This window comes from Cryobacterium sp. TMT2-15-1 (assembly GCF_004402345.1).
In the GTDB taxonomy this organism is placed as follows: Bacteria; Actinomycetota; Actinomycetes; order Actinomycetales; family Microbacteriaceae; genus Cryobacterium; species Cryobacterium sandaracinum.
Genome location: NZ_SOGD01000020.1, coordinates 1 through 49,434 on the forward strand (window position 1 = coordinate 1; position 49,434 = coordinate 49,434).

Genomic DNA, 49,434 nt, shown 5'->3' on the forward strand with positions numbered 1-49,434 from the left:
AGTTCATGCTCACGGTTCTCGCCGCTATCGCACAGCTGGAGCGCAAATCCATCCGTGAACGGCAGGCAGAGGGCATCGCCATCGCGAAGAGGAACGGGAAGTACGAGAAGGCTCCGAAGCTTGGACTGGAGCAGATCACTGAGGCCCGCGAGCGGGTCGAGGCTGGCGTGCCGAAAGCGTTGGTGGCCCGGGACCTCGGGGTGTCGCGGCAGACGCTCTACGCCGCGCTGAACAGCTCCGGCAAATACGCTACGTTTGCGGCCGTCTGAGAATGATCATGGGAGCGCGCCAGAACTAGGCGACTCCTCGGGAGGTCGCAGCGGACAAGGCGTCACTCTGAACGTTAGGCTTCCCAACAGAACCCCTGAGATCGGAGGACCAGCATGAATGGTGACGGCACACAGAATGAACCGATCCAAGACCAGCATTCTCAATCGGACGAGGACAAGGTGGCGGGGATTCTCGCACAGGAGGAAGCTGACCTCGCCGGCCACAGCGAACACCAAGTCCTCGACGCGCTGCGTGAACGATTCGCAGATGCTGGACACACTGTGAGCGAAGAAGCACTCCAAGACCATGCGCGTCGAATCGCCGGTCTCGACCCGAACGATTTCTCCAGCAAGACACGATGACTTCCTANACGGAGGCCGACAGGTTCTGCGTGAGCACTCAGGAACGGCGTAGGAACCGAATCAGAACCGCGTACCCAGGCCAGCGACATACAATTGCGTCGCCGCTGCCAGCCGGCATCCCTCGACATGTGCGAGCCCTCAGCGCGCCGGCGGCGGAATCTGAACGAGGCGGCCTGGGTGCGAGCCCCTTCGGTCACCCCCCTCTCGGCGGGAGTACCAACTGATCCCAGCCACCCTGCCAACACCGCATGTCGGCTGGGTCGCGCGCATGAGGATGTTGCTCCGCGAGACCGAGGCCGCCGAAGAGATACTTGCCGGCCTGGGCCACGACCGGGAGGTGTGGCACCCGGTCGCGTACTTCTACGGCGTGCAGGAAATCTCCAATCGACTTACGGAACGCGCCGACCTGCCCAAACGAATCGGAGAAATGCTCACACCCGCCCTCAAAACGTTCGGCATAACGCATCCCAACCGGTTTCTCTGACCGCGTGAGGTTCCGAGCAATTCCCCACGAAAGGCCCCAATCACGTTAACGTGCCACGCCAGGACCTCCGTGACTGGTGAAGATGTTAGATACCTGCACTCCCCATGTCGAATAAACGTTCGATAGCAGGGGTTGGAGGTACGGATGGGACGGGGCTTCCCGCACCTCCACGTCGCCTCCGCGTACTCGCCGCACTACGGCGTGACCATGCTCGAAGCGCTCGTCGACCAGGCGGCCGCCGCCGGCGCTGACTTCCTCGCCTTCACCGACCGGTACGGGCTGTACGGGGCCATCAAACACGTTCGGGCGTGCGCGGCCGCCGGGATCCGGCCGGGCCTCGACGCGGACCTGGCCGTCCACGATGACGAACACCGGCCGCTAGGATGGGGACCCTGCTCGCGCACGGCGGGGGCGGTTGCCGGGTTGCGTGCATGGCTCCGCGTCATGCCGATCGGCTCGATCACCTTCGAAGTCGTCTGCCATCTCGCACCGACCGGGCAACGCGGTTCGGTGGCTGCGGCCACCCGGATGCTGGGCCTTGCCGAGGACACTGGGACCCCCGTCATCCTCTCCAACGCGGCAAACGCGTCGTCTTCCTCTCGCTCGAGGACGACAGCGGGCCGGTATCCAACGTGGCGGAGAAAATCCCGGTGCGTCATGCCGCGGAGCGGGAACGGGAGCGGGTGGTGGTCGAGGCGGAGGCGGAGGCCGCGGACAACGTCATTCAGATGTGGAAGCGGAGGGCGTGAGGTCGCGGACGATATTCACTGGACGGCGCTCCTCTGGGCGGGCAGAGTGTTCGCGGCGCACCCGGCCAGCGTCAAGCCTGCGATGGCGGCAACGGCCGGCGGATCTGTCGCCTAACCTGAATGAGTCCGAACGGTTGTCTGACCGACACCGTCCGGGCCGCGGGTCAACGACGCCAAACGGCGCTCAGCATGCCCGAACCAGAGATGAGAACCACCATGACCGTTTCTAACAAAGTCGCACTCGTCACCGGAGCCGGACAGGGAATCGGACGCGGCATCGCCCTCCGCCTCGCCCAGGACGGCTACGACATCGCCGTCGCCGACCTCGACTTCCAGGCCGAGAAGGGCGCCGGTGTCGTCGCCGAAATTGTGGCTCTCGGACGCAAGGCCGTCTTCGTCACCGCCGACGTCTCCAACCGCGACGACGTGTTCGCCGCAGTGAACACCGCGGCCGAGAAGCTCGGCGGGTTCGACGTGATCGTCAACAACGCCGGCATCGCGCAGGTCACACCCATGCTCGAGATCACGGCAGAAGACATGGAGAAGATCTTCCGCATCAACGTGAACAGCGTTGTCTGGGGAATCCAGGCCGCCGTCGCGAAGTTCGACGAGCTCGGCCACGCTGGCAAGATCATCAACGCCGCCTCCATCGCCGCCATTCAGGGCTTCCCCATCCTCGGCGCCTACTCGGCGTCGAAGTTCGCCGTGCGCGGCATCACCCAGGCTGCCGCCCAGGAGCTCGCACCCCGAGGCGTCACCGTCAACGCCTACGCTCCCGGCATCGTCGGCACCGGTATGTGGGACCTCATCGACGAGAAGCTCAGCGCCATCAACGGCAAGCCGCGCGGTCAGAACCTCAAGGAAAACGTCGAGGGCATCGCGCTGGGCCGTATCGAGACCCCGGAGGATGTCGCCAAGATCGTGTCGTTCTTCGCTGGCCCCGACTCCGACTACGTGACCGGCCAGGTCCTGCTCGTCGACGGCGGGATGCTCTACAACTAGAGCCTGGCACGTTCTGGGGAGCGACGCCCCGCGACGAACGGATGGCGAGGTCGGGAACAATCCGGACCTCGCCATCGGTGCGCGTGTACTGGGTACCCCTGGAGGGATTCGAACCCCCAACCGTTTCCTTGGGACGGCGCTCGGAATCAAGGACATCCTTTGTCCCGGGTACCGGCCCAGGGCGAATCAGTACCGCGTGCTGCCTCACGTTGTAGGTGCCCGTCTCGACCCAGATCGTGTTGTGGATGATCCGGTCCATCGTCGCGTCCGCGTGGACTCCGGAGCCGAGGCGCTGGTGTGTGACTCCTGGAACTCTGTGGCGGAGTTATCAAATCGGATGAAATCACGTCGAATTTCAGCCGGACTGTAATTACTAGAGTTGGCGCCGAACATCGACCTGTGGCTTCATCCGCCGGCGAGAGGAAGCGGGCATCTGCGCCTACCCGTGTCTATGGGTAAGGGGTCGTACTTCGACGGTCGATATGTGGGTTCGAGTCCCACCACCGGTACCACAGCCTGTTTCACATCGCGTGTACAGCGCTGTAAGGTCGAGGCAAGAGGCTCAGCACCGTGGCGCGCATCGCGGAAAAATGGGCTTCCCGCTGTCAACGACGACGAACCGGAAGAAGATCACGATGATGAGGCCCCGCACGCACGCCTTCCTCGCCCGCCTCTCGATCGCGCTGAGTGTGACGCTTCTGACGGGGGCGATGGTCCCGACGGCCACTTCAGCTGCGGCCAGCCGTGACAATCCCAACTCCTACACCAATCCGCTGTCTCCGGAGGGTCGAGACGGCAACGTTGTCGAGAGCTGCGCCGACCCAACTGTGTTGCGCGGGCAAGCTCCAGAAGACACTACGTGGTACATGTACTGCACCACCGATCCGCTCAACGACGAAGATCTCAATGCAGACGGCGATCTGGCGTTCCACCGAGTTCCGACCATGGCCTCCGAGAATCTGGTCGACTGGACCTACGTAGGGGACGCGTTCGACACTCTTCCCTCTTGGGCTGAGCCCGATGCGGCGCTCTGGGCACCCGAGGTGGTGTACTCCGACCTTTTCGACCAGTACTACATGTTCGTCGGTGTCACCGACACAATCGCAACGGTGAGCGGTGTCGATGATTGCGGTAGCGACAACGCGATAGGTGTTGCTGTGAGTGCGAGCCCCACCGGCCCATGGCTGTTCTCCGACGAACCTGTGATCGACCCACGTCAGAACGGTGAGGGCTGCAATTTCCTGTGGACCTACGACCCGGATGTGCTCGGAGACACGGTGAGCGAGGCGAGTGTGCTGTATTACGGCAGCTATTACGGGGGCGTGTTCGGTGCAGACGTGACTTTCTCCGCCACCGGAGCATCGGTCGACGAATCCACCTCGACCCTCGTCGCCCTCGACAATAAGTACGAGGGTTCCAACGTGGTGCAAAAAGACGGCTTCTACTACCTCTTCCTTTCTGCGACCAACTGCTGCAACGGAGCGCTGACCGGCTACAGCGTCTTCGTCGGCCGCTCGGCTGATCCGTTCGGTCCGTTCGTCGACGCGCAAGGAATTTCGCTAACGGATACCCAGACCGGAGGTACGCCGTTCCTCACCATGAATGGCAATCGTTGGGTCGGCACGGGGCATAACACGGTGTTTCAGGATGCCGCGGGCGCATGGTGGACGATATATCACGCGGTTGACCAGCGCGATCCATTCTTCGAGACAGCCACCGGATTCACGAAACGCCCGGCTCTCCTCGACGCCATCGACTGGGTCGATGGATGGCCGACCGTGAACGGGGGGCGCGGTCCGTCTGATCGCGAACTATTCGCGCCCGCCGGCCAAGAGGGCGAGAAGGCGCGTCCAACGCCCCGGATTGAGCGGCAGCAGACCCCTGGCCAACTGCTACCTGACTACACTGACGAGTTTTCCGGCACGGAGTTGTCGCCTGCTTGGTCTTGGGATTGGGCCGGAGACGAATCGACCTCGTCGGCTCCGACACCGCCCGCATCCAGCATCGTCGACGGGGTACTCACGGTTCCGATCGAGGCGACCGACCTTTTCGCAGACGTCGACACGGCATCCGTCCTCGTGCGCGAAGCACCCGACCGCGATTACGTCGTCGAGACACGCGTGCGGGTCTCGGTGCCCGACGAGGGCTGCTGCTTCAATTTCGCACAGGCGGGAGTGCTCGCCTACGGGGACGAAGACAACTACGTCAAACTCTCCAACACATCGATCTTCAACACCCGACAGACCGAGTTCGCCAAGGAGATCTCCCCGGTGCCAGAAGGATGGGCACGGTACGGCAACACGGTTGTCGGCCCGCCATCGGAGGAATGGACCTACCTGCGCATCGCCGTCGAGAAACTGCAAAGTGCGGCCAGCGCGGCTGCCGGTGGAGACACCGAGCGCTACACCGCTTACACCAGCCAGGACGGCAAAACCTGGGTCCGCGGGGGCACCTGGACGCACGCGATCGGAGACGAACCACGCTTTGCGCTCGCCGCTTTTGGATTGCAAGACGCTAGCCAAAAGTTCACCGCAGAGTTCGATTATGTGCGGGTGTCTAAGCTCAGCCGGAAGGAATAGTCGTTGGTGGCACGAAGGGCACCGATCATTGCTCATGGCGTGAACGCAGTGCGCTAAGTTGTGAACATTTCCGCGCAGACCTGGGTTGCCAGAAACCGCGCCACACTGGCCCGATTCTTCGCTGAAATGGCCGACCCAAAGTTGACAAAACACAACACGCTTCAAGTGGCGACGACGACACCAAAAACCGCGAAACACCACCACTACAAGACCCGCGGACACGTCCCATAAACGCGACTGTAGTACTAGCCCTGCCCGAACTCGCCGGCTCCAGCGCGCTCGAGCGCCAGCGGATCGCCGAGCACCAACCGTTCTCCTCCATACGAGACTTCCGAGGGGGGGGTCCGGCCGCGCCGGCGCACGTTCGATGCCCTGGCCCGGGTCGGCGCCCTGGACTCGTTCATCGGCTACGACCGGGCCCGCCGCGGCGATCTCCTTGCCCATATCCAAGGCCGGCGGGCGCGCCCTCCCCGTCGGACCCGACCAGCTCGTGTCCGACATTGACCTACCGTTGCCTGACTTCTACCGGTCAGTCACCGCCCTCGACCTCCGCGGCCGCACCCAAACAGACGTGGAACTCCGAGACCTCGGCCTCGCCGTCGGCCACCATCAAATGACCCGGTTCTACCCTTTGGTCAAGGAACTCGGGGTCACGCCGGCGTCGGAGCTAATGAAACTGCCGGGCGGCACCGAAGTCCTGGTCGCCGGGGTCCGCCGCGCCACCCACACACCCCCAATGCGAAGCGGCAACCGCGTCGTATTCCTCTCCCTCGACGACGGCACCGGACCGGTCTTCAACGTGGTGTTCTTCCACGACGCCCAGGCACAGATCGGGGCGCCCGTGTTCCGCACCCACTACGCCCTGTTCCGCGGCCGAACCCGGCGCGCCGGCGCCCGCGGGGTGTCAGTGACCGGCGAGCCGATGTGGGATCTGCTGGACGTGGCAGGGAAGGTCCGGGCCCGCCAGGCCGCGGAACTGGAGCGAGAGCGGGTAGTGGTGGAGGCGGAGGCTGCGGTCCCTATTCACGGGACGGGCGTTCCTTTAGACGGGCCTGACTGCGAATTCTCTCGGGCAGGGCAAACGGGACGGTCCCTTCAGCACGAGCCCCCAGCCGTTTCGTGTCGATTTCCATACTCGGCTGCACAAATTCCGCACTCGCGTGCGCAGCTCATTCACGCCACCACGGACCTTGGGTCCGTGCCCATGAGAGTCCGGCTTCCGGGACAGCGGATGCCCGCGCGTGACGACAGAATGTCACGCCCTTTCAGCAGTGTTGTAACTGGTTGGCACCGGGCAGACCTGAAGACGATCTTGTACTCGTGTCGACGCGATACGCGTTGGTCACCCTCGTAGGGTGACAAATTCGCGACGCGAAGTAGCTGCGCGATCGTGCAGGCTCTCGACGCCGGGACGCACACGACACAGAGATCGGGGAACCGCATGACTCAATCACGTGGCCATGCCCGGCCATGGCAAATACTGGGGGCAATCCTGTCCTTGCTTGCTAAGGGCATCGGTGCCGGCTGTCCTCGATCGCCACCATAACTTTCGGAGGCCGCGCTGCCCCAGGCGACCTGCCAACATCGCCGCCGCCGAAAGAGTATCGACCGTAGACGACCAGCACCGCCTCAGCGGGGTCACGTTCCCGGGTCAGGGTGGGTATGTGACTCATCGTGCGTTTGAAGTTGCTTATGCTACGTGCGTCGTAGTACGATCAACGTAGCAAAGCACGGAAGGAGTAGCCATGATTAGCGCAGACGCGATTCGCGGGTACGTCGATCTCATGGTGCTCTCGCTACTCCAGAAGGGGCCGTCCTACGCTTATGAGCTCGTGCAGCAGATCAGCGCTGTGACCGGAGCGGACTACTCCATCAAGCAAACAACCCTGTATTCCGCCGTGAAGCGCCTCGAAGCCTCCGGTCTCGTGACGTCGTTTCCCGGTACATCTGAGTCCGGCAAGTCCCGCACCTATTATCAAGTCACCGAATCAGGTCTCGCCTACCTCGATCAGAAGATCGATGAGTGGCGCGACACCAAGTCTGTAGTTGATCGTTTCGTGGAAGGAATCCGCTCATGAACGTGGTTATCGCCTACCTAGAGACGATGTTCAGCTCGTATCCGCAGACGCCTCGCTTGCTCGAGGCGAAAGCCGAACTGCAAACGATGATGGAAGACGCGTACAGCAGCCTCATTGCCGAAGGATCGACGCAGAACGAGGCCGTGGGGAAGGTCATCACTGACTTCGGGAACCTCGACGAAGTGGCGCCAGCGCTCGGTATCACAGCCGAAATCGCTCCGGCCGATGCGACCTCGATGAACCTCGCTTCAGGAGCTGCCGCTCCGGCCCTCGCCGCAGGGGCATGGGTAGCCACCCAGCCGCCCGTAACGATGAAGGAGGCCGAAGGGTTCGCCGGAGCGCATCGCAACACGCGATACCGGCTCGGTGCTGGCGTCGCATTCTGCGTTATGTCTCCGATCCCACTGCTTCTGTTGCTCAATACCGCAGCTATGCACGATTCACCAGTGGATAGCGGAGCCTCAGTCGTGGCCGGAACCGTGCTTCTACTTTTCGTCGCAGCCGGCGGGGTGGTGTTGCTGGCGGGCATATCCAAAAACTTCACGCCCTTCGCCCGGCTACGAGGAGGAAACTTCGGCCCAAATCCCTCCGTGACCGACTGGGCTGCTGAGCTGGCGCAAACCCACGAGCGCCGCCGCTTTACAGCTCTCACGCTTGCCGTCTTGCTCTGGGCGCTATCTCCCGTACCGCCACTCGTAGTGACCTACCTGCCAGAGACCGCAAATCAGGGCTCCTGGATCATCGGAAGCACGGCCCTCACACTGCTTCTCGTCGCCGCGGGCCTGCTCGTCGCCCTCCCCGCAACCTGGGCGCGGAGCGTCGCCAACACCATCAACCGTGCCAATCTTCGAGACCGCTGAGGCCTAACACACCCTCATTCTCGCTAATGCCTTTGCCCTGCATCAGATGGGCGGCATCGATCACGAACAGGTCGTATTCCTTACCTATGCCGCTGATGCTGTGGCGATCGCATCGCGCAGTTGCTCCAGAGTTGGGGCGCCGGCTAGTCCTGTGGGGGTTGTGTAGATGCGGCAGGCCAGCCCGACCGAAGCCGATAGGTCGGGAAAGAGGTCTGTTCCGCCCACCAGCATGCTCGGAGAACCTCGAAAACCGATTGTCTCTGCGTCTTCCAGATCCTCGACCAACCGCCGGGTCACAACGATGCCGGGGCATGCAGCCGCGATCAACGCCAGCCGCTCAGCAGCAATTTTCCAGTTCGGGCACCCATGGAAGTACTGCAACGTAATATCCATGCCTTCACCGTAAACGTTGCACCGCAGTGCAAGGTCAAGTGGTGAAATGGGAGTATGCAGATTAGAGACCTGGCCATCGCGAGCGGCGTAACCGCACAGACCATCCGGTTTTATGAGCGGCGCAGCCTGTTGGATCACGCCGAACGTGGGGGGAACGGTTACCGCCGCTACAATGAAGCGGCCCTATCGCGCCTGCGGTTCATTCGGTCCGCCCAGACGGCTGGTCTGACATTGGCCGAAATTAGCAGCATCATCACTGTGAGAGAAGCTGGCGAGGTGCCGTGCGAACACGTCTCCAACCTCCTCTCAAAAAGACTTGCGGATGTGCACCGCCGCCAACAAGAACTCGTACTTCTTGAAACAGAGCTGCAACACATCATCGACGCGAGCCAGCATCTCGACCCAGGCGATTGCGAAGCGGGCAGTGTCTGCCACGTCATCACCCAAGCTCGGCATTAGCACGCAACGTTTACTCATGCCATGACGCTGGGAATGTGACGCGTAATGTGCTGTCGGACGAGACCGGGGTTCTGCTCGGTCCGCTATTCCCTCCGGCGAAGCAGCGAGGCCGGCCACCGGTAGATCGTCGGCTCGTGGTGGAGGCAGTGATCTGGCGGTTTTGAACGGGTGTTCCCTGGCGGGACCTGCCGGAGCGGTTCGAGAACTGGAACACGATCTACCGCAACTTCGACCGGTGGGCCAAGATCGGAGTCTGGGCTCGATTTCTCGAGCATGTCCAAGGCGTCGCGGAAGCACAAGAGCAAGTCGATTGGGCGGCGTCGATCGACTCAACGCTTGTTCGCGTGCATCAACACGGTGCGACACTGCCACGACTCAAAAAGGCGCCTGTTGGACTACAACAAAACCAGCGCTGAGCCGCCCGATCATGCGATCGGCCGGTCGCGTGGTGGGCTGACGACGAAGACACATCTCGTGTGCGACGGCAAAGGCCGGCCGCTCAGCTTCGTCGTCACGGGTGGCCAGGTTGCGGACACGATTATGCTGCCGACAACGATGGTCCAGATCCGCGTTCCGACGGCTGGATGGCCCCGGCGTCGGCCGGAGCGGCTGCGCGCGGATAAGGGATACCCGTCGAAGTCGAACCGGGCCTGCCTGCGGGCGCGGGATGTGAGGACGACGATTCCGGAACGAGATGACCAAATCGCTCACCGTCGTAAGCGCCCGGGCCATCCGATCGTGTTCGACGCGGTCGACCACAAGGGCCGCAACGTCGTCGAGCGGTGCTTCACCGACTTAAGCAATGGCGCGGCATTGCGATGCGCTCCGACAAGACCGCTCGGAACTACCCCGCCGCGCTCTGTCTTGCAGCGTCCCTTCAGTGGCTCACCGCCATCTCAGAAAGCGAAGACTGAGCGGAGTCAGAGCTGCTTCCGCATCTTGACGGTAGTGGTTTCATATCCGACTGACTCGTACAGTCCCCGCGCGGCCTCGTTGTGACCGAACACGCTAAGGCCCAGCGTGCTCGCGCCTGCCGCTCGGGCATGGTCTTCAGCGAGCCGCATCGCCGCTCGCCCGTAGCTCTTATTTCGGTATTCGGGCTCGACTACGACGTCCCAGACCCACCACGAAGTGTCATCGCCCGAGCTGTCGCGACCGATCCAGAGGTACCCGACGGTGCCATCCGTGTCGTGAACGAGGTCAAACACAGCGTTATCCGCGGTGGGGGCACCTGCGGGGAATGCCCGCTCTAGAGAATCGGCGGCATGCCGATCGGCAGCATGTGGCGTCTCACCAGCAGTGATCAGGTCTGCCTTGTACTCGGCGTGACACCGTTCCTGCCACGAGGGGAACCGTTGGGCGTTGATCGGAACCAGGGTGATCGGCATGCGACCAGTCTGACAGCGCCCTCGCCACCCCTCATACCCGTAACCAAGCGTATAAACGGTCAGTGAGTCATTCATGATTTGTTCCCTTCTCAGTCCGGCAGACCATCGACGTCAGACAACACGGGGCCTGAACTACGTCGATATTTCGGCTATCAGCCGATGGCTCGCCATCGGCTGATAATTTGGTCCGTTGAACGCAGCGGAGCGGGAGTCAAGGGCGGCCACAGGTCGGATTCCGTAGGAATCTGCGAAGCACCCTTTTACGCCCGTGGGAGGGGAGTGCAACACGGGCGAAACGAGCCGGGCGTTCGTCGGCGCTCTCGATGGATTCGGTGCCACCCGCGGTGTCTTCATCACGACGAGCGCGTTCACACCGGCCGCCATCAGCTACACCGCCGACGTACCGTCTCGCATCATCCTCATCGACGGTCAATGACTCGTGGATTTGATCATCAAGTATCTAGTCGGCGTCCAATCGTGACAGACCTACGCCGTTGTCGAAGTGGACGACGACTTCTTCGATTGACAGCTCCACGTGTGGTCCACAAAGAAGAATTCCAGTCGGCGTAGCTTCCCACTAGAAGCTGATCGGTTCGATCAGTCGCCGGTCCTCGCTGTTGAGCGTGCGGACGTTGTTGACTGTCCGGGCTACCGGGTGCGCCGTCACCGTTCTTGCGATGGCAATGGAGCTGTGTGGTCAAGCATCGACACGGTTTCCTCCTTGTCGCTGATCTTCTCCGGGTGCAGCCATTGGTCCCACACGTCCGGGGTCAAGAACACGGGCATGCGGTCGTGGATTTCACCTGACGCGTCTCGCGCTGCGCGCGTGATGATCGTGAACGTGATCTTCCACCCATCGTCCTCTTGGCGGGACGCGTAGAGGCCGACCGCGGCCAGCAAATCACCGTCGCTGTGAATGAAGTAGGGCTGCTTGGCGTCGTCCATCTGCTGCCACTCGTAGTAGCCGGCCATGGGCACCAGGCACCGTTGGCTGACAAACGCGCTGCGGAACATGCCATTACTGGCCACCGACTCCAAGCGTGCGTTGATGGGGGCCGGGCCACCCGGCTTCGCCCAACCTGGCTTCAATCCCCAGGAAGCCAGGTCCAGGTCTCGCTGCACTGTTGCGTCGTGGATCCATTCCCGCACGATAGGTGCCGGGTCGGTGGGCGCAACACTGTACGAGGGCTTCCAGTCAGCGGCATTGTCGCCGGTGGCGTCGAAGAGGCTCAGCAGCTCGTCTGTCGTATTGGGGACCACATATCTACCGCATATGCAGTTGAAATTAGCTCCACCCCGGCCTCGTCAGCAATGGGGTCGACCGTAACACCTTCTGAGCAACATCACTGAAGGGGGCCTCATGCGAGTCGAACGATGCGGCACTCGGGGCAGCACCAGGAGGGGCCTTCATCGGTGCCCTCGATCACCATGGGCACCAGGCACATTTCGCAGTTCGGCACACCCAGCTCATCGCTCATGACGGACACACCACGCGCGCACCCGTGCTTGGCCTTCAGGCCCGTCACCGGGACGCGGCACGCGGCCGAGGCGGGTGTCATTTTCCGAAGTCGTCAGCACAACGAACCCCTGTGTTTCGGGGTTGTGCAGGCGAGTGTGAACATTGACTTTTTCGTACTCCTCTGCACAAGGCGCCCGTTTGTTCCGAACTCCTCTGCACACAGTGAACAGGCGGCAGTGTCACCGGCGCGCTGGATTGCCCCGGGAGAGCGTGGGCCTCACCCCCTGGGACACGTCGACCAGGTGCTTGCTTCTCCTGAGCCTCGGACAGTTTGGGCTGCTTGCTGGGCAGCCGAACGGCCGCTTTCGCTTTTTCGCTGCTGTGCAGGCGAGTACGAACATTTGTGCAGACGACTTCGAAAATAGACACCCACGACGCCAAGTCCACGTCGCGCGTGACTGTTTCGTCGTGGATCCACTCCCGCACGATTGGCGCCCGGTTCGTGGGGGCAACACTGTAGGAGGGCTGCCAGTCGACGGCGTTGTCGCCGGTCGCGTCGAAGACACTTAACAGCTCGCCTGTCGTGCTCGGGACCACGAATCTGCCGCTATTTTAGAAGCCGCCGCGCTGGAAAGTGTGAAGTCAGTTGTTATTCAGTAGGACGTTGAAATGACCTTGGCAGGACAGGTCACGTTCACACCCTGCGGGGACCTTGGTCGGGTACGCACGCTCCGACTTCGAAGGGACCACACCTTGCCTCGCCCCCTGATCCGGCTCCTGTCCATTGCGGCCCTTGCGATAGTACTGGCGGCGACTGCACCGGCCCAGGCCCAGGCCGCCCCGCCCGATCAGGCCGCCGATGCCGACAACCCGCGCGCGTCGAATTCCGCGACCCTGCTGTATTTCAACGACGCCCACGAGATCGGCCCAGTACTCTCCGGCGGACAGGACCGCGGCGGTGTCGCCCGTCTCTCCACTGCGATCGACACGGTGCGTGAGGACAACCCAGCGACATCCGTCGTCTTCGGCGGCGACCTGGCCGGAGGCACGCTCTTCGGCGGGCTTTACAAGGGGTTCCCGATGGTCGACGCCTTCAACAAGATCGGCGTAGACCTCGCGAACTTCGGCCAGCACGACTTCGACTTCGGGATCGATAACGCCCGCGAGCTCGTTGCCGCGTCGGAGTTTCCGTGGATCACCTCCAACCTGGTCGACGCTGAGGGCGAGCCGTTCGTGGCGGGAGGCACGTGGGAGGTCCAGCGCATCGGCAAGGTGCGAGTGGGCTTCATCGGCCTGACCGACGCCATCGATACGACCTTGGCCAGCGACCAGCTCGACGAGACCGATCCCGTCGAAGCCGCACGGGCCGCCGTGGCCGACATGACAGCGACAGAGAAGGTGGACGTCGTGGTGGCAGTGACACAGCACTCGATGGACGACAACCGGGTGCTGGCGCAGGCCGTACCGGAGATCGATGCCATCTTCGGCGAGGAGATGGCTGAGTACGAGTCCGTCATCTCCTACTCCGGCAGGGTCCCTCTGATGGCGCCCGAGGGGAACATCGGCTCGCTCATCCGGCTCGACATCACCAAAGAGGGCGGCGAGTACATCGTCGCCCCGTCCGTGATCGAGGTGGACCACACGGTCACCCCGGACCCGATTCTGCGCCAGCTCGAGAAGTTCTACGAGGCCGATATGGCGGCCAACCTCTCCACGGTCCTCGCCACTGTCCAGACCCCGCTGCTCAACCCTGATAACGCCGCCCGCCGCCAGGAAACAGCTCTCGGCAACTGGGTTGCGGATGCCTTCCGCGCGTACCACGGCACCCAGATCGGGTGGATGAATGGTGGTGGCCTGCGCGCAGAGGCACCAGGGCCGGACTTCACCACGCGGGACGCGTACTCCATCGCACCTTTCGACAACAAAGTCATGGTGGTGCAGGCGTCCGGGGCCGGGATCGTCGCGGCACTCGAGCAGGGCGTTGGACACGTGGACATTCTGGGAGGCGGCTTCCCCCAGGTGTCGGGGATTTCCTACTCCTACTCCCCCAGTGCTGCCGTCGGCTCACGCGTAAGCGACGTCCGGGTCGCCGGGGAACCAATCGACGTCGCATCCACATACTCGGTGGCGGTAACAAACTACGTCGTCGGTGGCGGCGACGGCGTCGCCGGGTTCTCGGGAGGATCAGTGCTGGTCCCAGCTTCGGGAGCGCCAAGCGACGCGGAGGCGATCATGGCCCACGCAAAGTCGCTCGGCGTCGTCGACGCGACGACGGAGGGACGGATCACCGTCCTGCCGTAAGACCGACGCCGAAATCGGCGGCCTCGCGCACGGCGTTGCACTCACGATCAGCGCGGCAACCCTCCACGCAGGATCTATTGTCGAGTTCCGCCGGCAGCAAGCCCACCCCCACGGCTCGCCCGGCCCGCGCATCATGGTGACAATTCAGCTCATCGCCAGTGCCATCATCAGTTCTGGATTTGTCAACCCAAGTGGGACCCGCCGGGGCAATCTAAGCAGGACCCACTGACCTCACCGCTGCCAAAGAACCGCGGCATCCGACTCCCCGAACAGGGAGGCTCCCCATGGCAGGGCCGAAGCGCTACCTGACCTGACGCGGTCGAGATCGGCCAGAACACACCTCAGGCTCAGATGGGGCCGTCCAACACGCTTGCTTCTCGCACCTTGGCCTCAATCTGCTCGTCCAAGCGAACAGATTCGTCAGCGCGGCTGCGAGGTGCGACGCACCCCCGGACCGACGATAGCCTCGAAGCACAGCAGGTCGTTCATAAGGCGCAGAGTTGATTCGGTTCACGAGTCTCATGCCGGTCCCGCAACCCAGCCTGACCAATGCGAAGTTCAACATCCGAGCAGGGGTCGGAGGTGCCTCAGCGTGGGATCTGCTCATGGCCGACGATCTCGAGGACTGGCTTGACATGAGCCGCCACCGCGAGCGGCACCAGAACAACAACCTTGACCGCGCCGAGTTCCTGCTCACCTTCGCCCAGTACTACCCGTACGGACCCCAGTACGTCATCTTCGGCGGGTTCTTCCAGGTGCGCCCAATCGTGCCGGAGATCATCGGCGGGCCTGGCGACGAACTGGAATTGCTTGACCAGTATTCGGAGTACATCAAACGACTCATCGTCAAGCTGGAGAGGCCGGTCGGCAGAGACCTGTACCTGCGGTGGTACGGGACGCTGCCGGACAGCAAGCTCAACCCCGAGGTGTATGAGCTCGCACCGGACACCAAGCTCGGCACGTTCCCTGGCTACCAGAACGTCAGGCTTAGGCACCACGAACTCCAGCGCATCATCGCCAACGACGAGCCGAGCTGGAAGGACGCTCTATCGAGCGTCAAGGGCGCCTACGTGATCACTGGCCTAAGCGACGGCCGGCTGTACGTTGGCTCCGCAGCGGGCGAGGCCAACGGGCTATGGCAGCGGTGGGCGGGCTACGCCCACCTGCGGAACCTGACTGGCGGCAACAAGGAGCTGGAGCGCATGCGGAGCGATCTGCATGCGGAGCGATCTGGGAGACGACCACATCATCGGCAGCTTCCAGTACTCCATCCTGGATGGATTTTCGACCCCAAGACACAGTCCGAGACGATCCTGCAGCGCGAGTCCTCCTGGAAGCTCGCCCTCGACAGCCGCGGGCACGGGATTAACCGGAACTGACCCACCGCGCGAACCGGTGACCGAACCTCCCCCGCGAGCTGCGAGACCCGCACCACCGGGAGATGCTGCCGAGCATCTCTGCGCGCTTTCGTGCGCTCGGCACTTCCTCGCGGCATCGGCCTCTGCGGTCGGGCATTGAGAACAACTGTCCCGCGACACGCTATCTCAGCCCCACTCAGCCGGCAGGGCTCTTCCTGCCGCCCCTCGGGGCGCCACCCTTCCTCGAACGCCTGACAATCCTGTGGCGCAATGTCAGGCCTGTGGCGGGAATTCTCATGTGATTCCTCGACGGTCCTGCTCCATGCCTCAGCGTCATCAGCTGACATTTCACCGGATCGCACGTCGTTCGCGACCTCGTCCGCCTTCCCCACGCCCAAGTAGATGGAGAACCTCTCGTAGGCCTCAGAAGATAGTTCCGAGCCACCGGGACCCTCGCCGCGATTGTGCGATGTGCCCATAGCTGTAGTCCCCTTTATCATGTAGTCGTTGACTGAACTCTTTAAGGGGTCGCTCGCGTCGTGCCCTTCGGGTCAGGGGCGCGATCGTCGAGCGAGTAGGACCCGGTTGCAGGTGCAACCCGAGCCTCGTGCGTCTCGGGCCGACGAGGGTGTGCGTCCGACTCGGGCAAGCACAGCAACCCACCACCCGCCGGCCGCGAGGGTATGCGCACCGGAGTTTCGCCCGCACTTCAGATCTAGAGCGGAGTCGGTCAGCATCCGGGCAAAAAGAAAGGCCCCGTGACCGGTAGAATTCCTGGTCAAAGGGCCTTTATGTGTAGCGGGAGCGGGAATTGAACCCGCGACACCACGATTATGAGCCGTGTGCTCTAACCAACTGAGCTACCCCGCCACGACCTGTCGGCTGCAAGAGCTTCCAAGCCAGAGCCCCCTGTGGGAATCGGACCCACTACCTCTTCCTTACCAAGGAAGTGCTCTACCAATGAGCTAAGGGGGCGAAGCATCCGTGTGAACGAAAGCCAAGCCAAATTTCGGCAACCGGTAAATATTATCACCAAGTCGGCCGGCTCGATGACCGTGGGGCGGAATCGGGCACCGAAACCCCCGGCAGCGCCCACGCGGTGAAGCTCGGCCCGTCCGTTTCCAGACGGATTCGTCCACCCGCCACGCTGACGGCGGCGTCGCCCAGGAGCCGGGTCGGCTCCCCTGCCACGGACCCGAGCGGCAGTGTCACCGCGCACGCGGCGCGGGCCGCGACCAACAGCACCGACTCCTCCGCACACTCGCGCACGTAGACGAGCACATCCGCTCCCACGTGCACCCAGCGCATCCCGCCGCCGTTCAGGGCCGGGTGGGCGGTGCGCAAGCGGATCAGCGCGGCGTACAGGTCGATTGTGGCCGCCACCTCGGAGTCGCCCGCCGTATCCCACGGCATGGGCGTGCGCGAGCCCTCGCCGTCGTCGCCGGCCAGTCCGAATTCGTCGCCGGCGAAGACCACCGGGATGCCCGGCAGGGTCGCGCTCAGCCCGAAGGCGACGGCCACTCCCCCGTCGATCGCATGGGTGCGGAACCTTGGAGTGTCGTGCGTGTCGAGAGCGTTCATGGTGGCCAGGCGAGTGCGCCAGGGGTAGCCGGCCGTGAACCGGAGGTGAGCGTCCACGAACGCCCGCCCGTCGGTCAGCGGGATGGTGCCGTAGGGCAGCCCGAAGAACGTCGAGGGGCTGTGCGGTTTCGAGAGCCAGCTCCACACCGGTCGGGTGAAGGTCGTATAGGTCATCGCGCCGTGCCAGCCGTCACCCTGGAAGTCGTCCGAGGCATCATTGGTCGATTCGCCGAGCAGGATGGTGTCGGGGTTCTCCGCGATCATGGTGCGACGGATGGTCTGCCGCACCAGGGCGTTCAGGTCCTCCCCCTGCAGGCGGCCGGTCATGTTCGCCACATCGATGCGCCAGCCGTCGAGGTGGTACGGGGCCCGCAGCCACTTCGCCACCACCGACTGCGGCCCCTCGATGAACCGGCGGCGCAGCTCGATCGAGGACCAGTTGAACTTCGGCAGGCTGGGCACGTCGAGCCAGGACGTGTAGTCCTCGTGCCGGTCGTCGAGCCAGTAGTAGAAGGAGCTCTCGACGGCATCCGGGGTGCGGTGCGCCGCCCGGAACCACTCGTGCCGGTTGCCGGAGTGGTTCGACGTGAGGTCGCCGATCACCTTGAAGCCCCGCTCGTGGGCAGCCTCGACCAGCCGCACGAGGGCAGCATCGCCGCCCAGTGCCGGGTCGACCACGTCGAAGCTCCGCGCGTCGTAGCGGTGGCACGAGCCGGCCGGGAACACGGGCGTCAGGTAGAGCAGGGTGACGCCAAGCCGTTCGAGGTGGTCCAGGTGCAGGACGATGCCGTCGAGGTCCCCACCGTAGAACTGGTGCGAACGGGCCGGTTGCTCCGCCGCCACCGGGTCGCCCCACGCCGCGGGCACAGCCCAGGCCGGCTTCTCGCGCAGCGCGGCGGCCGTGGAACGCCCGAAACGATCCGGGAAGATCTGGTACATCACGGTCGACGCGGCCCAGTCCGGCGGTGCCGGATGGCTGAGCAGCTTGAAGTCCTCCGCGTCGACGGTCTCGAAGGAATGCGCTCCGGCGGCGTTCAGCCACCAGTGCCCGCCGTCGGCCCGGTTGATCAGGAACCGGTAGCCGTTAGCCGGGTTCAGGATCTCGACCTCGGCCTCCCACCACCGCCAGCCCTCCGCCGCGCCGAGCAGGCGGGCCTCGTGGAAGCGCGGTTCCCGGTCGGGTGTCGAGCGCACGTGCACGGATGCGACGGCGCCCCACGCCTCCGGCACCCGCAGCCGCACGCCGACCGTGTCGCCCGGCCGCGGCGCCTGGTCGGAGACGTACAGGGCCGACCCGTCGTGGTGCGGAAGCATGCGCGCCCTACTTCACCGATCCGGCGGTCAGGCCACCGACGATGTACTTCTGCAGCCAGAGGAACAGGGCCATCACGGGCAGGGCCGCGAGCACGGCGCCGGCCGCGAAGACCGAGTAGTTAGTGGAGAATTTCTGAGACACGAACTGGTACAGGCCCACCGCGAGGGTCTGATTCTCCGGGCTGATCAGCACGATGCTCGCGATGACGAACTCGTTCGTCGTGCCGATGAAGGAGAGGAGGCCGACGACGGCCAAAATGGGTGCGACCAGTCGCAGGATGATCGTGAAGAAGATGCGCGCGTGCCCAGCACCGTCCAACTTGGCGGCCTCATCGATCGAAGCGGGAATCGTGTTGAAAAATCCGTACATCAAGTAGGTGTTCACCCCAAGAGCCCCGCCGAGGTAGACCATGATCAGGCCGACCTGCGAGTCCAGTCCGATCGCGGGGAAGATATCGGAGATGCCGTTGAGCAGGAGGAATATCGCAACGACAGCCAACAGTTGGGGAAACATCTGCAACAGTACGAGCGTGAGCAGTCCCCCCCGGCGACCGAAAAAACGCATCCGGGAGAAGGAATACGCCGCAAGGGCGCCCAAAAACACCGTGCCGATCGAAGTGATCACTCCGATGATCAGGGTATTGCCGTACCAGGCGGCGTATGGCTGTTGGGGCAGGTTGAAGAGCGTCACAAAGCTGTCGAGGCTCACCTTGCTGAAGAGCCCATTTGCCGTGATCAGGGTGCCACCGGGTTGCAGCGCTGCCGAGAGCACGTAGACGAGGGGGAACGCCGAGAACACGGCCATGAACACGCCGATCAGGTGGCGCCATCCCGTTGCTTTGAACCAGCGCTTGAACTGGAATGACGACCTTCGCGCGACGATGCGGTCGCTTGTCTCCCGATTGTTGACCTGCATGTCAGTTCAGCTCCTCTAGTGCCTTGGTCTGCCTAAAGCTGATGATCGACACGATCGCGACCAGCAGGAAAATGATGATGGAGAACGCGCTCGCCAATCCGTAGTCGCGGTTCGCACCGACGAAGGCGACCTTGTAGACCATCGAGATGAGGATGTCGGTCGCACCGACATTCACTCCCGCGGTGACGTCTCTCGGCCCGCCATTGGTGAGCATGTAGATGAGGTTGAAGTTGTTGAAATTGAACGCGAACGACGAGATGAGCAGCGGGGCCACCGACACGAGCAGCAGCGGCAGCTTGATCAGCCGGAACACCTGCCAGGGCCGCGCCCCGTCGACCGTTGCCGCCTCCTGCAACTCGCCGGGAATCGACTGAAGAGCACCCGTGCAGACCAGGAACATGTAGGGGAAGCCGAGCCACAGGTTCACGAAGATGATGCTGAATTTTGCCAGCCATTCGTTTGTGAGCCAGGGTATTTCCGCCCCGCCGAACAGCACCTGGTTGACGAAGCCGAACTGCGGGTTGAGCAGCCCCGCCCAGACCAGCGCGGACAGGAATGCCGGGAACGCGTAGGGAAGAATCAAGACGACGCGGTAGACGTTGCGTCCGCGCATCCGCAGGTCATTGAAGACCAGCGCCAGGAAGAGCCCGAGCGCGAACGTGGTGGCGACAGAAAGGAAAGCGAAGGCGAAGGTCCACAGGGTCACGTTGATCAGCGGCCCCCGAATGGAATCCGTGCCGAACGCACGGGCAAAGTTATCGAATCCGACCTCGACCTTCCAGCCGGGGCGCAGTTCGGTACCGTCCTCCGCGGCGAACGCCCCGACCGTGCGGTCCTCGGCGTAGACGACGTTCGTCGTGGTGTTCGTCATCGTTCTCGCGGCCTCGTCGTAGACCAGATCGGACAGGTAGAGATAGGCCTTTGAGCCGTCCGGGGTGCGTAGCACCCCCTCGTTCGGGTCGTCGGTGAGCGGCACCGAGAGGGCCGCGATGACCTCTTGATTGGCAGCGATGTCGCTGAACTTGAGCGAGGTGTAGCCGGGAAGTGCGGTGGCGACGCCGTCGGCATCCGTCTCGGCATCGGTGACTTCACGCAGGGGCGCGTCGGCACTGCCGACGCTGATCCGGCCGTCAGGGTCGGTGACGAGGAGACTGTAGGCACCCAGTTGCTCGATCACGGTGATGTCATACGCGACCGAGTCCGGCACTCGCTGCTGCGCGGAGGCGATGAGTGATGAAACCGCGTCCTCCCTGGTGCTGTTGTGCCCGGTGCCGTAGTTCGTGAAAGCGATGTAGCCGGAATAGCCCACAACAAAGATTTGGAAGATCACAAGGAAGATCAGGCCGGGGGTGAGGTACTTGGCCGGCAGGGCGTTTTTGCTGAAGTAGATCCAGTTGACGATCAGAGTGACTGCCAGAACGAGTCCGAAGACGACCCAGTCCTGCTTCAGGAAGAGCACGAAGAGGGCGTAGACGCTGATCGCGTCGACAATACCGAGGAGCAGAATTTTCACCAGGAGAATCTTGATCCCGACGGACGCCGCCTCGGCAATTCGTCCCGCCCGCTTGGATTGCCTCAACCGGGTGACCAGCGAGTTGTCGCGCGCGGTGCGATCGCGACCTGTTCGTGGGGTGGGCATCTTCGTCCGATCTCTGGCGCCTGCCGGCAACCTTGCCTGATGTGTGGTGAGGGAGCACGCTGTGCCCGGCTCCCTGATGGAGCCGGGCACACGGTGTTACTTCGCGATGGCGCCCTGGATTTCGCCAGTCATCTTCTGCCACAGCGCTGCCGGGTCACCCTCGCCCGCGATGATCGCGGCCTCGGTTACACCCCAGAACTGCCAGACCTTGCCCATTTGCGGGATGTTGGGCATCGGAACGGCGGTTGCTCCGACCGTACCGAAACCGGCGGTGATCGGGTCGGCGGCAGCTGCCTCGAAGGCGCTGGTCAGCGCCGGCGGGCGCCCGCCGACCTCGTAGAGCGCAGTCTGCACCTCTTCGGAGCCGATGTAGTTCACCAGGAATTCATTGGCAGCGAGAGCGTTCTTGGTCTTCGCACTCACGAAGAAGCCCTGCACGCCGACAAACGGCTGGGCAGGGTTGGCGCTGGCAGTCGGGATCGGGTCGATCGCGACGTCGATGCCGGCCTTCTGGGCATCCGGGACATTCCACGGACCGGAGAGGAAGAACGGCGATGCGCCGGCGTTGAACTTCTCTTTGGCGATGTCGTTGGTGATGTTCACGCTGAGGTGCCCTGCGGCGCCTTCGGATGCGAGCCAGGCCGCGTAGGCCTCACCACCGGCGTTACCGATCGAGAGGTCTTCAGCGTTATAGCTGCCGTCGGAGTTGGTGCCGAACACGGGGGCGCCGAACGAGGTCTGGAACGGGTACAGGTGATACGGGTCCGATTCCGGTCCAACGGGCACGAGGAACGGGAACTCAGTGCCGGCGGCGGTGCCGGCGGCGACCATGTCCGCGTACGTCGCCGGCGCGGTCGGCGCCAGGGCCGTGTTGCGGAGGAGGGCGATGTTCTCGATCGAGTAGGGGACACCGTAGGTCTTGCCCTCGAAGGTCATTGCGGTGACGGCGACCGGCTGGAAGTCAGCAGTCGTGTCACCGAGTTCGACGGGCTTGAGCACGCCGTTCGAGACGAGGTTCCCGATCCAGTCGTGGGCGCCGATCGTGATGTCGGGGCCCTTGCCGGTCGGAACCTGTGCAATGAACTCTTCCTGGATCTTGGGGAAGTCCTTCTGGATGAGCTTTACCTTGACGCCGGATTCCTTCGTGAATGCCGCCGCCGCGTCTTTGAGGACCGTGCCGCGGTCGGCATCGACCCAAACCGTCAAGGTGTTGGCGGCGGCTTTGTCGCCGTCGCCATCCTGCGGGGAGGCCCCGCCGGAGCATCCGGACAATGCGAGGGACGCTGCGACCACTACTGCGCCGGCAGCGACGAGACCTTTCATGTTCACCATCATTGGTGTGCCTTTCTCAGGACATTGAAGATTTATGCAAGCGTTTACATGTATAGCAAGTATCGGAACCATTGACAACTGAAATAGTCGGATCTATATCTCGGGCAGGTGATGCGCGCAGCCCACAGGCGTGCAAGCGCTTCCATCATCATGAAAATGCCGTAGGGTTTCTTTTCATGACAGGCTCAGAGTGGTGGCGAACCGCAGTTATCTATCAGATCTATCCTCGGTCCTTTGCGGACGCCAACGGTGACGGGATGGGCGATCTGACCGGCATCACCAATCGTCTCCCTGCTCTCCGGGCTCTCGGGATCGACGCCATCTGGCTCTCGCCGTTCTACACGTCACCGCAGAACGACGCTGGTTACGACGTGGCCGATTATTGCGATGTCGACCCACTCTTCGGCACGCTCGCTGACTTCGACACCCTGCAGCACACGGCACACGAGCTGGGCATCCGCGTGATCGTGGACCTCGTGCCGAACCACTCCTCCAGTGAGCATCCGTGGTTCGAAGCTGCCCTCGCGGCCGCCGAGGGCAGTGAGGAGCGCGCGCATTACATCTTCCGTGACGGCCAGGGCGAAAACGGCGACCTTCCCCCGAACAACTGGGATTCCGTCTTCGGCGGCAATGCCTGGACCCGCGTCACGAACCCGGACGGCACTCCCGGCCAGTGGTACCTGCACCTCTTCGACACCACCCAACCCGACTTCGACTGGGACAACGAATGGGTGAAGGCGCAATTCCGTGATGTGCTCCGGTTCTGGCTCGACCGCGGGGCGGACGGTTTTCGGGTGGACGTCGCGCACGGCATGATCAAAGCGGCTGGTCTTCCCGACTACACGCCTCCGGTCGCGAGCGGCAGCATGGGCGGCGCCTCGACGGAGGGTCCAGGCATCATCACCGAGTGGCCCGAAACCGCGCCCTACTGGGCCCAGGACGGTGTGCACGATATCTACCGCGACTGGCGCCTCATCCTCGACGAGTACCCAGGCGACCGTATCCTCGCTGCCGAGGCCTGGGTCGACCCGCTCAGCCACGTCGCCGAGTGGGTTCGCCCCGACGAGATGCACCAGGCCTTCAACTTCGCCTACCTCGAGACGGCCTGGGCCGGCCCGGCTCTCCGCCGCGTCATCGACGATTCCATCGCTGCGTTCGGCGCGGTTGGTGCCCCGAGCACCTGGGTGCTCTCCAACCACGACGTCGTGCGCCACGCGTCCCGGCTCGCGCTCAACCACGAGAACCTGCAGGGCCACGGTATCGGGCCGACGACGCCCGACCTGCCCGACAACGTGATCGGCCTGCACCGGGCCCGGGCCGCCTCGGCGCTCATGCTCGCGCTGCCCGGCTCCAGCTACCTCTACCAGGGCGAGGAACTGGGTCTGCCCGAGGTCATCCACCTGCCCGACTCCGCCCGCGAAGACCCCACCTGGTTTCGCACCAACGGAGAGCGCTACGGCCGTGACGGATGCCGGGTGCCGCTCCCCTGGGAAGCCGCCGCTCCCTCCTACGGCTTCGGCCCCTCGGCCGAGAGCTGGCTGCCGCAGCCGGACGAGTGGGCGGGCCTCGCCCGCGACGCGCAGGTCGGCGTCGCCGGCTCCACCCTCGAGTTGTACACGCTGGCCCTGGGCCTGCGCCGGGAGCACGCCCTCGGGCTGGGCTCGGTGGAGTGGCTGGACGGCCACGCTGACGAGATCGTGGCGCTGCGCAATGGCGCGGTGACGGTCGTCGCGAACACGGGCGCGACATCCGTGCCTCTGCCTGCCGGCGAACTGCTCCTCGCCAGCGGCCCGCTGCCCGGCAACACGCTCCCCGGCGACACCACCGTCTGGCTGCGCGCCTAGCCCCCGCCCTCCGAGCCTTTGCCCTACCGAATTCGACGGGCATTCCCCAAACGGCCGGTTTAGAGCGCAAAACCCGGTTGTAGAGCAAAATTTCCGTCGAATTCGTTTGGGGCACGGGGCGGAACGGCGCTCGAAGGCGACGGCCGCCGCGTGCTCCGGCGACGCGATCAGTGACCCCGCAGCGCCGCCATGGGACAATCGGAGGGCGTCGCCTGAACGGGGAGCGCATCGAAGGAGTAGCAGTGACCGGCATGGGGATCGACAGCGGAACCGAACACGGAACCGAACCGGGACCCGGCACCGACCCCGAAGCCGAAGCCGACCAGGCAGCCCCGACGCGCGGGGATCTCGCCGAACTTCGCGAGCTCACGACAGAGCTCACCCGATTCATGCTGGCGTACAAGTTCGCGACCGACGAGATGATGACGAAGATCAACATCTTGAAGGAGGAGTTCGCCTCCATCCACGACTACAGCCCGATCGAGCACGTCAACTCTCGGCTGAAGACGCCCGAGGGGATCCTGAAGAAGGCCGTCCGCAAGGGCTGCCCGCTCGTCCTCGACGACATTCGCGCCCAGATCCAGGACATTGCCGGCATCCGCATCACCTGCAGCTTCATCTCGGACACGTACCGCATTCTCGACATGCTCACCAGCCAACTCGACGTCACGGTGCTCGAGGTCAAGGACTACATCGCCGCCCCGAAGCCGAACGGTTACAAGAGCCTGCACCTGATCGTCGACATCCCCGTCTTCCTGTCCGACCGGGTCGACGAGGTAACGGTCGAAATCCAGATCCGAACGGTCGCGATGGACTTCTGGGCGAGCCTCGAGCACAAGATCTATTACAAGTACCACGGGGCGGTTCCGGTGGATCTGGTGGGCGACCTCAAGCAGGCGGCGGATGCCGCCAATCGCCTCGACCTGAAAATGGAGGGCCTGCACGACCAGGTCCTTGCCATGGAGCCCGACGGCAGCGGAGAGACCCACCTGCTCGAGATCGCCGGGCTGTCGCAGCTGGCACTGCCCGAGGGCCTCCTCGCTGCCATCGGCCGCGCCCGGGCCGCCGAGTCCGCGCCAGTGACCGAGCCTGAGGACGAGGACGAGACCGAAGCCGAGGCAACCGGCTAGTTCCCGCGGGCCTGAGTCGGGGTCGAACTAGTTCGTGTTGGCGTACAGCCAGACGAGGGGGTTGACCTTGGTGCCGTCCTTGCCGCCGACGCGGATCTCGAAGTGCAGGTGCGGGCCGGTGGACATCCCGGTGTCGCCGACCTGACCGATGACCTGGCCGACCGTGACGACGTCACCGGTCTTGAAGAGCATCGAACCGTGGATCATGTGCGCGTAGACGCTGGAGACGAGCTCGCCGTCGATCATATGGTCGATGATCATGTGCACGCCGAGGCTGCCTTCGCCGTCTTGGGCGTAGCGCACGACGCCGTCGGCGATCGACTGGATCGGTGCGCCGAGGCCCGGGTTGAAGTCCTGGCCACCATGGTTGGAGGAGCAGCCCGCACAGTCGCGGAAGCCGAACTCGTCACCGATGTGCACGCCCACCGAAAAGGGCCATTGCACGGTGCCGTTCGGGTTGTTCGTGAAGGTCGCTTCCATCCGGATTCCGCTGGCCGCTGCGACCTCGGCGATGGTCTTCGACTCGTAGCCGTCACGCTCGACCGAGATGGTGTCCGCTCCGCCGGTCATGGAGAGCGTCTGGGCAGGTTCGCCCTGGGCGCTCAGCTTCGCGTTGTAGGCAGCGGCCTGCACATCGGCAGAGGACAGCAGCGCCTCGGCCGGCAGGGAGGTGGCCACGGCCATCAGGGCGACGAAGGCCATGGCGACCATCGTGACGCCCGTCGTGGCGAACTTGCGCACCCGATTGGCGGGGGCCGTAGCGGTGGTGCGGGGCCAGGGTGCCGGGGCTGTGACGGCGGCCGGGTGAACGGCGGGCGCCAGGCGCTCCCGGGCCGATGCGCGGCGGGGGCGGGAGGCGGGCTGTTCCGCGCGGCGCTGCGCCCGGGTGGGGAAGGGGATCTCCGTGGACGTCGTGACGGCGGAGACGACCGTCTGCAGCCGGTCCACGTCGGAGACCGGAGCGTCGGCGGCGGCCGGCGCGGCGATCAGGCGGTCCGAGTCAGCAATCGTCACGGACTCGAATTCAGGTCCGGCGAGGCTCGCGGCGACCAGAAGATCGAGGTCCGGCGTCAACGGCCCGGCATCAGCGGCGGGCGGCGCGTCGATGTCCGCGGAGCCTGGAATGTCCAGCACTGGGACGGACATCCGCTCGCGCTTGCGCAGCTCGCGACGCGTGAGGGGCTTCGTTGCGGGGTCACTCACACCCGGCAGCGAGGCAGCCGAGCTGGAGGAGTGAGGGAGCAAAGGATCGGTTCTTTCGGCGCATTGGTGGGCATCAACATAGTCGTCTTGGCCTCAACCAAAGTAACGAATCAATACAGGTTACCGCCCGGAGGCCGGTTATCCCTACGCTTCGACGCAGAATGACACCCGAAAAGGGGCACTGCCTCCGTTTCCGGCGATCTCTCCGGGCCGCCCCGAGCACGTCGGTCACCGGTGTTTCCGCGGCATCCGTCTCGTTCGAAGCGGTTCAGTCGCCTACGCTTCCGCGTCGGCCATGAAGTCATCGAAAAGTTTGGCCAGAAGGGGCTGGCAGACCCGATAAAGGTCGGGAGCCCCGGCGATGAGCAGGCCCATACCCTCGCGGTCGGCTCCGAAGCCACCGACTCGAGCGCCGGCCTCGCGCGCCACCAGCGCGCCGGCCGCGTGGTCCCAGGGGCTCAGCCCGCGCTCGTAGTAGAGGTTCAGCCGCCCGGCGGCAACCGAACACAGGTCGAGTGCGGCCGACCCGATGCGGCGGATGTCCCGCACCTCGCCGATCAGGCCCCGCACGACGTCCGCCTGCCGCTCTCGTTCGGCCGCGCGATAGGAGAAACCGGTGCCCAGCAACGCCAGCGACAGAGGCACGTCCGTTGGCACCTGCAGCCGACGGGCGCCCAGCCACGCCCCGTCACCTGCTGCCGCGGTGAACAGCTCGTCACCGGTCGGGTTGTAGACGGCGCCCGCCAGCGTGGTCCAGGTGGCCGGATCGGGGTCACCCTCGACGACGGCGATACTGACCGCCCAGGCCGGAAAACCGTAGAGGTAGTTGACGGTGCCGTCGATCGGGTCCACGACCCAGGTTAGGCCGGATGTGCCGCGGGTGGCCGCCGATTCCTCGCCGAAGAAACCGTCATCGGGTCGGGCGTCGGCCAGGAGAGCCCGAATCAGCAACTCGGTTTCCCGGTCGGCCAGGGTCACGACGTCTTCCGGGGAGGACTTCGACGCGGCGACCTGCACCCCAACAGTTCTCCGCCGGGCAGCCAGTTGCCCCGCGGCGAGCGCGGTGTCCTGGGCGAGGCGAAGCAATCCGGCTGAGGCGCGTGTGGTCATGGCTCAACGCTAGGTGATGCGGTAGAGAGAGTGGCAAGTGAGGGATTCGAACCCCCGAAGTCTAAGACGGCTGATTTACAGTCAGATCCCTTTGGCCACTTGGGTAACTTGCCAGTACGCACCCGACCATATGCAAAACACGTGACCGGAGACGCTCAGTCAGAGTACAAGGTTTTGGTCCCTAGTGAGAAATCGGCACGTCCGGTACCTATCGGACGGTGGATATGATCGGAGATGACTCAATTTCATTCCCGATAGGAACCTCATGGTAGGCATCGATGACGTCGCCCGCCACGCGGGCGTCTCTACCGCCACTGTTTCGCGCGCACTCAGCGGCAACGGCCATGTATCCCCTGCCACCCGGTTAAAGGTCGAAGCATCCGCCGGGGAACTCGGCTACGTCGTCTCCTCCACGGCATCGAGTCTCGCCTCCGGACGGATGAAGAACATCGGTGTCGTCGTTCCGTTCCTTGACCGCTGGTTCTTCTCCAGCGTTGTCGAGGGTGCTCAGAAATCCCTCTTGAAAAACGGCTATGACCTCACCCTGTTCAGCCTGACCGGCGGCGGAGGCGAGCGCCGCATCGTGTTCAACCATTTCCTGCTGCGTCAGAGAGTGGATGCTGTCATCGCGATTTCGCTCGAACTGACCACGACCGAAGTTGCCACCCTGCACGCACTCGACAAGCCGCTGGTCGGCGTCGGCGGCCCGATCGAGGGTGTTCGCACGCTCACGATCGATGATGTTGCCGTGGCCAGGCTCGCCACGGAACATCTCCTCTCCCTGGGCCACACACGGATCGCACACATCGGCGGAAATGAGGACGTCGACCGGGACTTCCATCTTCCCACCAACCGCCGGGTCGGCTATGAGTTAGCCCTGACGGCAGCTGGAATCACTCCGGCTGCCGAATTGTTCAGGCCTGCGGACTTCACGATGAAAAGCGGCTACCAAGCGGCCATACAACTTCTTGGCAACCCGCGCGGTCGGCCGAGCGCCGTATTCGCCGGCTCAGACGAGATGGCGATCGGAGTCATCCTTGCGGCACGGGACCTCGGCCTCGTCGTGCCACGGGACGTGTCCGTGATCGGAATCGATGACCACGAACTCGCGGACTTCTTCGGCCTCACCACGATCGCCCAATTCCCGCAGGGGCAGGGCGAGAAGGCCGTCGAGATTCTGCTGGACCGGCTGCGCCCCGGCCAGAACCAGCTCTCGTCCCTGAACACCCCGATGCCGTTCGAACTCCTCGTGCGCTCCAGCACCGCCCGGCCGGGCGAATAGCCACCCACTGGGTACTATTGCAGGCATGGCAGACTCAACGTTCGACATCGTCAGCAAGGTCGACCCGATGGAGGTCGACAACGCCCTCAACCAAGCCCACAAAGAGGTCGCCCAGCGCTACGACTTCAAGAATGTCGGCGCCTCGATCGAGATGAGCGGCGAGAAGGTGCTTATGAAGGCCAACTCCGAGGAGCGCGTCAAGGCCATCCTCGAGGTCTTCGAATCCAAGCTGATCAAGCGCGGCATCTCCCTGCGCAGCCTGGAGGCTGGTGATCCCTTCGCCTCGGGCAAGGAGTTCCGGATCGAGGCATCGATGAAGGCAGGGATCGACCAGGAAAATGCGAAGAAGATCAACAAGATCATCCGCGACGAGGGCCCCAAGGGCGTCAAGAGCCAGATCCAGGGCGACGAGCTGCGGGTCAGCTCGAAGAGCCGCGACGACTTGCAGGCCACCATGTCCCTACTCAAGGGCAAGGACCTCGACGTGGCCCTGCAGTTCGTCAACTTCCGCTAGGCGAACGCCTCGATCATGCTCAGCACGGCTGGGGTGAGCAGCACAATGAACAGCACCGGCAGAATGCAGAAGATGAGCGGGAAGAGCACCTTGACCGGGATCTTCATCGCTTTCTCTTCGGCGCGCTGACGGCGGCGCAGGCGCATTTCCCCGGCCTGCACCCGGAGCACGTCCGCGATCGCGATGCCGTAGGTGTCGGCCTGGATGACCGACCGGGTGAACCGACGCAGGTCCGATGACGAGGTGCGTTCGCCGAGCGCCTGATAGGCGTGCGTTCGGGTGCGGCCGATGCTCATGTCCTGCAGGGTGCGGATGAATTCCTCCGCGAGCGGCCCCTTGCCGTTCGTCGCCGCCTTGGCCATCGCCGCTTCGAAGCCCAGACCGGCCTCCACGGCGATCGTCATCTGGTCAAGGGTGTCGGCCAGGGCGTTCTGGATCTTCTCTTGTCGCTCCTGCCCGCGGCTGATCAGGAGAAGGTCGGGCACGAAGAAGCACAGCAGCACGAGCAGAGCACCGAGCACGAATCGCGTCGGCGCCGGGTCTGCGCTGATCCACAGGAGCGCGAGGAGCGCACCGGCGGTGCCCGCGAGTGGCTTGGCGATGAGGATCTTGTCGATGGTCCAGGCCGGAGGCCGACCCGCGAGCGCCAGCCTGCGGTCGAGCATCCCGAGGTACCCTCGGGGGGCCAGTTCGCGCATCGTTCGGCCGCGTTTGACGGGCGCTGTGGTCGTCCCGACGAGGTTGAGACCTGCATCCCCAAGGTCAGTGACCGGCTTGCCGGCGCGGCCCCCGACGAGGATGCCGACCAGGACCGCGAACCCGCCGGCGACGGCGAGAGAGGCGAGGATTGCAATGAGTGAGGGCATCGGATTCTCCTAGAACTTCACCTTGACGACGGCCATCATCCACAATGAGCCGGCGACGAGCAGGATGGCGGCAACGACCAGGGCGGCGATGCCCCAGATGCTGCCGAAGAAGCCGGCAAAGTAGTCCGGCTGCGTCAGCAGCAGAAACGTGAACACCCCGATCGGCAGGAGGATCAGCACCCAGGCTGACATCTTGCCCTCGGCGGCGAGTGACTTCACCTGGCGACGGATCTCGTTGCGTTCCCGGATGGTGTGACCCACCCGGTCGAGCACCTCGGACAGGTTGCCACCGACCTCACGGTTGATGGCGATCGCCTGCGCCACCCACTGGAAGTCCTCGCTCCGCATCCGGGTGGCGGTGTTGTCGAGGGCATCTCCGAGGTCCCGGCCGATGCGGGTCTCATTCACGACCCGGGCCAGCTCATCCGCCGACGGCGACGGCGTCTCCTGGGAGGCCGCGTCCACCGCCCGCAGCAGGCTGTGACCGGCCCGCAGGCCGCCGGCCAGAAGCGCCAAGGTTTCGTCGAGCTGTTCCGCGAACTTCGCCCGGCGTTGGCCGGCACGCACCTGAAGGAGCACCTTCGCGCCGATCGGGCCGAGCGCCGCGAAGGTCACCAGGAGCGGTATCGCCCAGAAGGTGCCGTTCCCCAGGAGCAGGCCGGTCAAGGCCAGCACGGTCGACGTCGAGAGCACCATGAGCACGAAGCCGGACGGCTGCATCCGGATGCTGGCCTGTTCCAGTTCCTCCGCGGTAAACGGCGCGCGGCCGCGACGAAGGATCGCCCCCTCGATGGCCTCGACCGTGCGGTCGGTCACCCGGGTGAGGGTCGATGTGTCCACCGCGCCCGGCGCTCGACGGCGCTCCAGCGGCACCCGGGGCCGTGGCGGTGCGATCACCAGGAAGACGATCACGAACAGGGCGATCAGCGCGGCGGCGATGCCTCCGTAGAGGGCTAACTCGTTCATCGCTGGCTCCGGGTGACGAGGTTGGCCTGGAACACGCTCGGGGACAACGGAATGCCAAGGTCCCGGAATTTGTCGGCGAACCGGGGCCGTACTCCGGTCGCCACCGCGTGGCCGAGCAGTCGTCCGGCCTCGTCGACGCCGGCACTGTAGTCGAAGACGAAGGCGTCCTGCAGCGTGACGATGTCACCCTCCATGCCCTGCACCTCCGTCACGTGCGTGACGCGGCGGGTGCCGTCCTTGAGCCTGGTGATCTGGACGATCACATCGATCGCCGACGAGATCTGCTCTCGGATCGCGCGCAGCGGCAGGTCCATTCCGGCCATCAGCACGAGGGTTTCGAGCCGGGCGATCGCGTCGCGCGGCGAGTTCGAGTGCACTGTCGAGATCGAACCCTCGTGCCCGGTGTTCATCGCCTGCAGCATGTCCAGGCTCTCGCCACCACGACACTCGCCGATCACGATTCGGTCCGGCCGCATCCGGAGAGAGTTGCGCACCAGGTCACGAATGGTGACCTCGCCTTTGCCCTCGATGTTGGCCGGCCGGGATTCCAGCCGGATGACGTGGTCCTGCTGCAGTTGCAGCTCCACCGCATCCTCGATGGTGATGATGCGCTCATTGGACGGGATGTAGGCGGAGAGCACGTTGAGCAGCGTCGTCTTCCCGGTTCCGGTGCCGCCGGACACGATGATGTTGAGCTTGGCCTTCACGCAGGCATCCAGCACCTGGGCCATCTCGGCGCTCAGCGTTCCGAAGCCGACGAGGTCGTTCACGGTGAAGGGTTCGCGCGCGAACTTGCGGATCGTGAGCGAGGAGCCGTCGACCGCGAGCGGCGGGATGATCGCGTTCACCCGCGAGCCGTCGGCGAGGCGCGCGTCGACCAGCGGCGACGACTCGTCGATGCGGCGCCCCACCTTCGAGACGATGCGTTCGATCACCCGGCGCAGCTGGGCCTCGCTGGTGAAGCGGGCAGCGCTGCGAGTGAGAAGGCCCTCCCGCTCGACGAAGATCTGCTCGTGCCCGTTGACCATGATCTCGGTCACGCCGACGTCGGCGAGCAAAGCCTCCAGCGGGCCGTACCCCAGCACGTCGGCGCCGATCTCGGCGATCAGCCGGCTTCGCTCCTCCGGGCTGAGCGGAACCTGTTCGGCGGCGACGATGCTGCCGAGTTCGGCCCTGGCATACGAGTGCAGCTGTTCCTCACTCAGGCTCGGGTCGTTCAGGCGCGTGCCGATACGGCCGAAGAGTTCCTGCGCCGCCCGCTCCTTGAGTTCTGCCAGCGGGTCTACCGGCGGCGCCGGGATGGGCGCGGGTTCCGCGTCGGGAGTCTCTGCCTCCGGTGCAGCTGTGGCCTCGGTGGAGGGTTGAAGGGCAACGTCCGTCACCGCCCTCGATGTAGAGACGTTGCCGTTGCCAGCCTTCTTGTCGAGCTTGTGCAGTGGACCATCGCGGCGTGCCGCCTCCACTCGGTCGGTCAGTTTCATGCGACAACCACCCTTCGATGCAAGCGACCGCGTTTAAGTGACGCGCTGGGGTCGAATCGGCGCACCAGCTCTGTCAGGGCAGCCGACGCGGGATTTTTCTTTCTGTTCTGGAGAAGCGGAATGCCTCGATTCGTGGACAGCGTCACCAGGCTCGACCGGGGAACGGCGACGTCCACCGGCACACCGATCGTTGCCTCGACGTCCTTCACGCTCAGCCCGCTCACCCGGTCGGCGAAGTTCAGCACGACATGACGGGCCGGCGGCAGGATGCCGATGGTGGCGAGAACTGCGAGCTCCTTGCGCAGGCCGCGTGCGCCCGGCACGGACATGTCGCAGAGGAACACGGCGTCGGTGGCGGCCTCGAGGGCGGCCAGGGCGTGCTCGCCCAGGCCAGGCGCCGTGTCGATGATCACGAACCGGAAGATTCCGGCGAGTTGGCGAATGAGGTGACCGAGCTGCTCGCCGGTGACCCGGTCCCCATCGGCCGGCGACTCCGCGCCGCACACGACGTAGTAGCCGTCCGGATGCGGAGTGAGATAGGCCTTGAGCACCAGGGCGTCGCCCGCCGCGGAAGCGGTGACAACATCCGGCAGTGCTCGCCCGGGAGTCAGCGACAGGGCCATGGCCACGTCCCCGAACTGCACATCGGCATCGACGAGCACCACCGACAGCGGAGCCTGCCGGGCGAGGCCCACGGCCAGGTTGGTCGCGACGGTTGTCTTGCCGACACCGCCCTTGGCTGCTGCCACCGCGATGATCTGGTGCGGGATGACCTCCGGTTGGGGAGTCACCTCGATTGTGGGCGGGTCGACGGTGGGGGGTTCCCACTGCTCATCGACGGCCGGCCAGGCGTCGAGGGCGGTGGCATCCGCCCGCCCAATCTCGCCCGGGGTTTCGTCCTGGTCCTGGTCGCCGGTTTCGACGTCAACGGCCGTCTGCGCTACCGACCCCAGCACCCCGTCACGCCAGGGGCTCAGTCGGGGGCGGCTCATTCGAACACCGTGCTGCCACCGATGACCGCTGAACCCGTTTCGTCAGCCGTCTTCGGCTCGATGGTGAGCCAGACGCTGCCGAATTCCTGGCCCCAGACTAGCTTCTGAATGTCTGCGGTCGACCGAGCCAGGGTGACCATGACCGTGTCGAACGGCTCGGCTGCCGCGTCCGCTCCCTCGGCAGGAGGAGTCTTGTTTCCCTCTCGTACCGCGGTGACAAGCACCTTGTGGAAGACCTGGCGGCTGATCGGCGTGTCCTCGGCGCCGTCAGTGCCCTTGATCGTCGCGGAAATCACGACACCGACGGTGTCGCCCGGCTTGACAGTGCCGCCGACCACCTGTTCGACGGGAAGCGCGATGCTCACCGCCTGCATCCCCTCCGGCAGGGCAACGTCTCCGCTGGCTGCCCGCTCGGCGGGCGTCACCCAGCGCGACTCGAGCAGCTGCTCGCCGGGCATGAGTGCGGTGTCTGCCACCAGGCCCTTCAGGTCGCTCAGCTTCGTCACGCGTCCGGGAACGGCGGCGACGGTCGGAATCTGCTTCGCAGTGATGAGGTCGCTGATCGCACTCGCCTCGGTGCCGGCTGGGATCTCAGCCGCTACCAGGTAAACCTCCACGAACTCAGCCCCGTTGGCCGCTCGCGCGTCAGCACTGTTCACGTAGCCGGTAAGCACGACGGTGCCAACAACGGCCAGGACGATCGCGAGGATCGCGCCAATGAGTCGAGTTTTCATGAGATCTCCTAGTTTGAAAGTCTGACGAGGTCTACGCCGAGGTCGGGGCCACCGATAGCCGCGCCTGCCGCGTCAACGGACACCCAACGATCGAAGTACCCCTGAATTCCACGGCAATTGCCGGCGCACCTCGGGGCGGCGGGATCGGTGTTGGTCAGTGCCGGGCCGCCGGAGAACTTCCACCCGGTGATGGTGAAGGCAGCGAACGCGTAGAGGTGATACGACGCCGCCTGGCCACTGGTCACTTCGTTTCCGCTCGGGTTGTAGGCCCGGTCGAAAATGGGCACCAGGATTGTCTGGCCTTCGAGATCGGTCAGCGTGTCGTCACAGATACCAGGGAACGAGTTGCCCGGCTCGCTCGGAGCGCGCGCCACGGTCAGGTCGATGGCGGCCTCGCACTCGTCCTCCACCCGGTCGAGCCAGCCGAATCCACCGGGAATGGGGCGGCCGTCCGGGGTCGTGCACGCCGGGTTCTGGTCGTAGCGAAGGAGCACGAGGGTTCCGTCCAGGGCCGGCTGGAATTCACACAGCGAGATGGCGAGCGGCAAGACGATCATGCTCTCCCGCGGCGGGCCCCACTCGGCGGTGGCGGCAGCGTGCACGGTCGTCGAATCGATGCCGATGAACCGGGCGAACGGGTGGCTGATGGCATCCGCATTGGTGTCGGCCACCCGAGTGCTCGAGGTGACGAGCACGCTGTTGCTGGTCGGGAAGGTGGGGGTGAGAACGTTGGCGGCCCCGTCGTTGGCATTAGCGTCGGCGAAGGCGGCGGCTGTGGCCGCGGAGCCGGTGCAGACGCCGTCCGTGGCGCAGCCCTGGGCGATGGCGAGCGCTGCGGCATCCGCTCCGTTCTGGAGCTGGCCGCGTTCGACGTACAGGGCACCGACGTCGACGGCGATTGCCGCGAACCCAAGGAGCGGCACCAGCAGTACCGCCACCAGGACGGCACTCGCGCCGCGCTCATTGCCCAGACGTGCAGTTATCCTCCGCATTGCATGACTCCTTTACCGGTGAGAGGCAGCGTCACACCGAAGTACCCGGTGAGCAGGTCTACCTCGTAGTCGATGGTGACGGTCACGGCCGATCCGGCGGCGCAATCGGCCGGCCTGACGGTGATGTCACCCGTGGTGAGCGCGGGGTTGACCGACGGAGCAGCCAGGCTGGCGGCCGTCCTGGCCCGCGCGGGGTCGTTGTGGATGGCCATCGTCCGGGCACCCTCACGGGCCGCATTGCTCAGAGAGATCTGCACGTTGTAGACCCGGCTGAACTCGATCACTCCGAGTACGAGCAGGAGGAGCAGGGGAAGGACGAGCGCGAACTCGACGGCGGCCGCTCCGCGCTCGCTTGTGACGGTGCGCCTGAAAATCATGAAATGGCCCCTTCGGGTAGGCCTGGCGTTGCGGGTGAAAGTCGGGGGGGGGTGAGTGCGGGCGGCGGCTCGCCATGGCGAGCCGCCGCCGGCGCAGGGGGTTCGGCGACGATTAGGCGCCGGGCTTGCATCGGTTAGAGGTTGCCTTCGACACCAACGAACATTGCCCGTAGGGCGATGCCGATGGCTCCGACCGCGCCGATGATAACGACGGCGATGAGCGAGACCATCAGGCCGTACTCCACCGCGGTGGCGCCCTCTTCGTCGGTGCGCATGCTGTTGATGAGGGCCTGGATCTTGGTGTAGAACTTCATCTCGGGTTGTCCGTTCTGTGTAGGCCGGCCAGGGCGGCCGAGCGAATGACCACAAGTTACGTTCGCCGAGAAAACCTCACTACTCCCCAGAGAAGGGGCTCCCCGTCTGGGGGGTAGCTGAGCAAAAGCTGTGGAAATTCTGAAAACGGCAGGACAACAACTCGCGACGTGGGCTTGTCGCGAGTGAGGCCGTCATTCGGGTTCGGGCCGGTCAGTTCGAGTGGCTCAGGGAATCGTGCGGGAGGTGTCTCCAGGCGCGCCGCGGGCAGAAAGATTCGGGTACACAGGTGCTCCTCGGGTGAAGCGAACTCGCCGCAGGGGCGGCGACAGCGTCACCGTAGCCCCGTCTCAACGCGCGTCCTGGCCCCCTTCCGGGGTGAATTCAGGCCAGCAACACGCCCAGGAAGGCACCCGCGAGCATGGACGGCCCGAACGGGATGGAGCTCCGTAGGGTCACCCGGCGAAGCGCAAGGGCAACCAGCGAAACCAGGCCGCCGATCAGGAAGGCACCGAAAGCGCCGACGAGAAACGGGGTCCAGCCCAGATATCCGAGCGCGAGGCCAATCACCGCGGCCAGCTTCACGTCGCCCATGCCAATGCCGCCGGGCGAGATCAGGGCGAGCACGAAATAGAACGCGAACAGCGCGGCGCCGCCAAGGAAGGCCCCGAGTAGGGCCTGCCAGGCCCCGGATGCCGCCGCCGCGAGCGTCAACAACAGCGGCAGCACGATCAGCGAGGGGTAGACCAGCGCGTTCGGCAGTCGCTTCTCGGCGAAATCGACGACGCTGAGCACCACTGCAATCAGTGCCAGGTACAGATACGCCGGCAGCTCCCACCCTGTCCCGAACTTCCACACGACCAGGGCGACCAGCAGTCCGGTCGACACGGTCACCGCGGCACGCACCGGCCACGCGAAGCGGCGGCGGATGCGCAGCATCCGTTCGGCAATCCCGGTCAGGAAAATCCCGAGTGCGGCGCCGATCAGGCCGGCGATAATCGACAGCCCGGGCGCCACGCGCGTCAGCTCTCGCCGCGGGAAATCGTGACCATCTCGTCGCGGGGAACGACCTTGACTCGCGTGCGACCCTCGTCGGAGCCGAGCGCGAGCTCGTGCTGGTCGAGCCGGTGCCAGCCGTCGAGGTTCGTGTATTGCACCCCTCGCTCGTCGAGCAGGTTCACGATGCTCTGCTCGGAGGGCGACTCCGGGCGCCACCAGTTGCCGAGGTCGTTGATCAGGTGCCGCACGGTCTCCATGGCGTCTGACTTCGTGTGCCCGATCAGCCCGACCGGCCCGCGTTTGATCCACCCGGTGGCGTAGACGCCGTACAGCTGCGTGTTGGCGCTCTTCGAGCCGAACGACGGGTCACCCTTCCAGAGAACCTGCCCCTCCCGGTTGGGGATCACGCCGCGCTTCCTGTCGAAGGGAACGCCCGGCAGCGACGACCCGAAGTAACCCACCGCACGGTAGACGGCCTGGATCGGCAGCTGGCGGATCTCGCCGGTGCCGACGACGCCGCCCTGCCCGTCGGGGGTGGTGCGTTCGTAACGGATGGCGCCGACCCGGCCCTCGCCGTCGTTGACGATCTCTACGGGCTTGGCGAAGAAGTGCAGGTGCAGGCGGCGGCTGGCCGTGCCGGCCGGGCGCTCCCGCCACTTGTTCAAAACCTTGTCGATCACGAAGACCTGCTTGTTGCTGGCCACGGCGTCCCGCGCGGCATCGTCGTAGTCGAAGTCTTCGTCGTAGAGGACGATGTCCACATCGGGCAGGTCGCCGAGTTCCCGCAGCTCCAGCGGGGTGAACTTCACGGAGGTTGGTCCACGGCGGCCGAACACGTGCACATCCGTCACCGGCGATGCCTTGAGTCCCTCGTAGACGTTCGTTGGGATCTCGGTGCTCAGCAGGTCGTCGGCGTGCTTGGCGAGCATACGTGCGACGTCGAGTGCCACGTTGCCGTTTCCGATGACGGCAACCTCCTGAGCCTCCAGCGGCCAGGTGCGCGGCACGTCGGGGTGCCCGTCGAACCAGCTCACGAAGCGGGCGGCCCCGTAGGACCCGTCCAGGTCGATGCCCGGGATGTCCAGGTCGGCGTCGCGCACGGCCCCGGTCGCGAAGATGACGGCGTTGTAGTGCCTCTTCAGATCGTCGAGGGTGATGTCGATACCGAACCGCACGTTGCCGAAGACACGGATGTCGCCGCGGTCGAGCACATCGCGCAGGGCCGTGATGATGCCCTTGATCCGGGGGTGGTCCGGGGCGACGCCGTAGCGCACAAGTCCATAGGGCGCCGGCAGGTGGTCGAACAAGTCGATCGAAACCTCGAAGTTCCGTTCCGCCTTGAGCAGGATGTCGGCGGCGTAGATACCCGCAGGTCCCGCGCCGACAATGGCCAATCGCAACTTGGTCATGGAAGCCTTTCTAGCTTGATCGTCTAACTGGATCGTTCAACGATCGTGTCGGCGAAACGGGTGAGGGCCTTCTTGACCGAGCCGTCCGGCAACGGGGCGAGGGCTTCGACCGCGTCATGCGCCCAGCCGTGCGCCTCGGCGAGGGTCTGCCCGGTCACGTCGTGCTCGCGCAGCGCGGTGATCGCGGAGTCCGCCGCGGCGGTCGCGACGCCGTTGCTGGCCATCACGTCGCGTTCGAGGCGTTCGAGCAGGGCGGCGGCGTCGGCGTCGTGCGGGGCACGCTCGCGCAGGCGCAACAGCGGGAGGGTGGCCACCCCGGCGCGCAGGTCGGTGCCGGGCACCTTGCCGGTCTCCTCCGGCTGCGGGGAGAGGTCGAGCACATCGTCGATGAGTTGGAAGGCGACGCCGATCTTCTCACCGAACGCGATCACCGGCTTTTCGAACTCGGACGGGGCGTCGGAGAAGATGATGCCTGCTTGGGCGGCCGCCGCGATCAGCGACCCGGTCTTGTCGGCGAGCACCTGGATGTAGTGCTCCACGGGGTCCTGGCCGGGCTGCGCACCGACGGTCTCGTGCAGTTGGCCGAGCACAAGGCGCTCGAAGGTGTCGGCCTGCAAACGGATGGCCCGTTCGCCCAGCCGTGCCATCAGCTGGTTGGCGCGGGCGAAGAGCAGATCCCCGGTCAGGATCGCCACCGAGTTGCCCCACACGGTCTGCGCGCTCGGCACCCCGCGGCGCTTGTCCGAGTCGTCCATCACGTCGTCGTGGTAGAGCGAGGCCAGGTGGGTGATCTCGATCGCGGTGGCCGCGGTGATGACGTCCGCGTGGTTGCCGCTGCCGAGGTGGGCCGTGAGCAGCGCCAGCATGGGGCGTACGCGCTTGCCGCCCGCGTTGAGCAGGTAGCGGCTGGTGACGTTCGCGATCTCGTCGGCAAAGGTCACCTCGGCGAGCAGACTGGCCTCGACCTGATCGATTCCCCCGTCGATGCCCGCGGCAAGGCCACGGTCCTGGGCGGTCGAGAAAATGCGATCGCTGAGGCCGAGCTGGCTCGTCACGGATGAGCCGCGACGGAACAGGGGCATGCTCGGTTTCACTCTGTCAGCCTAACGATCGGATCTGGGAGGATTCAAGACGGTGCGTTTGACGCATCCGTCGGCTTGACGCCGCGATGCAGTGCCACGATACCCACGGTCAGGTTGCGGTAGGCGACGGCGTCGAAGCCCGCCTCTCGCAGCCAGGCGCTGAGGGTCTGCTGGTTCGGCCAGGCCGCGATCGACTCGCCCAGATAGTCGTACGCCTCCGCGTTGGAGGACGCGAGCTTTACGATCATCGGCATCACGCGAGTGAGGTAGGCGAAGTAGCCCAGCCGGATCGGTGCGAACGGCGGCGTAGAGAACTCGCAGATCACGACGCGCCCCCCGGGCTTGGTCACCCGGTAGAACTCGGCCAGGGCTTTCTTGGGCTCGACCACGTTGCGCAGGCCGAACGAGATGGTCACGGCGTCGAACTCGTTGTCGGCGAACGGCAGCGCGGTGGCGTCGGCCTGAACGAACTCGACCCGCGGGTTGTCCGCGTGACGTGAACGGCCGACCGCGATCATGCCCTCCGAAAAGTCGGCGGCCACAACGTGCGCGCCCGTCTTTGTCAGCGCGACGCTGGACGTGCCCGTTCCGGCGGCGATGTCGAGGATGCGTTCGCCGCGCCGGGGGTTCACGGCGCGGGTCGCGGCCATCCGCCACAGGGCCGCGTTTCCTACCGAGAGAACGGCATTCGTGCGGTCATAATGGGTGGAGACCTGATCGAACATGGCAGCGACTTGCTCTGGCTGCTTATTGAGGTCTGCTCTACTCACCCCCACAGTCTAGATTGCCCGCGGACGCGCCGCGCTCTCCACAGCCTCTGGCATAGGCTATGCAGGTGAATGCTCAGGCTCTGACGGTCGAAACCACCCCCATCGCCGACATCCGCCAACTGATTCTTCTGCTCGATACCCGAGCACCGCTGCTCTGGATGCGGCGCAACCAGGGTCTGGCCGGCATCGGCACGGCCCTGCGGCTCGAGTTCTCCGGAGCGACCCGGCTGACGGATGCCGCCACCGCCTGGCGCGACGTCGCAGCCGCCGCCACCGTGTCCGACCCGATCGCAAGCACTGGCACGGGCCTGCTCGCTTTCGGAGCCTTCGCCTTCGACGCCTCCTCGGCCCAGACCAGCGTGCTGATCGTGCCGCAGGTCATCATCGGGCGTGACAACGGCCGATGCTGGGTGACGCGCATCTGGCCGACCGGCACCACGCCTCCGGAGATTCCCCTGGCGCTCCGTCCCCTCGGCACCGAATACCGCATCTCCCTACTGCCGGGCGCCCTGCCGCCCGCCGGGTACCGCGACGCGGTCGGCGAAGCCGTGTCCCGCATCGCCTCCGGAGACCTCAACAAGGTCGTGCTGGCCCGCGACCTGGTCGGGCGGCTACCGACGGAATCCGACCTGCGCCGCGCCGTCAGCGAGCTGGCGCTGGGCTACCCCGACTGCTGGACCTACGCGGTCGACGGCCTCGTCGGCTCCAGCCCGGAGACCCTCATCCGCGCCGACCACGGCGAGGTCAACGCCCGCGTGCTCGCCGGCACGATGTCGCGGGGCGCGGATGCCGCCTCCGACCTGGAGGCAGCCCTCCAGCTGGCCACCTCCGCCAAGGACGGCGACGAACACGCCTTCGCGGTGCAGAGCGTGCTGGCCTCGCTCCGCCCGCACACCTCTCACCTCACCACCAGCGAAATCCCGTTCACCCTGAAGCTGCCGAACCTCTGGCACCTGGCAACGGACGTCGAGGGCACCCTGAGCGACGGATCGAACTCCCTCGACCTGATCGCCGCCATGCACCCGACGGCCGCGGTCGCCGGCACGCCCACCGAGACGGCCCTCGCCCTGATCCGCGAACTCGAGCCGTTTGACCGGGGCCGTTACGCGGGCCCGGTCGGCTGGGTCGGCGCCGACGGCGACGGCGAGTGGGCAATCGCCCTGCGCTGCGCCCAGGTCAGCCCCGCCGGCGGCGTCACGGCCTACGCCGGCTGCGGCATCGTGCTGGACTCCGAGCCCGAGCGCGAGCTCGCCGAAACCCGCATGAAGTTCCGCCCCGTCGTGGAGGCCTTCGGCTGACCAGCCTCCGCAGACTCGGTTCAGCGAGGATCCCCGCTCCGGGCGAGAGTGCCCGCTCCGCGGGTCACGCTCGGCCGGAACGGCCACACTCAGGTCGTGGCGAGGCGGGCCTTCTCAACCTCGACGTCGAAGGTCGCCGACGGCCAGGTCAGGTCGAGGCGCTGCAGGGCGTCGATCAACAGGTGCTGCACGGCCAGGCGGGCGTACCACTTCTTCTCCGCCGGCACCACGAACCAGGGCGCGGCGACGGTCGACGTGCGTTCGAGGGCGAGCTGGTACGCCTCCTGGTAGGCGGCCCACTGCATGCGTTCGTCGACGTCGCCCGGGTTGTACTTCCAATGCTTGTCCGGGCGTTCCAGCCGCTCGGCCAGGCGCTTCTTCTGGTCGTCGGAGCCGATGTGCAGCATGACCTTGACGATCGTCGTGCCGGCGTCGACGAGTTCCTGCTCGAACCGGGTGATCAGGCCGTAGCGCTCCTCGATCTCCGCCGCCGGGGCCAGCGCCCGTACGCGGCCGACCAGCACATCCTCATAGTGTGAACGGTCGAAGACCCCGATCAGGCCGGCGTCGGGCAGCCGTTTGCGCACCCGCCAGAGGAAGTCGTGGGACCGTTCCACCTCTGTGGGCGCCTTGAACGCGTACAGACGGATGCCCTGGGGGTCGACAGCGCCGACGACGTGGCGCACGATGCCGCCTTTGCCGGCCGTGTCCATGGCCTGCAGCACGAGGAGCACGCGGCGCGGGTCGCCGGACCGGCTGTTCGCGAAGAGCATCTCCTGCAGGTCCGACAGCACGCCGGCCCCGGCGGCCAGCGCTTCGTCCGCGTTGTCCTTTTCCACCCCGTCAAAGCCGGGCGTCGAGGCGGGGTCCACGCCCGCGAGCCGGAACCCCGGCGTCACCCGCAGCAACCCCCTCGGTTCCCCGGCCCAGAATTCCTGTTCGCTGCGTTCAGCCACGGTGCACCCTTCGTTGCAGAACAGCGTCCCGCAGACGCCCCGGCAAACCTAGCGAACCAGCGGAACCTCGAGGATGCTCGGCCCCGCGTGCGGCGCGGTCAGCGCGCGCTCGAGGTCACTCCGGGTGGCCGCCAGACCGTATGACCAGCCGTAGGCGGCGGCGAGGTTGGCGAGGTCGGCCTGCTGCGGGGTGAAGAGTACCCGGGTGATGGCGTCGGCGCGGGCGGATGCCGCCACCTCCAGACCGTCGAAAATGGTGCCGCCGCCGTCGTTGCCGACGATGATCTGGAGCCGCGGGAGCGCCTCCCCCGGGGTGAGCAGGAGCGACCCGACATCGTGCAGCAGGGTGAGGTCGCCGACCACCAGGCGGGTGACCCCGGTGGACTGCGGCGTTGGACCGGTCTGGCTGGCCAGGGCGATGCCGACGGCCGTGGCGACCGTGCCGTCGATGCCGGCCAGACCGCGGTTGGAGTGCACGGAGATCTTCTTGCCGGGAACGCGGCGGTCGGCCACCCGCACCAACCGGGAGGCACCGAAAACGAGACGGTCGTGCGGCCAGGAGGCGCGCCAGACGGCGTCCACGAGCATGGGCCGGGTGACAGGCGCGCGCATGGCGGCCAGCTCTTCGCGGGTGATTCCGCGATCGCCGATCGGGATCGATTCCCGGGCGGCTCCCGCGGCCAGCAGGTGCCGGCTGGACATCACCCAGCGGCCCAGCCATTCCCGCCCCTCGAGGCTTTCGGCCGCTGCGATGGCCGCGGCGTCCGGGGCGGCGGCGCGGGCGAAGACGCGCACCCGGTGTCCGGGGTTGAACCATTCGGTGCCGGTGGGAGCCACCACGATGGTTTCCACACCCTCGCGGACGATCATGGCCGGCACCTCGCGGCTGAGCGTCGGGTGACCGAACACGACAGCGCGCTCGACCCGCCCACCGAGGTCGGAGGCCAGCAGCAGCTCGCGGTAGGCGGAGACGAGGTTCGGGCCGAACCGGGCGCCGCTGCACACCTCGGCCAGCAGCGGCCAGCCGCCGGTACGCGCGAATTCCTCGGCCTCGGGGCCGGCGCCCGTGCCGGCGATGACCACGGTGCGCGGTCCGCCCGTGACCGGGAAGACCGGTTCGGTCGGGGACGCGTCCAAAACGGGCGCGGCGAGCACCGCGGCCGACTCGCCGAGTCCGACCGGGCCTGAGATCGCTTCGGGAGTCAGCGCCACCGGCGCCGACAGGGGCTCCCGGAACGCCAGGTTGAGCTGCACCGGGCCTGGATCGAGTGAGGTGGCACCGGTGGCGGCATCCGTCGCCTGTCGGGCCAGGGCAATGGCATCGGCGTGCTCGCCGGCCGCACCCTCCGGTGCGGACGCATCCACGCACAGGCGCATCGCCACACCGAACAGGCCGGGCTGCAGGGTGGTCTGGTTCGAACGGATGCCGCGCAGCTCGCTCGGCCGATCGGCCGTCAGCAGGATCATGGGCACCCCCGAGTGGTGCGCCTCGAGCACCGCGGGATGGAGGTTCGCCACGGCCGTGCCCGAGGTGCAGACGACCAGCGCCGGCCGGCCGGCCTCGACGGCAAGGCCAAGAGCGAGGAAGCCCGCGCCGCGCTCGTCGAGGCGCACGTGCAGCCGGATCAGCCCGATCCGCTCCAGTTCGGCAGCGGCCAGGGCGAGGGCCTGCGACCGGGCGCCCGGGCTGAGAACCAGGTCGCGTACGCCCAAGCGCACGAATTCACCCAGGAGAGAGACGCTGAAGTCTGTGGCCGGGCTACCGCTCGAGGCGATGTCAGGCATCCCGCCGGCCAGGCAGATCGCCTTCGCCCGGCTCGGATTTTTTCGGCTCGAACCCGGCTTGGCCGTTCTGGCCGGTCTGACTGCCCTGGCTGCCCTGTCCGGGCGTGCCGGAGGTTCCCGTCGTGTCGGTGGTTCCTGCCGCACCGAGGTCCCGGGGATCCGGGGCGTCAAGGTCGGCAAGCTCCTGCTCGAGGGCGCGGAGTCGTTCTTGGTCGGACGTGGCCCGGTCCAAACCCTTGAGGAAGTCGATGTCGTCGTCGGGGGCGAACGACCGCACGATCTTGCCCGTGCTGGCACGGCCGCGACCGATCAGCAGCCACAGCACCGGCCCGATCACGGGAATGAGCACGATGACGAACATCCACACCCAGCGTGGCAGCCCGCGCACCCGGGATCGTTGGAGGAGCGCGCAATCCACCAGCGCATAGACGGTGAGGACGACGACGACGACTCCAAGAGCGAACCACAGGCGAACCATTCCCACAGTGTATGGCTCCCACCCGTGAGATCGGTGAGTGAGCGCACAGCCCGGCGATCTAAACTGTGGGCATGAATGTTGTTCCCGCCTGGGTGTCCTATTCGGTCTTCCGCGTGCTCCTGTTCGCCGTTCCGCTCACGCTGATGCTCTTCCTCCGGATCGAGTGGTGGATTGCCGCGATCGCCGCCGCTGTGATCGGAGCCTCGCTCTCCTTCATCTTCCTGCGGAAGCCTCGCGAGAAGGTCGCGCTGGGCCTGTACCAGGCGCGGCATCCCGATACGGAGCCGGCGCACCCCGACGCCGTGTCCGAGGACGCTGCCCTCGACCGGGCCGATGCGCGGGCGGCCGAAGCCGACCTACAGCGCGAACGCGAGAGCCAGTAGCAGCCCGTAGGCCAACGCCGAGACGCTGGTCAGCTTGAGGGCCAGCACCAGTTCGGTCGAGGTCGTCGCCGTCACCGTGATCAACCCGGCCGGCACCGCCAGCAGCAGCACGAAAAATGTCAGCCAGGCCAGCGGGTAGAAGACCGCGAAGAAGGCGACGATCGCGAACGCCAGCAGCAGGAACAGGCAGAACACGACCCGCGACGCCATGCTCCCGATCAGCACCGCGAGGGTGCGTTTGCCGGATGCCCGGTCCGGCTCCAGGTCGCGCAGGTTGTTGACCATCAGCACGGCCATGGCGATCAGGCCGATCCCGACGCCGCTCAGCCAGCTTTCGGTGTTCACGGTGCCGACCTGCACATACGTGGTACCAACGGTCGCCACAAGGCCGAAGAACACGAAGACGAAGACCTCGCCGAGACCGAAGTAGCCATACGGTTTGCGTCCGCCGGTGTAGAACCAGGCCGCAATGATGGCGAGGACACCGACCAGCAGCAGCCACCACTGACCGGTCAGCACCACCAGGGTGAGGCCGGCGAGCGCGGCGAGCGCGAAGAATGCGAGGGCCACCGTGAGCACGGCACGGGGCTGAGCGGCTCCGCTGCCGGTCAGCCGGGCCGGGCCGATCCGGTTGGCGTCAGTACCGCGGATACCGTCGGAATAGTCGTTCGCGTAGTTCACGCCGATCTGCAGGCACAGGGCCACGATCAGGGCGAGCACCGCCCGTACCGGATGGAAGACGCCGGGGCCGCTCACGACGATCGCCGCCCCGGTGCCGAGGGCCACCGGGGCGATAGCCAGGGGGAGGGTGCGCAGGCGTGCTCCGGAGACCCAGTCTCCCGCCGTGGCCGGTCCGGTTCGCGCCGGGCCGCGGCCGGCGGCGGCATTGCGCCGGGCCGGGTTGCCCGACTTTCCGTTCCGGGCCGCCGAAGAGGTCGCTGCCGAGGGGTTCAATCGCTGTTGTGAGGGCCTGACCGGCCGCGCTCCGTGTGCCACGCCTTCATAGTACGTGCCGGTAGCTCGGTCGCTCAGAGAGCGGCGAGCATCCGGCCCAGCGCAAGACGGTCGGGTTTGCCGGTGGAAAGCTGCGGGATCGACGCGACCCGCACGAGGCGCGCGGGCCTGGCCGCCTTGCCCAGCGCGGATGCCACGGCTTCCCCGATTCTCTCGAGGGAGTCCTCGGGGAGGCCGGCCGCACCGGGTTCCGCACCGGGTTCCGCCGGCACGACCAGCACCGGGACCTGGCCCCACGTGACGTCGGGCCGGCCCACCGCCACCGCCTCGCCGAAGCCCGGCAGCGACCGGACGACCCGCTCGACCGCATCGAGCGACACCTTCTCGCCGCCGGAGATGATCACGTTGTCGGCTCGCCCGAGCACGCGCACGAGGCCCGTCGCGGCGTCCACCTCGCCCAGGTCACCCGTGCGGTACCAGCGTCCCCCGTGCACCTTGAGGAAGCGGTCGCTGGTGCGCACGGGGTCACCGAGGTACCCCTCGGCGAGCACGGAGCCCGCGATCTCCAGCTGCCCGTCGACCACGCGCACCTCGGAGTTGCCGATCGGGGTGCCGTTGTAGACACAACCGCCGGAAGTTTCCGACGAGCCATAGGTGGCGAACACGTGCAGGTCGAGGTCGACGGCCTGCTCGGCGAGCTGCGACGGCAGCGCCTGGCCGCCGACCAGGATGCCGTCGAAGCGGCGCAGCACGGCCAGCAGGTGAGGGTCGTCTGCGGCCGCGGCGACCAGCCGGGCCAACTGCACCGGGACCAGGGCGGTAAACCGCAGCGGCTCGGTGAGGCGTCCGGCTGAGGCAGCGAACACGGCCGGGTCGAAGTGGCCGCTCGGCAGCATGACAGGGACGGTGTCGGCCACGATCGAGCGCACGAGCACCTGCACCCCGGCGATGTAGTGCACGGGCAGGGCCAGCAGCCACTGACCGGGGCCGCCGAGGCGCACGCTGGAGGCGGCGGCGCTGCAAAGTAGAGCGTCGGTGCTGAGCATCACGCGCTTGGGCGCATCCGTTGAGCCGGATGTCTCGATCACCACCGCCACCTGACGGGGCACGCGCGCCAGGCTCGCCCGTCTGGCGGCCTCCGGCCGGCCGGGGACCGGCAGCACGGCGTCGCCGGTGTCGGCCAGCGCGAGGCGCAACGGGGTCATCAGGTCGAGCGGGTCACCGACCGGCACGACCCTCAGCCGCCGGGTCATGGTCGCCTAGAACTGCCAGTCGTAGGGACCCCAGTCGGGGTCGCGCTTCTCCAGGAACGCGTCACGCCCCTCGACCGCCTCGTCGGTGCCGTAGGCCAGACGGGTGGCCTCCCCGGCGAACACCTGCTGGCCGACCAGGCCGTCGTCCACGGCGTTGAAAGCGAATTTCAGCATCCGGATGGCGGTAGGCGACTTGGTCAGGATCGTGCGGGCCCAATCCAGCGCCTCCACCTCGAGTTCGGCGTGCGGCACCACGGCGTTCACGGCCCCCATCTCGAAGGCGCGCTGCGCGGAGTACTCGCGGGCCAGGAAGAACACTTCCCTCGCGGTCTTCTGCCCCACCTGGCGGGCGAAGTAGGCGCTGCCGTATCCGGCGTCGAAGGAGCCGACGTCGGCATCCGTCTGCTTGAACTTGCCATGCTCGGCGCTGGCGATGCTGAGGTCGCAGACCACGTGCAGAGAGTGCCCGCCGCCGGCCGCCCAGCCGGGGATGACCGCGATGACAACCTTGGGCATGAACCGGATCAGCCGCTGCACCTCGAGGATGTGCAGCCGGCCGCCGCGCGCCGTGTCGATCCCGGACGCGGTCTCTCCCTCGGCGTACTTGTAGCCATCCCGGCCTCGGATGCGTTGGTCCCCGCCTGAGCAGAACGCCCAACCGCCGTCCTTCGGGCTGGGTCCGTTGCCGGTCAGGAGCACCACCCCGATGCGCGGGTTGACGCGCGCATCCTCGAGGGCGGCGTGCAGTTCGTCGACGGTGTGCGGGCGGAACGCGTTCCGCACCTCGGGCCGGTTGAACGCCACCCGGGCGATTCTCCCGGTCACGTCGTGGTGGTATGTGACGTCGGTGAGGCGGTCGAAGCCCGCGACTTCCCGCCACTGGGTCGGGTCGAAGATTTCGGAAACCTGTTCGATCATGCTCCTAGCCTACGCGGGCTTGCGGCGCCGGAATGCTGCTGGCCATAGGCCTCTCGGAAGCTGGTTCGCACCCCCGTTTGGGCGGCAAAGTCAAGCCCCTTGAGGCCGTCGTTTCCACGCTGTGTACTGGACTCTTAAGAAATACTCGGAGGCAGTGATGGCCGACAGTGGCACACGAAAAACGAACCCCACTCCACCCGCGAGAAATATCGGGATCAACGAACTCTCCCCCACGGAATGGCGCATCAGCGACCGGATGATCGCCGACGGCGATCCGGCCGCCCTGGTCGGCTTCATCCAGCGCGTGGACGACGCCTTCGAAGTGACGGACTTCGGCCGCCCCCGGGAGCGAGCGTACTTCTCGTCCTTTGACCGTGCCACGGCCAGTCTCGCCCTCCGTCCGGCACCCACCGGAACGGCCCTGCGATGAGCACGGCCACTCAAGAGACTCAACCCCCGGAGCACTCGGGCTCCCGACCGACACCGGCCGCGGATCAGCCCCCGACCTCGGCGCCAGCGCCAGCGCCAGCGCCAGCGAATTTCACCACCGCTCCGTCGACCGCTCCCGCCCGCTACAGCTCATCGACGGATGCCTTCGGCGACTACCTGCGCCGCATCGGCAAGGGGCCCCTGCTCACCGCCGTCGACGAGGTGACCCTTGCGCAGCGCATCGAGGTCGGGCTGTTCGCCGGCGAAAAATTGTCCCGCGGAGTCGACGACCCGTCCTTGGCCCGCGAGTTGGCCTGGCTTGCCCATGATGGCCGCCGCGCGAAGAACCGCTTCATCGAATCGAATCTGCGCCTGGTGGTCAGCATCGCCAAG

At 65.7% G+C, this 49,434-nt stretch carries 48 protein-coding genes, 3 tRNA genes and 1 pseudogene; 22 read left to right on the forward strand and 30 right to left on the reverse strand.

Features of this window, described 5'->3' with window-relative positions:
• The 8 genes from E3O62_RS04270 to E3O62_RS04305 form a co-directional block, all read left to right on the forward strand.
• The coding region (locus E3O62_RS04270) for a helix-turn-helix domain-containing protein (RefSeq protein ID WP_134396026.1) at positions 1–269 on the forward strand (269 nt) is incomplete at its 5' end.
• 114 nt (positions 270–383) lie between these two features.
• Positions 384–632 carry a hypothetical protein gene (locus tag E3O62_RS04275; RefSeq protein ID WP_134396027.1) on the forward strand — a complete coding sequence of 83 codons (249 nt, stop codon included), beginning with the start codon at positions 384–386 and terminating at the stop codon, positions 630–632.
• A 268-nt stretch (positions 633–900) separates the two neighbouring features.
• Positions 901–1,116: a hypothetical protein gene (locus E3O62_RS04280; protein WP_134397660.1), complete on the forward strand. Its 216-nt coding sequence runs from the start codon at positions 901–903 to the stop codon at positions 1,114–1,116.
• A gap of 144 nt (positions 1,117–1,260) precedes the next feature.
• Complete coding sequence (locus tag E3O62_RS17030; RefSeq protein WP_241973314.1) at positions 1,261–1,980, forward strand: PHP domain-containing protein; 720 nt, start codon at positions 1,261–1,263, stop codon at positions 1,978–1,980.
• Positions 1,981–2,081: 101 nt separating this feature from the next.
• On the forward strand, positions 2,082–2,867 hold the full coding sequence (locus E3O62_RS04290; protein WP_134396030.1) for an acetoin reductase: 786 nt from the start codon (positions 2,082–2,084) through the stop codon (positions 2,865–2,867).
• A 590-nt stretch (positions 2,868–3,457) separates the two neighbouring features.
• On the forward strand, positions 3,458–5,446 hold the full coding sequence (locus E3O62_RS04295) for a family 43 glycosylhydrolase (RefSeq protein ID WP_166786413.1): 1,989 nt from the start codon (positions 3,458–3,460) through the stop codon (positions 5,444–5,446).
• 1,745 nt (positions 5,447–7,191) lie between these two features.
• The gene (locus E3O62_RS04300; protein ID WP_134369345.1) at positions 7,192–7,524 is read left to right on the forward strand and encodes a PadR family transcriptional regulator; all 333 of its coding nucleotides are present in this window, start codon (positions 7,192–7,194) and stop codon (positions 7,522–7,524) included.
• Positions 7,521–8,384: a permease prefix domain 1-containing protein gene (locus E3O62_RS04305; RefSeq protein WP_134397662.1), complete on the forward strand. Its 864-nt coding sequence runs from the start codon at positions 7,521–7,523 to the stop codon at positions 8,382–8,384. The genes E3O62_RS04300 and E3O62_RS04305 overlap by 4 nt, the downstream gene beginning before the upstream one ends.
• Before the next feature lie 84 nt (positions 8,385–8,468).
• Here E3O62_RS04305 and E3O62_RS04310 read toward each other — a convergent pair whose 3' ends face one another.
• The gene (locus E3O62_RS04310) at positions 8,469–8,777 is read right to left on the reverse strand and encodes a thioredoxin family protein (RefSeq protein WP_134397663.1); all 309 of its coding nucleotides are present in this window, start codon (positions 8,775–8,777) and stop codon (positions 8,469–8,471) included.
• A gap of 54 nt (positions 8,778–8,831) precedes the next feature.
• On the opposite strand from E3O62_RS04310, the gene E3O62_RS04315 reads away from it, so the two are divergent.
• From E3O62_RS04315 to E3O62_RS17495, 3 genes and pseudogenes are all read left to right on the forward strand, one after another.
• Positions 8,832–9,236, forward strand: coding sequence for a heavy metal-responsive transcriptional regulator (locus tag E3O62_RS04315; RefSeq protein ID WP_134397664.1), 405 nt, complete (start codon positions 8,832–8,834; stop codon positions 9,234–9,236).
• 176 nt (positions 9,237–9,412) lie between these two features.
• Positions 9,413–9,652 (forward strand): annotated as a pseudogene (locus E3O62_RS17490) (transposase); the annotation flags it as partial.
• Positions 9,594–10,235, forward strand: coding sequence for a transposase (locus E3O62_RS17495; RefSeq protein WP_370448883.1), 642 nt, complete (start codon positions 9,594–9,596; stop codon positions 10,233–10,235). The pseudogene E3O62_RS17490 and the gene E3O62_RS17495, both read left to right, overlap by 59 nt.
• Here the strand turns inward: E3O62_RS17495 and E3O62_RS04330 are convergent.
• Entirely contained in the window at positions 10,157–10,624 is a 468-nt protein-coding gene (locus E3O62_RS04330; protein ID WP_134396038.1) for an N-acetyltransferase, read from the reverse strand. The two genes, E3O62_RS17495 and E3O62_RS04330, sit on opposite strands and share 79 nt — an antisense overlap.
• A 268-nt stretch (positions 10,625–10,892) precedes the next feature.
• Here E3O62_RS04330 and E3O62_RS04335 point away from each other — a divergent pair, with 268 nt between their 5' ends.
• Positions 10,893–11,060, forward strand: coding sequence for a restriction endonuclease (locus E3O62_RS04335; protein WP_241973315.1), 168 nt, complete (start codon positions 10,893–10,895; stop codon positions 11,058–11,060).
• Between the two features lie 227 nt (positions 11,061–11,287).
• On the opposite strand, the gene E3O62_RS04340 is transcribed toward E3O62_RS04335, so the two are convergent.
• Entirely contained in the window at positions 11,288–11,884 is a 597-nt protein-coding gene (locus tag E3O62_RS04340; RefSeq protein WP_198410575.1) for an SOS response-associated peptidase, read from the reverse strand.
• Positions 11,885–12,836: 952 nt separating this feature from the next.
• Between E3O62_RS04340 and E3O62_RS04345 the strand changes: the two genes are divergently transcribed.
• Positions 12,837–14,384 (forward strand): bifunctional UDP-sugar hydrolase/5'-nucleotidase, encoded by a 1,548-nt coding sequence (locus tag E3O62_RS04345; RefSeq protein ID WP_134397666.1) that lies wholly within the window; start codon positions 12,837–12,839, stop codon positions 14,382–14,384.
• 605 nt (positions 14,385–14,989) lie between these two features.
• On the forward strand, positions 14,990–15,763 hold the full coding sequence (locus E3O62_RS04350; protein ID WP_198413757.1) for a GIY-YIG nuclease family protein: 774 nt from the start codon (positions 14,990–14,992) through the stop codon (positions 15,761–15,763).
• Between the two features lie 775 nt (positions 15,764–16,538).
• Here the strand turns inward: E3O62_RS04350 and E3O62_RS04355 are convergent.
• The 6 genes from E3O62_RS04355 to E3O62_RS04380 all read right to left on the reverse strand — a co-directional run bounded on the left by E3O62_RS04355 (position 16,539) and on the right by E3O62_RS04380 (position 22,527).
• A tRNA-Met gene (locus E3O62_RS04355) sits at positions 16,539–16,612 on the reverse strand.
• A 33-nt stretch (positions 16,613–16,645) separates the two neighbouring features.
• A tRNA-Thr gene (locus tag E3O62_RS04360) sits at positions 16,646–16,717 on the reverse strand.
• A gap of 54 nt (positions 16,718–16,771) precedes the next feature.
• Complete coding sequence (locus E3O62_RS04365) at positions 16,772–18,637, reverse strand: glycoside hydrolase family 13 protein (RefSeq protein ID WP_134397667.1); 1,866 nt, start codon at positions 18,635–18,637, stop codon at positions 16,772–16,774.
• A 7-nt stretch (positions 18,638–18,644) separates the two neighbouring features.
• Positions 18,645–19,553, reverse strand: a complete 909-nt coding sequence (locus tag E3O62_RS04370) for a sugar ABC transporter permease (protein WP_134396042.1) — start codon at positions 19,551–19,553, stop codon at positions 18,645–18,647.
• Between the two features lies 1 nt (position 19,554).
• Positions 19,555–21,192: an ABC transporter permease subunit gene (locus tag E3O62_RS04375; RefSeq protein WP_134397668.1), complete on the reverse strand. Its 1,638-nt coding sequence runs from the start codon at positions 21,190–21,192 to the stop codon at positions 19,555–19,557.
• A gap of 96 nt (positions 21,193–21,288) precedes the next feature.
• Complete coding sequence (locus tag E3O62_RS04380) at positions 21,289–22,527, reverse strand: maltose ABC transporter substrate-binding protein (protein WP_134397669.1); 1,239 nt, start codon at positions 22,525–22,527, stop codon at positions 21,289–21,291.
• A 173-nt stretch (positions 22,528–22,700) separates the two neighbouring features.
• On the opposite strand from E3O62_RS04380, the gene E3O62_RS04385 reads away from it, so the two are divergent.
• On the forward strand, positions 22,701–24,368 hold the full coding sequence (locus E3O62_RS04385) for a glycoside hydrolase family 13 protein (RefSeq protein WP_134397670.1): 1,668 nt from the start codon (positions 22,701–22,703) through the stop codon (positions 24,366–24,368).
• 251 nt (positions 24,369–24,619) lie between these two features.
• Positions 24,620–25,498, forward strand: coding sequence for a GTP pyrophosphokinase family protein (locus tag E3O62_RS04390; RefSeq protein WP_134397684.1), 879 nt, complete (start codon positions 24,620–24,622; stop codon positions 25,496–25,498).
• Between the two features lie 27 nt (positions 25,499–25,525).
• Here the strand turns inward: E3O62_RS04390 and E3O62_RS04395 are convergent, their stop codons facing one another.
• The 3 genes from E3O62_RS04395 to E3O62_RS04405 form a co-directional block, all read right to left on the reverse strand.
• Positions 25,526–26,701: a M23 family metallopeptidase gene (locus E3O62_RS04395; protein WP_134397671.1), complete on the reverse strand. Its 1,176-nt coding sequence runs from the start codon at positions 26,699–26,701 to the stop codon at positions 25,526–25,528.
• 276 nt (positions 26,702–26,977) lie between these two features.
• Entirely contained in the window at positions 26,978–27,811 is an 834-nt protein-coding gene (locus E3O62_RS04400; RefSeq protein WP_134397672.1) for an inositol monophosphatase family protein, read from the reverse strand.
• A 31-nt stretch (positions 27,812–27,842) separates the two neighbouring features.
• A tRNA-Tyr gene (locus E3O62_RS04405) sits at positions 27,843–27,924 on the reverse strand.
• Between the two features lie 152 nt (positions 27,925–28,076).
• On the opposite strand from E3O62_RS04405, the gene E3O62_RS04410 reads away from it, so the two are divergent.
• Both E3O62_RS04410 and E3O62_RS04415 read left to right on the forward strand, forming a co-directional pair.
• Positions 28,077–29,093, forward strand: a complete 1,017-nt coding sequence (locus tag E3O62_RS04410; RefSeq protein WP_134396048.1) for a LacI family DNA-binding transcriptional regulator — start codon at positions 28,077–28,079, stop codon at positions 29,091–29,093.
• A gap of 25 nt (positions 29,094–29,118) precedes the next feature.
• Complete coding sequence (locus E3O62_RS04415) at positions 29,119–29,607, forward strand: YajQ family cyclic di-GMP-binding protein (RefSeq protein ID WP_134397673.1); 489 nt, start codon at positions 29,119–29,121, stop codon at positions 29,605–29,607.
• On the opposite strand, the gene E3O62_RS04420 is transcribed toward E3O62_RS04415, so the two are convergent.
• The 12 genes from E3O62_RS04420 to E3O62_RS04475 form a co-directional block, all read right to left on the reverse strand.
• A complete protein-coding gene (locus E3O62_RS04420) occupies positions 29,604–30,473 on the reverse strand; it encodes a type II secretion system F family protein (protein ID WP_134397674.1) in 870 nt (289 codons plus the stop codon). The two genes, E3O62_RS04415 and E3O62_RS04420, sit on opposite strands and share 4 nt — an antisense overlap.
• Before the next feature lie 9 nt (positions 30,474–30,482).
• Positions 30,483–31,439: a type II secretion system F family protein gene (locus E3O62_RS04425; protein WP_134397675.1), complete on the reverse strand. Its 957-nt coding sequence runs from the start codon at positions 31,437–31,439 to the stop codon at positions 30,483–30,485.
• Positions 31,436–32,920, reverse strand: a complete 1,485-nt coding sequence (locus E3O62_RS04430) for a CpaF family protein (protein WP_134397676.1) — start codon at positions 32,918–32,920, stop codon at positions 31,436–31,438. The genes E3O62_RS04425 and E3O62_RS04430 overlap by 4 nt, the downstream gene beginning before the upstream one ends.
• Entirely contained in the window at positions 32,917–33,912 is a 996-nt protein-coding gene (locus E3O62_RS04435; protein WP_134397677.1) for an AAA family ATPase, read from the reverse strand. Before E3O62_RS04435 ends, E3O62_RS04430 begins: the two co-directional genes overlap by 4 nt.
• The gene (gene cpaB / locus E3O62_RS04440; protein WP_134397678.1) at positions 33,909–34,646 is read right to left on the reverse strand and encodes a Flp pilus assembly protein CpaB; all 738 of its coding nucleotides are present in this window, start codon (positions 34,644–34,646) and stop codon (positions 33,909–33,911) included. Before cpaB ends, E3O62_RS04435 begins: the two co-directional genes overlap by 4 nt.
• 8 nt (positions 34,647–34,654) lie before the next feature.
• On the reverse strand, positions 34,655–35,638 hold the full coding sequence (locus E3O62_RS04445) for a pilus assembly protein TadG-related protein (RefSeq protein WP_134396054.1): 984 nt from the start codon (positions 35,636–35,638) through the stop codon (positions 34,655–34,657).
• Positions 35,626–36,015, reverse strand: a complete 390-nt coding sequence (locus tag E3O62_RS04450) for a TadE/TadG family type IV pilus assembly protein (RefSeq protein WP_134397679.1) — start codon at positions 36,013–36,015, stop codon at positions 35,626–35,628. The genes E3O62_RS04445 and E3O62_RS04450 overlap by 13 nt, the downstream gene beginning before the upstream one ends.
• 134 nt (positions 36,016–36,149) lie before the next feature.
• On the reverse strand, positions 36,150–36,329 hold the full coding sequence (locus E3O62_RS04455) for a Flp family type IVb pilin (RefSeq protein ID WP_134396056.1): 180 nt from the start codon (positions 36,327–36,329) through the stop codon (positions 36,150–36,152).
• Between the two features lie 382 nt (positions 36,330–36,711).
• Complete coding sequence (locus tag E3O62_RS04460) at positions 36,712–37,344, reverse strand: A24 family peptidase (RefSeq protein WP_241973316.1); 633 nt, start codon at positions 37,342–37,344, stop codon at positions 36,712–36,714.
• 5 nt (positions 37,345–37,349) lie between these two features.
• Entirely contained in the window at positions 37,350–38,735 is a 1,386-nt protein-coding gene (locus tag E3O62_RS04465; RefSeq protein WP_134397680.1) for an FAD-dependent oxidoreductase, read from the reverse strand.
• A gap of 23 nt (positions 38,736–38,758) precedes the next feature.
• A complete protein-coding gene (locus tag E3O62_RS04470; RefSeq protein WP_369827960.1) occupies positions 38,759–39,829 on the reverse strand; it encodes a polyprenyl synthetase family protein in 1,071 nt (356 codons plus the stop codon).
• A gap of 32 nt (positions 39,830–39,861) precedes the next feature.
• Complete coding sequence (locus E3O62_RS04475; protein WP_134396058.1) at positions 39,862–40,587, reverse strand: demethylmenaquinone methyltransferase; 726 nt, start codon at positions 40,585–40,587, stop codon at positions 39,862–39,864.
• 59 nt (positions 40,588–40,646) lie between these two features.
• Here E3O62_RS04475 and E3O62_RS04480 point away from each other — a divergent pair, with 59 nt between their 5' ends.
• Positions 40,647–41,885 carry an isochorismate synthase MenF gene (locus tag E3O62_RS04480; protein WP_134397681.1) on the forward strand — a complete coding sequence of 413 codons (1,239 nt, stop codon included), beginning with the start codon at positions 40,647–40,649 and terminating at the stop codon, positions 41,883–41,885.
• 89 nt (positions 41,886–41,974) lie between these two features.
• On the opposite strand, the gene E3O62_RS04485 is transcribed toward E3O62_RS04480, so the two are convergent.
• Genes E3O62_RS04485 through E3O62_RS04495 form a run of 3 tightly spaced genes read right to left on the reverse strand, consistent with a single transcriptional unit; the run spans position 41,975 to position 45,104 of the window.
• Complete coding sequence (locus tag E3O62_RS04485) at positions 41,975–42,841, reverse strand: PPK2 family polyphosphate kinase (RefSeq protein WP_134397682.1); 867 nt, start codon at positions 42,839–42,841, stop codon at positions 41,975–41,977.
• Between the two features lie 48 nt (positions 42,842–42,889).
• Positions 42,890–44,626, reverse strand: coding sequence for a 2-succinyl-5-enolpyruvyl-6-hydroxy-3-cyclohexene-1-carboxylic-acid synthase (menD, locus tag E3O62_RS04490; RefSeq protein ID WP_134397683.1), 1,737 nt, complete (start codon positions 44,624–44,626; stop codon positions 42,890–42,892).
• On the reverse strand, positions 44,619–45,104 hold the full coding sequence (locus E3O62_RS04495; protein WP_134396062.1) for a PLD nuclease N-terminal domain-containing protein: 486 nt from the start codon (positions 45,102–45,104) through the stop codon (positions 44,619–44,621). The genes menD and E3O62_RS04495 overlap by 8 nt, the downstream gene beginning before the upstream one ends.
• A gap of 71 nt (positions 45,105–45,175) precedes the next feature.
• Between E3O62_RS04495 and E3O62_RS04500 the strand changes: the two genes are divergently transcribed.
• Positions 45,176–45,487, forward strand: a complete 312-nt coding sequence (locus E3O62_RS04500) for a DUF4229 domain-containing protein (protein WP_134396063.1) — start codon at positions 45,176–45,178, stop codon at positions 45,485–45,487.
• Here the strand turns inward: E3O62_RS04500 and E3O62_RS04505 are convergent.
• The 3 genes from E3O62_RS04505 to E3O62_RS04515 form a co-directional block, all read right to left on the reverse strand.
• Positions 45,461–46,441 carry a 1,4-dihydroxy-2-naphthoate polyprenyltransferase gene (locus tag E3O62_RS04505; protein WP_134396064.1) on the reverse strand — a complete coding sequence of 327 codons (981 nt, stop codon included), beginning with the start codon at positions 46,439–46,441 and terminating at the stop codon, positions 45,461–45,463. The genes E3O62_RS04500 and E3O62_RS04505 overlap by 27 nt on opposite strands.
• A 74-nt stretch (positions 46,442–46,515) precedes the next feature.
• A complete protein-coding gene (locus E3O62_RS04510; protein ID WP_166786415.1) occupies positions 46,516–47,694 on the reverse strand; it encodes an AMP-binding protein in 1,179 nt (392 codons plus the stop codon).
• A gap of 6 nt (positions 47,695–47,700) precedes the next feature.
• Positions 47,701–48,612: a 1,4-dihydroxy-2-naphthoyl-CoA synthase gene (locus E3O62_RS04515; RefSeq protein WP_134396065.1), complete on the reverse strand. Its 912-nt coding sequence runs from the start codon at positions 48,610–48,612 to the stop codon at positions 47,701–47,703.
• 157 nt (positions 48,613–48,769) lie between these two features.
• Here E3O62_RS04515 and E3O62_RS04520 point away from each other — a divergent pair, with 157 nt between their 5' ends.
• A complete protein-coding gene (locus E3O62_RS04520; RefSeq protein ID WP_134396066.1) occupies positions 48,770–49,042 on the forward strand; it encodes a hypothetical protein in 273 nt (90 codons plus the stop codon).
• On the forward strand, positions 49,039–49,434 hold a 396-nt coding region (locus E3O62_RS04525), incomplete at its 3' end, for a sigma-70 factor domain-containing protein (protein ID WP_304990535.1). The genes E3O62_RS04520 and E3O62_RS04525, both read left to right, overlap by 4 nt.

What these genes read in the sequence shown, in the direction of transcription:
- E3O62_RS04275 (WP_134396027.1), top strand. Translation starts at nt 384, where the DNA reads ATGAATGGTGACGGCACACAGAATGAACCGATCCAAGACCAGCATTCT.
- E3O62_RS04280 (WP_134397660.1), top strand. Translation starts at nt 901, where the DNA reads ATGAGGATGTTGCTCCGCGAGACCGAGGCCGCCGAAGAGATACTTGCC.
- E3O62_RS17030 (WP_241973314.1), top strand. Translation starts at nt 1,261, where the DNA reads ATGGGACGGGGCTTCCCGCACCTCCACGTCGCCTCCGCGTACTCGCCG.
- E3O62_RS04290 (WP_134396030.1), top strand. Translation starts at nt 2,082, where the DNA reads ATGACCGTTTCTAACAAAGTCGCACTCGTCACCGGAGCCGGACAGGGA.
- E3O62_RS04295 (WP_166786413.1), top strand. Translation starts at nt 3,458, where the DNA reads ATGGGCTTCCCGCTGTCAACGACGACGAACCGGAAGAAGATCACGATG.
- E3O62_RS04300 (WP_134369345.1), top strand. Translation starts at nt 7,192, where the DNA reads ATGATTAGCGCAGACGCGATTCGCGGGTACGTCGATCTCATGGTGCTC.
- E3O62_RS04305 (WP_134397662.1), top strand. Translation starts at nt 7,521, where the DNA reads ATGAACGTGGTTATCGCCTACCTAGAGACGATGTTCAGCTCGTATCCG.
- E3O62_RS04310 (WP_134397663.1), bottom strand. Translation starts at nt 8,777, where the DNA reads ATGGATATTACGTTGCAGTACTTCCATGGGTGCCCGAACTGGAAAATT.
- E3O62_RS04315 (WP_134397664.1), top strand. Translation starts at nt 8,832, where the DNA reads ATGCAGATTAGAGACCTGGCCATCGCGAGCGGCGTAACCGCACAGACC.
- E3O62_RS04330 (WP_134396038.1), bottom strand. Translation starts at nt 10,624, where the DNA reads ATGCCGATCACCCTGGTTCCGATCAACGCCCAACGGTTCCCCTCGTGG.
- E3O62_RS04350 (WP_198413757.1), top strand. Translation starts at nt 14,990, where the DNA reads ATGGCCGACGATCTCGAGGACTGGCTTGACATGAGCCGCCACCGCGAG.
- E3O62_RS04365 (WP_134397667.1), bottom strand. Translation starts at nt 18,637, where the DNA reads ATGCTTCCGCACCACGACGGGTCGGCCCTGTACGTCTCCGACCAGGCG.
- E3O62_RS04370 (WP_134396042.1), bottom strand. Translation starts at nt 19,553, where the DNA reads ATGCAGGTCAACAATCGGGAGACAAGCGACCGCATCGTCGCGCGAAGG.
- E3O62_RS04375 (WP_134397668.1), bottom strand. Translation starts at nt 21,192, where the DNA reads ATGCCCACCCCACGAACAGGTCGCGATCGCACCGCGCGCGACAACTCG.
- E3O62_RS04380 (WP_134397669.1), bottom strand. Translation starts at nt 22,527, where the DNA reads ATGATGGTGAACATGAAAGGTCTCGTCGCTGCCGGCGCAGTAGTGGTC.
- E3O62_RS04385 (WP_134397670.1), top strand. Translation starts at nt 22,701, where the DNA reads ATGACAGGCTCAGAGTGGTGGCGAACCGCAGTTATCTATCAGATCTAT.
- E3O62_RS04390 (WP_134397684.1), top strand. Translation starts at nt 24,620, where the DNA reads ATGGGGATCGACAGCGGAACCGAACACGGAACCGAACCGGGACCCGGC.
- E3O62_RS04400 (WP_134397672.1), bottom strand. Translation starts at nt 27,811, where the DNA reads ATGACCACACGCGCCTCAGCCGGATTGCTTCGCCTCGCCCAGGACACC.
- E3O62_RS04410 (WP_134396048.1), top strand. Translation starts at nt 28,077, where the DNA reads ATGGTAGGCATCGATGACGTCGCCCGCCACGCGGGCGTCTCTACCGCC.
- E3O62_RS04415 (WP_134397673.1), top strand. Translation starts at nt 29,119, where the DNA reads ATGGCAGACTCAACGTTCGACATCGTCAGCAAGGTCGACCCGATGGAG.
- E3O62_RS04420 (WP_134397674.1), bottom strand. Translation starts at nt 30,473, where the DNA reads ATGCCCTCACTCATTGCAATCCTCGCCTCTCTCGCCGTCGCCGGCGGG.
- E3O62_RS04425 (WP_134397675.1), bottom strand. Translation starts at nt 31,439, where the DNA reads ATGAACGAGTTAGCCCTCTACGGAGGCATCGCCGCCGCGCTGATCGCC.
- E3O62_RS04430 (WP_134397676.1), bottom strand. Translation starts at nt 32,920, where the DNA reads ATGAAACTGACCGACCGAGTGGAGGCGGCACGCCGCGATGGTCCACTG.
- E3O62_RS04435 (WP_134397677.1), bottom strand. Translation starts at nt 33,912, where the DNA reads ATGAGCCGCCCCCGACTGAGCCCCTGGCGTGACGGGGTGCTGGGGTCG.
- cpaB (WP_134397678.1), bottom strand. Translation starts at nt 34,646, where the DNA reads ATGAAAACTCGACTCATTGGCGCGATCCTCGCGATCGTCCTGGCCGTT.
- E3O62_RS04445 (WP_134396054.1), bottom strand. Translation starts at nt 35,638, where the DNA reads ATGCGGAGGATAACTGCACGTCTGGGCAATGAGCGCGGCGCGAGTGCC.
- E3O62_RS04450 (WP_134397679.1), bottom strand. Translation starts at nt 36,015, where the DNA reads ATGATTTTCAGGCGCACCGTCACAAGCGAGCGCGGAGCGGCCGCCGTC.
- E3O62_RS04455 (WP_134396056.1), bottom strand. Translation starts at nt 36,329, where the DNA reads ATGAAGTTCTACACCAAGATCCAGGCCCTCATCAACAGCATGCGCACC.
- E3O62_RS04465 (WP_134397680.1), bottom strand. Translation starts at nt 38,735, where the DNA reads ATGACCAAGTTGCGATTGGCCATTGTCGGCGCGGGACCTGCGGGTATC.
- E3O62_RS04480 (WP_134397681.1), top strand. Translation starts at nt 40,647, where the DNA reads ATGCAGGTGAATGCTCAGGCTCTGACGGTCGAAACCACCCCCATCGCC.
- menD (WP_134397683.1), bottom strand. Translation starts at nt 44,626, where the DNA reads ATGCCTGACATCGCCTCGAGCGGTAGCCCGGCCACAGACTTCAGCGTC.
- E3O62_RS04495 (WP_134396062.1), bottom strand. Translation starts at nt 45,104, where the DNA reads ATGGTTCGCCTGTGGTTCGCTCTTGGAGTCGTCGTCGTCGTCCTCACC.
- E3O62_RS04500 (WP_134396063.1), top strand. Translation starts at nt 45,176, where the DNA reads ATGAATGTTGTTCCCGCCTGGGTGTCCTATTCGGTCTTCCGCGTGCTC.
- E3O62_RS04510 (WP_166786415.1), bottom strand. Translation starts at nt 47,694, where the DNA reads ATGACCCGGCGGCTGAGGGTCGTGCCGGTCGGTGACCCGCTCGACCTG.
- E3O62_RS04515 (WP_134396065.1), bottom strand. Translation starts at nt 48,612, where the DNA reads ATGATCGAACAGGTTTCCGAAATCTTCGACCCGACCCAGTGGCGGGAA.
- E3O62_RS04520 (WP_134396066.1), top strand. Translation starts at nt 48,770, where the DNA reads ATGGCCGACAGTGGCACACGAAAAACGAACCCCACTCCACCCGCGAGA.